Consider the following 55,300-nt stretch of genomic DNA (forward strand, 5'->3'; position numbering starts at 1 on the left):
CGCATTGAGCGTTTGTCTCTACAAGCAAGTATGGACGGAACGGTCAAAGCTTAACCTCTTCCTCCCTGCCCACGATCCGAAACGGAGAGCGGGAATTGGCCCTGCCGATCTTCCGGAGGCCCCAGATCCACAGCACCGCCATGAACGGCACGATGATCCATGCCCATTCCCTCGCTGTCGAGGTCAGGATCCAGTCGTACAAGCCGTGCCACAAGACAGGCAGAATCAAAGACAGCAGCAGGAACCTGCGGATATGGCGCTTGGGAGCGAACTTCGCCTTGCCGAAATAGTAGCCCATCATGATGCCGAACAAGGCATGTCCCGACACGGGCAGCAATGCCCTCAGCATCATCGTTCCGAAAGTGGACGGATAGAATACGGCGTACATGATGTTCTCCAGGGTGGCGAAGCCGAGGGAGACACTGGCCGCATAAACGATGCCGTCATACGGCTCGTCGAATTCCATGTGATTGTAGATGATATGATAAAGGACGAACCATTTGAACAATTCCTCGACGCCTCCGGAGAGGGCGAAGGAGAACAGAAGCGGATGGCTGCCGAGCCAGAGCTCCAGTCCTCTTTGGATGACCATGATCGGCACGACGACCAGCATGCCGGTGACGAACAGCCTGAAGACAAGATGGATGGGCTCGCTGTCGTAACGGTCCTTCAAGTACAAATAGGTGAGCAGCGAGATGCCCGGAGCCACTGCGGCCGTCAAAATTGAGAAAAGCAGCAAGGGATCCCCTGCCTCCTTCTTGTTGATGAAAGTATAGGTTCAGTCCCGTTCAGCACAAAAGAAGAGCATTCCCGATGGATCGCGAATGCTCTTGGCAACTGGGGCTAGGATTTAAAATGATGGCAAAGCCCGCGAACAGCATCGGCCGGCATGACTATCTTGCCGTACTCCTCCAAAACCGCGTAGGTAACCGAGGTCGCGTCTCCAAACTCCGCCAGGATGGCAATCATCGCATTCTGTCCCGCCGGTTCCGCCGAAGCGGTATCGAAAGCGAGAATCCAGCGTCCGTTGTATGCGTACAGTCTTCCTTCTTCCGTCAGTTCCGAGGCCGAAAGCTGCTTGGCTGCGGAGATGACATCCTCGAAATCCTTGAACATGTACATGATCGTGTCGCTGGATTCGAGCGTCACTTCCATCTCGTACATATCCTCGTCCGCATCGTCCTCGTCGGCACGTCCCGCGTCCGAGCTCACATTCATCTTGCCGCGGGTGACGATCACCACCATGCCTTGAGCCGGCATCGCGATGACTTCGACCGCAAGCGGTCCGTTCGCATCGAAGCCGAGTTCCGAATAGGCCTGGTCCATCATTTCGCTGAACAGCTCATGCACTTTCGGTATCTCGCGCCACATGTCGTCCTTCTGGATCCCGCGCTCCAGCAGGTCGTCGAACGTCAGAAAAATGCGAATTTTGTCTTGCCCCAACCGTTCGATCTTCATGACAGGATCCTCCTCTGCAGCATCGGATATAACAGCGTATGAAGCGCAAGCCATAATGTGCGGCATACGTGCCATATAACTATATTACCATCTATGAAGGAGGAATGCACGAGCAGGTCAAAAAAACAGCCGCCTCCCAATATAGGGAAGCGGCCGGGAAGATTCAATGGGCAGCCGGGGACGACGAAGCTTCTGCGATGATCTTTTCCGATTCCTTTTTGACCTCCGGATCGCTGTTCACGAGCGCAGCGATCCGCTCCCAGGAACCGCTGTCCGCGACCCGGCCGGAGCTTTTCGCCGACGAGGATCTTGCGGGGCCGCGGCGCGTCGCCGCGCCGCTTTTGTCTCGGATCATTCCAGACATCGCTCTTCCGGCGGCCTTGGACCACAGCTCTCCGGCAATGCCCGACGCTACCGCTGCCGCCCCCGGCCTTTTGCGGGCAACATACAGGGCTGCCGCCGCTCCAATCAAACTTCCGGCAATAAATCCTCCCAGTTTCATTTCATCTGCCTCCTAAGCGCCGTATCCGGCTGTTCATGATGGGAGTAGTATGCCCGGCCGACTCCTTCTCATCCATTCCGATTGGGTAAGCGAAGCAAGGTTTAATATGATAAAATGGGTGTCTTGGATCCGTTTTCCCGGTGTAGGGAAGGCTGGATCCCCATGAATACAGCTTTGCTTGTGGAGGTTGAAACGCACATGAAATCCTATGCACTCCAGTCCATCGGACTTGCTGCCGCGGCAGCCGTCCTGCTATCCGGCTGCGGAGGGAAGACGGACGGCGCAAGCGCATCCGGAACTCCTGCTCCCTCCTCGCCGCCTGCCGTATCGGCCTCTCCTGCGCCGTCGGCGGCAGCGCCTTCGCCGACCTTGTCGCCGTCACCTTCGCCGCAGCCTTCGGCAACCCCGCAGCAGGCCGAAGCCAGATTCAAAATGAGCTCGAAAACATTCCGCTTCTCCCCCGTCGATCCGGAAACGTCGAACAAGGCCGTCCTGCTCACGTTCGATGACGGGCCGAAGGAAAAGGAAGAGCTTACGTCCATGCTCGACACGCTGGACAAGCACGGCGCCAAGGCGATCTTTTTCGTCAACGGGTACAGGGTGAAGCAAAATCCCGAGCTGCTGAAGCTCATCGACGAACGCGGACAGACAATCGGCAACCATTCCTGGGACCATATCGATCTCCATAAAAAAAGCAAAGCCGAGGTGCAAAAGCAGCTCGGCGATGTATCGGATCTGGTTGAGGAGCTGACGGGCAAACGGCCGCAGTTTTTCCGGCCGCCATTCGGAACCGGCGGAGATGTCGGCAAGGAAGTCGCCAAGGAAGACGGCATGCTGTACATGACCTGGTCGAACGGTTCCCTTGATTGGGATCTCAAGGCGACGAAGAAAGATCCCCAGCTCGTCATCAAAAACGTGCTGGAGCAGCTGCATCCCGGAGCCAACATCCTGATGCACGAGCTTCCGTGGACGAAGGAAGCCCTCGACAGCCTCCTGACGAAGCTCGAGGAAAAAGGCTACGGCTTCATCGACCCTGCCTCGATCGACTTGGAGCAAGGCTGATTGCCGCGGGTCAGCGACAGCAGATGGATGACAGGCGGACAATTCCAGCGGATCGGCGCTTTTGAAGTGCCGTATCCAGGACTCACCAGCATGCGGACCCTTTCGGGTCCGTTTTTGTCTTTTCCGCGCCAGCCCGCAAGATCGAACCATCCGGACGGAAACCTGCGGACGCTGGCCGTTCTCATCGCGGGTCCGATCCACGGCACGATGATCTGCCCGCCGTGCGTATGCCCGGAAAGAACGAGATCGGCTTCGATCGTAGGATTGCGATGCGCGATGATGGGATCATGGGCTAGCATAATCGTAAATGGAGGATCGGACCGATTGTCGCCTTCGGCTCCCGCTGCATCAAGCGGCGTCTCCAAAGCAGCCTGCAGACGGTCCTTGCCCAAGCGCGGATCATCGACTCCGGCCAGCTTGAACGGCATCGCCCCGACTTGAAGCCATACATAACGATTCACAAGCACGGTGACTCCGCACCGTTCCAACAGCTTCGCCAAGGAGCCGATATCCTCGTCGTAATCGTGATTTCCGAACACCGCGTATACGGGAGCTATCCGAGCGAGCAGACGCATATTGTCCTCCACTCTATCGAGCGGAACGCCTTTCTCCCTCATATCTCCGCCGATCAGCACGATGTCGGCTCCTCCCTCGCCGCGTGCCTGAAGGAGGACTTCTTCATTGAGAATACGCCTGTGGATGTCGCTGATATACAGGATGCGATAGCCATCCAGCGCCTCGGGAAGGCGCTCGAGAGCAACCGTCTCGACTTCGATCCGGCTGCTTGCCGCTTCGGCCATCATCCGTCTGATCAACAGGACTGCCAGCCATGCAGCAGCGGCGGCGAGAATGGACAGCATCAGGTAGAAGCGCAAAGGCAAGCTCCTTTCCATGCTTCTGCCGCATCGTGGGTGCCTTCATGCGGGGCGAACAGGCTGCGTCCCCAGAAAAAGAGCGTGCAGGCCAGGACGATGAACAGCAGCATCAAGGTATTGACAAGCCATTTCGTCAGCTTGGGCTGCAAGGACGGATGTTTTTCCCGCCGCGGAGGGTAACCGTCGCCTTCAAGCTCAACCCCGGCTTCAACGGATGCCGTTTTCTGCTCCTGAGGCCTTCGTCTTCCGAATTTCTCGATCCTGCTCATGGCTGTCTCCTGTAGCGGATGATCATGCCCATGATGAAGTCGACGGCGAAATGGGCGGCGATCGGAGCCAGAAGCGTTCCGGTGCGGATATAGATCCAGCCAAGGCCGTAACTGATGCCGAAGACGAGCGCGGTCGGAATCCAATGCTTCAAATACCGGACGTGGATAGCCGCGAACAGGATGCTGGTCCAATAAGCTCCAAGCGAATGCTGGATCGCGCCCCGGAACAGAAGCTCCTCGCATACGGCGACGACCAGGGACAAAAGGGCGATATGCCAGACCGGCCTGTTGCGGAAGATGCGTTCGTTCACGCCGCCGTCATCGGCCGCCTCCTCTGGCACCCAACGGGAAATGAACAGGTCTACCGCAAGAATAAGGAGGGCGAAACCGAAGCCCCAGTATAGAAAGGCGAGGCTGTCGGGCCAGCGGAACAGCGCAATCGAATTGCGGCCCTGAAAAAAACACCAGACCAAGCCGATAATGAGGGTAATAGCCTGCGTCATGTACAAGTTGAGCAGCAGCATCCGGTCGTCGAGCTCGTCTACCGAAACGCTCCGGACGCGAATGTTGCGGATGTCGAATTTTTTCATGTAGTCCCGCCTGTCTTGAAGGAATCGAAATCCGTTAATCTTTATCATCGAGGAGAAAACAATGGACAAACATCTCAGCCGCTATCAAATGCTATTCAGCCTCGGTTTCATCTTCATGCTCGTCGCTGCGGTAGGCGCATTTTTCGCCGGCGTCGAAGTGGGATCAAGCCGCACGGAATCCAGATACGAGGCCAAGAAGCTGATGGCCTCAGCCGCTTCCGCCAAAACCTCGTACTCCCAGCAAGATCTGGTATCGTTCTATCATACCGTATTTTCGCCTTACCGTGAATTTCAGAACGAATGGCTCGCCATGGAGAAGAAAGTGGAAACCCGGAACATACCGGCTTCCTCCTCTCTACTCAAGGACCTCGGAGATCTCGCGGACGAGAAGCGCAAGGAGATCGGATCGGTGCGCTCCGTCCCGGACACAGGCCTTCTGGCCAGCGCAAGAAACGGTTATCTGGCCAGCCTCGACTCCATCTCGCAGGCTTCGGCTGCGGCGGCCAAGGCGGCATCCGGCCAGCCGGCGGACAGCTTCCTCGCCTCCCTCCGCAAGCAGCCGTCCTATAAGGATGCCGCCCGAAAAGGCTTGGCCGCGCAGAAGGATTATTATTCCTCCATGCTGAAGTGGGCAACCGGCGTCGACGGCAGCATTCCGTCCGAAGCCGTCCTGACCGGCACGGTCCAAACGAGCGCATGGAAATCCTACCCGCTCCTCGTCAAGATCAAGCTGATGGCCGACCTGCTCGAGAAGCGCGGGAAGTGGACGGATTATTATCCCCAGGATCTTGCGGGATCCGTCGACGCCCTCCTTCAATCCGGCGAATCGCAGCGCCTGCATGCGTCGTCCATCAATGAGCTCGCCGATGTCGTTACCGGCACGGGAGCAGTCAGAGGCGGCGACTTCTGGACCATGAAGTCCCGTTTGTACGGCAAGGAGACGCTGCCTCAGCTGCCTTTCTTCCTGCCGCCGGACAACTAGGCCTTAATCATAGCTGAAGCCGAGCTCGGACGCGGCGGCGCTGATGCCCCCCGTCACGTTCACCAGATTGGAAAATCCCTGCTTGCGCATGTAATCCAGGACATATAGGCTCCTTACTCCGTGAGCGCACATGAGGTACCATTCCTGTCCGGCGTCGAGCTCCGGCAGATGCTCCGGTATGGAATTCATCGGAATATGGCGGGAGCCTTCCAGACGGTAGTATTCCCACTCGCCCTCTTCTCTCACATCGATGATCTGATCCATCCGGACGGCTCCGGAACGGACCCTTTCCAGCAGGTCCGAGGGTTGGATTTCCCTAATGGAAGGCTGTTGAAATGCTGACATGGGATGTTCTTCCTCCCCCTAGTGTTGGTAGGAAGAATGATAGCGAAAAAAAGCGCCTCCATCAAGTTTTGTCATTGCAATTAGGACTTCACCGCTTTAGAATAGTAGAGGTCAGCCAGCACCAGCATATGGTTACCAATGACAGGACCAAGGCGATTCCATCCCCGGCCCGCTTCGCAAGGCCCGGGCAGTTCTCCAGAAATTCCCGTCCCGGCTGGGCATTCCCATCGTCGGAACGGGCTTTTTTCTATATTGAACCACGATAGTCTGCATGATGTTCCTGCGCATACGGCTGCCGTCTCCTCGAAGGCGGCGCTGCACAGCGCCGTATGCCTACACCCCATTGCTAGGAGGCAATCCCATGTTCAAAGTGTTAGTATCCGATCCTATCAGCGATTTGGGCATCCAGCAGCTGATGGACGCTCCCGACGTATCGGTGGACAAGAAGCCCGGCCTCAGCGAGGACGAGCTTGTAGCCATCATCGGCGAATATGACGCCTTGCTGGTCCGCAGCCAAACGCGCGTGACGGCCAGAGTGCTTGAAGCCGGCACTTCCCTCAAGGTCGTCGGACGGGCGGGAGTCGGCGTGGACAACATCGATCTTCCTGCCGCTACAGGCAAAGGCATCATCGTCATCAACGCGCCGGACGGCAATACGATTACGACCTGCGAGCATACCTTCGCCATGATGATGGCTGTAGCCCGCCACATCCCGCAGGCTTACGCCAAAACCGTCAACGGCGAATGGGACCGCAAATCCTTCCTGGGGGTAGAGCTGCGGGGCAAGAAGCTCGGCGTCGTCGGCATGGGCCGGATCGGCAGCGAGGTGGCCAAGCGCGCCAAGGCGTTCGGCATGGACATTCTCGGCTACGATCCGTTCCTCACCGAAGAGAAAGCCGACAAGCTCGGCGTCACGCTGGCCAGCGTCGACGATATCGTGCGCGGCGCGGATTTCATGACCGTCCACACCCCGCTTACGCCGGAAACCCGCCACATGATCGGAGCGGAGCAGTTCAAGGTCATGAAGCCGGGCATGCGGATCGTCAACTGCGCCCGCGGCGGCATCGTGGACGAATATGCTCTCGTCGATGCCGTGAACGAAGGCATCGTGGCCGGAGCGGCCTTCGACGTCTTTGAATCGGAGCCTCCTGCAGCGGATCATCCTTTCCTGAACAATCCTAAAATCATCGTCACTCCGCATCTTGGCGCTTCGACCGTCGAAGCTCAAGAGAACGTCGCCATCGACGTGTCGGAGCAGGTGCTTCATATTCTTCGCAGCGAGCCTTTCGTGAATGCGGTCAATATGCCTCCGGTCGCCGCAGCGGTCATGACCAAGCTGCAGCCGTATTTCGAGCTCGGAGAAATGCTCGGCTCGCTGGCCGCCCAGATCACCGAAGGACCGGTCGCCGAAATAACGGTGGGCTATTCCGGCGATCTTGCCGAAGTAGACACCCAGCCTCTAACCCGTTATATTATCAAAGGCGTGCTTGGACACCATCTGGGAAGCGACCAGGTCAACATCATCAACTCCCTGCATCTGGCCAAGGAGCGCGGCGTCAACGTCGTCATCAACCAGTCCCATGCCGCCAAGGACTTCACCAATCTGGTCACCGTATCGTTGCGCACCTCCGGCGAAAGCCGCCATGTCGCCGGCACGCTGCTGACCGGATACGGCCCCCGCATCGTGCAGATCGACAACTTCCCGGTTGACGTCGCTCCATCCGGCCATCTCGTCCTGATCTCCCATCATGACCGTCCGGGAATCATCGGCCGCATCGGAACGCTGCTCGGCTCGAACGAAGTCAACATCGCGACCATGCAGGTCGGACGCCAGGCCGAAGGCGGCGCCGCCATCATGGTCCTGACGGTAGACAAAGGCGTTCCGAGGAACGTGCTCGAACAGATGACACAGCTCGACGAGCTCAAATCAGCCAAGGAAATCACGCTGTACTGATCTCTCCAGGTATAACAGCAACCCCCGGGCAGGCTTCCCGGGGGTTTTTCCGCTGCTCAATATTCTCTTCTCCGTCTCACGAGAGAGAAACGTTAGTCCTTCCGCGGCCTATCGGCTCCAGATGCGCTTGGCTCCCTTATATCTTCCTTCCTTTCCGAAGGAAAGCTTATAGATATCCGGCATCTCCAGCCCTCTCCAGAACTCGTAGCCGAAGCTTCCGTCCAGGGCGTTCATCATCATCGCCATGATATTGCCATGCGTTCCGACGGCTATGCGGCTAGAACGGGAGCTTGCCAGCACTCCCTTCAGCGCCTCCATCCCGCGGATCGTCGCCATGCGGTTGGATTCCCCTCCGGGCAAGGCATGCTCGGGCTCATCCCATAACCGCCTCACGGAATCCTCGAAATCGCCGACAGGCCCGTCAGAGAGCAGCCGCTCCCTGAAGCCCTCCTGCAGCCGGATGGGCTGCCCGATCCGCTCTGCCAGCTTTTCCACGGTCTGGACAGACCTCAAATAAGGACTGGACCAGATTTCCCCGATTTCTTCTTGCTCCAAAAGATCCGCCACACGCCAGGCATCCGCCTTCCCCGCATCCGACAAAGGCCGGCTGCGCTCGTCGGGAGTATATACAGAATGGGCATGGCGGATCAAATAAACGGTTTTCATTCCAGCTTCCCTCTCCCTCCGTCTGCCATCGGATCCTATTCCGAACTTTCGGCATTCCGGCAGGCGTCTCCTCCTATTCGCCTTAAATGTTTCACAAGCAACAAGATTAGAGCCCCGAATTCAACAAAAAACACCCTCGTTGGGAGGGTGTTAAGACATAACGCGATGGCCTTCGACAGGCAGCAGCAGCGTAAAGGATGTTCCGACGCCTTCGGTGCTCTCTGCGCGGATCGTGCCGCCATGGGCGTCCACGATGTTGCGCACGATCGCAAGCCCCAGCCCTGTGCCGCCTCCCGCGCCGCGCTTGCGGGCTTTGTCGGCCTTATAAAAGCGCTCGAAAATATATGGGAGGTCATCCGCCGGAATCCCCTGGCCTTCGTCGGCAACCTTGAGCACGGCAGCTGTGCCGCCGGCATCATGACTTCGTCCGAGCGTAAGACGGATGGCGGATCCGTCGGAGCTGTGCCGCACGGCGTTGTCGAGCAGATTGGTAAGCACCTGCTCCAGCCTGTCCTCGTCGGCCTCCGCCAAGATGACAGCCTCTTCCGGAGAACGGTATTCAATCCTGATGTCGCGGTCCATGCTGTATACCTGGAACTTGTGCACGACACGGCTCACCAGCCCGTCCAAATCCACGCGATTGAAGTTGAGCTCCACATGGCCGGCTTCCATTCGCGCCAGATCAAGCAGATCCTTGACGAGCCTGCCCATTCGCAGAGACTCGTCGTGGATGACTTGAACGAGCTCGCGCCGCTCCTCCGGCGAGCCGGCGATATCGTCGAGCAGCGCTTCGCTGTATCCTTGCAGCATCGACAGCGGCGTCCGGATTTCGTGGGACACATTGGCGACGAAATCCCGCCTCAGCTTCTCCAGGCGATGCTCTTCCGTCACATCCCGCATGACGGCGACGACTCCGCGCACGGTGTCCTCCGACTTGAGAGGGGCCATGACGACCGACCAGACCCCGCTCTGGACCTGCAGCTTCTGGCTGAGATCCCTGCCTTCGATCGATACCGTGCGGAACAGGTCCCGCAGCGGACGAGGCGCCGACTCCAGGGGAAGCCCTTCCGGATCCTCGTCCTGGTTCCAGTCCACCCTTCTCCAGCGTTCCAGCAGCAGCTCTCCAGGCGGATTCGCCAGCACGACGTTGCCCCCTGCATCCAGCGTGATGACCGCATCCGCCATGCTGCGCAGCACGCTCGAAAGATGCTCCTTCTCATGGTTGAGATCCGTTATGAGCTCATGCAGCTCGGATGCCATCCGGTTGAAGGTTCCTGCCAGCTCGCCGATTTCATCGGAGGAGCGGATCGGCACTCTTGTCCGATACTCGCCCTGTGAAATCAGGTCAGCCGCATCCTTGAGCTGAAGGAGCGGCTGAGTGATTTTGCTGGATAGGAAGAAAGCGAAAAAAGTAGACAGCAGGAACCCGATGATCCCGATATAAACGAACAGCACCTTGACCCGGAATGAATCCTCGAAGGCGATGTCGATGTATTGGAGCAGGAACATGCCCAGGATGATCAGAACGACCGCTACGAGCAGCATGATCGTAATCCAAAGCTTGCCGACGACGCTTCTCCACAGCCATCTCATCTTTATTTCGGAACCTCGAGCTTGTAGCCGACTCCCCAGACGGTCGTTATCATCGAGGCCGCTTCCGGAGACACCTTGTTGAGCTTCTCCCGGAGACGCTTGACATGGGTGTCGACCGTCCGCAGGTCGCCGAAGAACTCATAGTTCCATACATCCTTCAGCAGCTCTTCCCTGGAAAATACTTTATCCGGGCTGACGGCCAGATAATGGAGCAGCTCGTACTCTTTCGGCGTCAGGCTGATCTCCTGCCCGCCGGCGGTTACCCGGTGAGCGTCATGCTCGATGACGAGATGCGGGAATACGATGTTGCTGCTGGCGGACGTTTCCCGCGACAGGAACGCCGTCGCCGAGGAACGGCGCAGGATCGCCTTGACGCGGTAGATGATTTCGCGCGGGCTGAACGGCTTGACGACATAATCGTCCGCCCCGACCTCGAAGCCTTGTACGCGGTTCATTTCCTCGCCTTTGGCCGTCAGCATGATGACCGGCGTCGCCTTGATCTGGCGCAGCCGGCTGCATACCTCGATGCCGTCGATGCCGGGAAGCATGACATCCAGCAGGATGAGATCGAAATCCTGGCTGGAAGCCATGCGCAGAGCCGTCTCCCCGTCATCGGCCTCCTCGATTTGATACCCTTCCTTCTCAAGGTACATCTTGAGCAGGCGGCGAATCCGTTCCTCGTCGTCGACGACGAGGATGCGATGCAAATATTCGTTCACTCCGTATCAGCTCCTTTTGATCCCATAACGAATTGATTAGGCGCCTGCGTAGGAGTGAAGCCCGGCGATGACCAGGTTGACGCCTACGAGCGTAAACATGATGATGAGAAAGCCGATGACGGTCAGCCACGACGAGCGCTTGCCGTGCCAGCCGCGCGACAGCCGCAGATGGAGGTAGGCGCTGTAGTAGAGCCAGGTGATGAGCGCCCATACTTCCTTCGGATCCCAGCCCCAGAAGCGCGACCAGGCGATGCTCGCCCAGATCATGGCGAAGATAAGCGCTCCGAGCGTGAAGATCGGGAAGCCGATCGCGATCGCCCGGTAGCTGATCTCGTCCAGATCGTCGGGATCGATATCCGTCGTGTACGGATGGATGGCTGCCGACAGCGTCCGTCTCAGAACAAGACGCAGGATGCCGTACAGGATCAAGCCTGAAAGGAAGGACCAGATGACGGTGTTCAGCTTGCGGCCGGCATTGATGCCGTTCATCCAGGATGGAGCTTCCAGCACAGGCTGCTTGATGCCGAGGAAGCTGTCCATATGGACGAGCGTGCTGTTGAACGGCTTGACGATCGGAGGCATGGAGTATTTTACGGTCTCCACTTTGGAGCTCTCCTCGCCAGCCTGGCTGACCTGCACGTTCTCTTGGGTGAACTGGGCTTCATATCCCGCCGCCCGGAAGGCGAATACGGTGACGATGAATCCGACGGCGACGACGATCATGAACATCGTCACTTCGATCCAGAGGCGCTCCTTGCGCGAATCTTCGGATTTGCCGGCAAAGTCGATCGTGCGGAGCAGATGAAGCAGCCCTGCGGCGAAGCCGACGGCCAGGAAGGCCTCGCCGAGCGCCGCCGTCGTCACGTGGATCTTGAGCCAGTAGGAGTTGAGCGCCGGGATCAGCGGCTGCACCTCCTGCGGGAACACGGATGCGTAAGCGACGATGATCACGACAAGCGGCAGGGCGAACATGCCGAGAATCGGCTTGCGGTAGATGAGATAAATAATGGTAAAGGCCACCATGATAGCCATGCCCAGGAAGGTCATGAACTCATACATGTTGCTGATCGGAATATGGCCCCCGCCGACCCAGCGGGTGATGAAGAACAGGAGATGGGCGGCAAGTCCGAGCACGGATACGACAAAAGCGATATTCCCCCATCGCTTTTCATGCCGGTCCGGGTTGCCGTGGCTCCATCTGCGGCCGACGATGGCCGTTACGAAAAATAAAAATCCGAAGCAGTAAAGAAAGAAAGCAGCGACGAAAGCAGAGCTGCTGAAATCAAGCCAATTCACGTCCGGTTCCCTCCGTTGTCGAGGCTCTTGGGATCAACCTGGATTCCTGCTGCTTTGAGCGCAGCGGCCAGGTCGGCCCTCATGCCGTACCAGTTTTTGTTCGTATGCGCGCCGATCGTGACGGCATTGCCGTCCAGACGAAGCCAGATGCGGCGATGCTGCCAGTAGGCGCCCATGATCAAGCCGATCATCGAGATGGCCAGGCCGGTCCAGATGTAAGGCATCGCCTTGTCGACCCTGACGTTGAGGAACGTCGTGAACTCGACGAATTTGACGTCCGTCATGCTGCCGACCTTGATTTCGAACCGGTCGGCGATGCCTTTGTTGAGCTTGTCCTGGCTGAACGCGGCTTTGTCCTTCTGCATCGGGAAGTAGATATAAGGCTCCCCTTCCTCCGACAGCCCGGGTCCTTTGATGAGGAAGATGAACGCCGGCGCCTTCGGATCCCTCGACTTGGTGATCGGCTTGCCGTCCTCGCCGATGGCGAACTCCATGAAGTTCTGCCTCAGCTCCAGCTTGTAGGGCCCGAGCTCGTAGCTGGTCTGCGGATTTTTCATCGCCAGCTTGAACGGACCGTACTGCTTGCCGGTCTGCTTGTCGATCAGCATGGGGCTGACCTCGCGCAGGACAGGAGTGCTGTCATAGTCGAACTGGTACAGCTTGAGCCCCTTGTATTCCAAAGGGCTGTTCACCTCGATGTCATGGGAAGCCACCTGCTCCAGCTTCGGTTCCGGCGACGACGGACCGCAGTCCGCCAGGCAGCGGTAAAGGACCGCATCGGTCCGGTACAGCTTGGCGCGGTTCGTTCCCCGCAGCTCGGCAGGCAGCTCCTCGTCCTTGTAGTACTGGACCGTGAACTTTTCGTTCTTGACGAAAAAGTCCGTATTCTCGATCCTCACCGTATCTCCTTCCGGCACCGTCACATACTCGTCCAGCTGCCAGCTCGGAATCGCTCTTGCAAGCACCGCCAGAAGAAAAACGATGAGGCCGATATGATTGATGTACGGTCCCCAGCGGCTGAAGCGGCTCTTCTCCGCCAGCAGGGCGTCTTCGGTCCTCGTCACCTTGTAGTGACGCTTCTTGGCCTGCTTCGCGAATAAGGCGATGAATTCCTCTCCGTTGTCGGTTGCCCCCGTATAGACGGCCTTCTGCCGCTGCAGGAACGATTCGTGCTTGCGGATCTGCTGCTTGTTGAGCGCCCGGTATAAAGGCAGTACCCGGTCGAGGCTGCAGATGACGAGCGAGGTGCCGATCATGACGAGCAGCAGGATGAACCACCAGGATTCGTATGTATGCGACAGTCCCAGCTTGTAATAGATGCTGCCTAGCGTTCCGTATGTATCCTTGTAATAGGAAGCCATGTCCATGTTCGAGAGGAATATATCCTCCTGCGGATAGATCGTGCCCAGCGATGCCCCGATCAGCGTGATGATGATCAGATAAACGGCGATCTTGACGGAAGAGAAGAAATTCCAGACCTGGTCGATGATCGATGGATCGGCTTTCTGGGAACGGCGTGCCGCTCCGTCGTAGCGCATCTCCAGCAGGTCGGTGCCGCCGGCTTCCTTCTCGTCGAGCGGCTTGCCGCAAGCCTCGCACAACACAGTGCCGGTCGGGTTTTGATGGCCGCATTCGCATTTGGTGTTTTGGAACACCGATGTATCCCCCTGTCATGAAGCTGTGTGCTGCGAAGCTGCGGCGAATGGACCTCAGTCCTTGAGCAGCCGCTGCACGCGCTCGTCGATGTCCGCTTCCTTCATTCCTCCGGCGTACACTTCCCCGATCTTGCCGTCCGGACGGATGAAGAACGTGGTCGGATACTGCCTGAGCTTGTACCGCCGCTCCGTGTCCTTGTCCACATCTCGCAGGATCGGATAGGTTAGCCCCATGCCGGCGACGAAATTCTGCACGGTCAGATTGTCCTCGCTCAGGTTGACGGCCAGAATTTCCAGGCCTTCTCCCTTCCACTTCTCGTACTGACGCTCGAACTCCGGCATTTCCTTGACGCATGGAGGACAGAAGCTCCCCCAGAAATTGAGCACGACGGGCTTGCCCTTGTACTCCTCCAGGGAGACCGTCCTGCCGTCAAGAGTGGACAGCGTGAAGGCCGGCGGCGTGTCGCCAGGCGACGGCAAGCCTTCCTTCGACGCAAACAGCGTCTTGCCGATGGCGTAACCGCCCAGGAGCAAGACGCCGAGAAGGATTATGATTTGAACGGGTCTGCGGGCAGAGCCCCTCATGATGTTCACCATCCTAATGAAAGCGTTTCTTATCATTCATTATAGCGCGGAAAAGTTTCCAGCAGCAGGCTGCCTCTTACTTTTTATGAACTTTATGTGACTTGCTGTTCGCCGCGTCGATAAGCTCCTTGATTTCGGAGACCGTCAGATGACGGAATTTGCCCCTTTGCATGTTCTCCAGCCCAAGATGGCCGAACTTGACCCGCTTCAGGCGCGTTACGGGATGTCCCACCGCCTCGAACATGCGGCGCACCTGCCGGTTGCGTCCCTCGTAGATCGTAATCTGGACGGTGGACTGCCTGCTGTCCATGTCGACGTCATGATACTCGACCTCCGCAGGAGCGGTCATCCCATCCTCCAGCTTGATGCCGTTCTGCAGCTTCTCCAGCGCGGTTCCGTGCGGCACGCCCTTCACGGTCGCCAAATACGTTTTCGGCACGTGGTGGCTCGGATGCGTCAGCAGGTTGGCGAACTCGCCGTCGTTCGTAAGCAGCAGCAGTCCTTCCGTATCATAGTCCAGCCGGCCTACGGGGTATACCCTCTCCTTGATGCCGGGCAGGAAGTCGCTGACGATCTTGCGTCCTTTCGGGTCCGAAGCGCTCGTAATGACGCCTTTCGGTTTGTTGAGCATCAAATAAACTTTTTTTTCGGATGCGATCGGCTTGCCCTTGACGGCAATGATGTCGTTGGCCGGATCGGCTTTCGTGCCGAGCTCCTTGACGACGATCCCGTTGACCTCGACCGCCCCGCTCGTAATGAGCTCCTCGCATTTGCGGCGCGATGCCACGCCGGCAGCGGCCAGGATTTTCTGTAAACGTTCCACTTCCTTCACCTCACCCCTCATCATACCGATTGCAGGACAAAAGCACAAGCCGGGCGGAGCCATGCTGCCCCATGCGCAAAATAGCCTGCCCTCAGGAGGGGCAGGCTTGATCTAGGGTACGCTGGGCAAACGTCGCGGCTCAGTTGAATATGTACAGGCAGATGAACACCGCCGCGAGAAAACCGACCAGATCGGAAACCAAGCCGACTTTCAGGGCATAACGGGTTTTGCGGATTCCGACCGCTCCGAAATAAACCGTCAAGACGTACAGCGTCGTATCCGTGCTTCCTTGAATCGTGGAGGCGATTCTTCCGATCATGCTGTCCGGTCCATAGGTCTGGATCAGGTCGGCCGTGAAGGCGAGCGAGCCGGCGCCGGTAAGCGGACGCAGGAAGGCCAGCGGAAGAACCTCTCCCGGGATGCCGGCCTTTCCGAGCAGAGGCTGGATGAAGCCTACGATGACATCCATCGCTCCCGAAGCACGGAACATGCTGATCGCGACCAGCATGCCGACAAGATGGGGGATGATGCCGATCGCCGTGCCGAAGCCCTCCTTGGCCCCCTCCGTGAACGTCTCGTAGACGGGAACTTTGCGGTAGGCGCCGTAGAGCGGGATGAAGGCGATGATCGCGGGGATCATCCAGGCGGATAGAATATTGATCATCTGCAGCATGGCATGTCTCCCCTTCCCGTTGTTTACGCCGGAGGCCGGGCAGCGCCGGGCGGCGCCGTGCCGGAGGAGCGGCTCCTGCCGCTGGAACGAAGCCCGTTGTCATGCGGATAGGCAGGGGGCATGAGCTCCGCCGGCGGCTGCTTGCGCCTATACCAGCGGTCCAGGGCGATGGCGGCCGCAGTCGCGACAGCGGTAGCGGCCAGCGTCGTCCCGACGATCTCCGCCGGATTCGCCGAGCCGTAGTTCATCCGGATTGCGATCAGAGTCGTAGGCACGAGCGTGATGCTGGATGTATTGAGCGCAAGCAAGGTGCACATCGCCGGGCTGGCCGTGTCCGGCCTCGGATTGAGCTTCTGCAGCTCCTGCATCGCCTTGATTCCCATCGGCGTGGCGGCATTGCCGAGTCCGAGGATGTTGGCGCTCATGTTGCTCATGATATAGCCGAGGGCCGGATGCCCGCTCGGCACATCCGGGAACAGCAGGCGGACGAGAGGGCTGAGCAGCTTGGCCAGCCGTTTCAGCAGCCCAGCGTCCTCGGCAATTCTCATGAGTCCCATCCAGAAGACGAGAATGCTGATCAGCCCGAAACAGATCGTCACTCCGTTTTTGGCTCCGTCGAATGCCGCCTGCGTGACTTGGTCCATCCTGCCTGTGAATGCCGCCGCCGCGATGCTGACCACGATGAAAAACAGCCAGATCCAGTTGACCAACCGGCATCAGCTCCTTCCGCTCTACTTGCCGAACAATACCTCTTCCGTCTTCTTGAGCGCTGCCGCGAATCTCTCGGAGCGGCTCGGGAACATGCCGCCCGGCCGGAACGAACCGGCAGGCCTGTCTGGCATTCCGAGCCTCGGGCTGCCCGCATCATAGACGGGAGACCCGCCGATCGGCTTGCCTTCCAGCGACCATTCCAGCCTGCCTCGTTCTCCGAGAGCATAACGCGTCGGCTGCTTCGCGGAGTCCAGCAGAACAAGCTTCGCGCTCAGTCCGGCTTCCTCGCCCTCGGCAAGCGGGTAGCTGAAGCTTCTCCCGGAAGCCAGGGGATAGCCCTGGACAGCCTCGCCTTTCTTGGCGATCTGGCGCAAAGGGTAATGCTGGAATCCCCAATCGAGCATGTTCTTATGATCCTTCCAATCGTCCCGGTCGTTGAGGGTGACAGCCGCAAGCTGCTGGCCGCCCCGGGTCGCCGAGCTGACCAGGCAGCGCAGAGCTGCTTTCGTATAGCCGGTTTTGACTCCGTCCGCGCCTTCATAGAAGGCCAGCATCTTGTTTTTGTTCGCCCAGCTGTAGTCCCACGGATCGTTGGGGTTCGGAGCTTTGCGGATTCTGGTCTTGACGATGTCCGCGAACACCGGATTGTGCAGGGCATAGGCGGAAAGCTTGGCAAGATCGTTCGCCGTGGAGAGATGGCCCTTCTGGTCCAGTCCATGCGGGTTTTCGAAATTCGAATGCTCCAGCCCGATCCACTCCGCCTTCTCGTTCATCATGCGGACGAAGCCTTCCTCCGAACCACCGACATGCTCCGCAATCGCTGTGGCGGCATCGTTGCCGGAGCGGAGCATCAGGCCGTACAGCATATTGTGCAGGCTCATTTTCTCGCCCAGGCGCAAATAGATCGAAGATCCTTCCTTGCCGACGGCACGCGGACCTACCGTAACCGTATCCTTGATATTGCCTTCTTCGATGGCGGTGATCGCGGTCATGATCTTGGTCAGGCTGGCGATAAGCATCGGATCGTCGCCCGACTCGCTGTACAGAATTCTGCCGGACTGCACGTCGATCAGCGCGCTGGCCTTGGCGCTGGTGGACAATGGAGCGGGCTCGGCCGCTGCCGCTCCCGTCTGGACTGCAAGGACAAGAGCGCAGGACATCAGCACCGCGGCCCACGTTTTGAATGCCGATATTTCCTTCAATTCGTACATCCTCCTTGAAAGGATCAGCCAAGGGCCGACTCCCTGTTGATAGATTATGTGTCTTGTCCCTAAATTATGAACAAGCTCTTTCCAAGAAAAAAAACTGCCCGTCTCGCGGGCAGCGGTAAGGCCTATTGGCCCGGAAATCAAATGAGATGATCGGTGTCGATAAGAGTGCTTTCCACACGCTCTGTCCCGTTGTTGCTGCGGAACATGCCGGTAATCTTCTCGAATGCCTGCGGCACCGAATCGATGACTCTTTCGACCAGATGCGTCTGGTTGTCTAGCGGCACGACGCGGACGCCATGGCTGCCTACGACCAGAAACGCAATCGGCGTGATGGATACCCCGCCGCCGCTGCCGCCGCCGAATGGCAGCGATATGTTCGCCGAGCTTCCCTCCGTGTGGGAATGGGCGCTGTTGTCTGCTCCGTCATAACGGATATCGCTTCCTCCCGCGACAAAACCGAAGCCGACCTTGCTGATCGGCATGATGACGCTGCCGTCCGGCGTCTGCACGGGATCGCCGACGATCGTGTTGACGTCCACCATTTCCTTGATGTTCTCCATGGCGGTTTGCATTAAGCCTTGAATAGGATGTTCTGCCATAGTCTGACGCCTCCTCCCGTTTTCTTCATCCGGACAAGCAGCTGCAGTCCGGCAAGGATAGCATAACCAAAGCGGATTTGGGCTATGCACAAAAAACTCGTTGTGAACCCTGCGCCGCGGTATTCGGGCTGGACCGTGACGGAGGGCTTGGTTTTGAGCCGGGTCAGCTGCGAGAGCGCGCCGAGAAGGGTCGACTTGATGGACCATATCATCCCCGTAGCCATTGCGGTCCATACCGCATCGCCGGTTCCGATGGCGGAATTCCATTCCCATTTCCGCACTTCCACCCTCGAAAGCGTATGGCGGGCAAGTCCGGTCAGATCGTCTGTCTGCCTCAGGATCCGTTTGGCCCGCTCAATCCACTTGTTCACGCTCTCCATCGTAACCTTGCCGTCTCTGCGTGTCTCCGTGTCCAGGACGCCCTCGTCCAGGTTGGTTTGGTTGCGGACATCGACACCGCCGCCGGTCAGGCGGATGAACGGAACGGACCACTTGTAATGGAGAAGCCCGAACAAGGTCCGGAATTCAACGGCGATATTGTCATCCTTGCCTGTTCGTTCGAACTCCGCCCGGATCCGCAGCGGAGCCAGCCAAACAGAGGTGACGGCGATTGCAAGCAGAACGAGCGCCGCAAGCCAGCCATAGGGGTAGCCAAGCATGTTCGCACCACCTTTGAGGGCAGCCTTGGCTGTTCTTCAGCGGCCGCGCCTATGGCTAGCATGCCCAAAAATGACAAAAAAGACCGGCGGATGCCGATCTTTTTTGTCATTTCCGTCATGCAGTGCCTTCGGACTCCGTATCGTCGATCGTCATCTGGCGCTGCTCAAGCCGATCGAACAGAAGCTGGGTCTGCTCGTCCAGATCCGTATCGGGGCTGACGGAGGAAGGCTCGGGCAGAGACTCCAGGGAAGACAGCTCGAAGTGGTCGAGGAAGGAACGGGTCGTCCCGTACAGGATCGGCCTGCCGATCTGCTCGGCTCTGCCCTTCTCTTCGATCAGGTCCTTGGCGGCCAGAGTCTGGATCGCCTTCTCGCTTTTGACCCCTCTGATCTCCTCGATCTCCACCCTCGTAATCGGCTGGCGGTAGGCTACGATTGCCAGCGTTTCAAGCGCCGCCTGGGACAAGCTCGACCGCGTCGGACTGTAAGCCATCCGCTCGAAGTAGGCCGCATGGCCGGGGTGGGTCGTAAACCGGAATGCCCCGGCCACTTCGGCGATGCGGATTCCCCTCCCCTCCTTCTCCATATCCGCCTGGAGAGAGCGGGCGATGTCCGCCGCGGCCTTGGCGTCGATCTCCATGATATCCGCCAGCTGCCGGGCGTTAAGTCCCTCGTCTCCTGCCATGAACAGGAGTCCCTCAATAATCGATTTCAGTTGCTGATACATCACTTTCAGACGTTTCCCCTCTCCAATGGATGACAATATCGTCGAACAGGCTGTTCTGGAACACGCGGACCTGCTTCATCTTCATCAGCTCCAGAATGGCCAGAAACGTCACGACGATCTCATGGCGCTCCAGACCGCCGCCGATCAGCCGGGAGAAGCGGACGGTCTCATGCTCGCGCAGCAGCTCCGAGATGTCCCGGATGCGGTCCTTCACGCTGATCTCGTCCCTGTGCACCGTAGCGACGGCGCTGCGGCGTACGGCCTTGCGCAGAGCTTTGCGGAAGGCGGCCATGAGGTCGGTTAGGTCAAGCCCTTCCAGAGGATGGGTGTCGTCTTCCTTCAAATAAGGAGTCAGGTCCTCCGGCTCCTTGCTGTACACGAGGCTTCTGGCCATCTCGCGGTCGCGAAGCTGCTCGGCAAGCTGCTTGAACCTGCGGTATTCCACCAGCTTGAGCACGAGCTCATCCCGCGGGTCAAGGCCTTCGTCCTCATCCCAGTACTCTTCGTATTCCTCCATGACCGGCGGCCTCGGCAGCAGCTGGCCGCTCTTCATCGCGAGCAGGGTGGCGGCCATGACGAGAAACTCGCTCGTCACATCCAGCTCCATCTCCTGCATCGCATGAAGATAGTCCATATACTGGTCCGTAATTCGGCTTACCGGTATGTCGTAGATTTCGATTTCTTCCTTGTCGAGCAAGTGAAGCAGCAGATCCAGCGGCCCTTCAAATGACTCCAGTTTGTAGTGCACGGACATGCCGCTTCACCCTCCGTCTAGTCGTCCCGCTCGTCAGCATGTGTACCGGACGGCGGAACGTTGCGCCGGCAAGGTCGGTTCCTTGCTCAGCCCTGGATGGATCGGGTCAGATTCGCCATCTCGATGGCTGCTGTCGCCGCTTCCCATCCTTTATTGCCCGCCTTTGTTCCGGCCCGTTCCACGGCCTGTTCGATGGAATCCGTGGTCAGGACGCCGAATATGGTCGGAATCCCGGTCTTGAGATTGATGGCCGCCACCCCTTTGGCAACCTCGCTGCAGACGTAGTCGAAGTGGGGCGTTGAACCCCGAATGACAGCCCCTAGCGTAATGACCGCATCGTACTTGCCGCTTTCCGCCATTTTCTGCGCGATCAAGGGAATCTCGAACGCCCCCGGAACCCAGGCCACTTCCACTTCGTCTTCTCCGGCGCCATGGCGCTTGAACGCATCCAGCGCCCCGCTCAGGAGCTTGCCTGTGATGAATTCATTGAACCTGCCGACGACAACCCCGTATTTAAGACCTTGCGAGACCAGATGTCCTTCATAATATTTCGTCATGGAACCGAACACACCTTTCTATTCTATGATAATCGGCTTAAATTTCAAACTCCAACAGATGGCCGAGCTTCGATTTTTTTGTATTCAGATAGTTCGTATTGCTTTCGTTGCGCTCCATCTGGATCGGCACCCGCTCCACAACGCTCAGTCCGTACCCTTCCAGGCCGCGGATTTTGCGGGGATTGTTCGTCATCAGGCGCATCTCGGCGATGCCGAGATCGCGCAGGATCTGGGCCCCGATGCCGTAGTCCCGCAGATCCGCCCCGAAGCCGAGCTTCAGGTTCGCCTCTACCGTATCCAATCCTTGCTCTTGCAGCTTGTAGGCTTTGAGCTTGTTGATGAGCCCGATCCCTCTGCCTTCCTGCCTCATGTAGAGAAGGACGCCGCTGCCGGCTTCCTCGATCTGACGGAGAGCCGCCGCCAGCTGCGGACCGCAATCGCAGCGGCGCGAATGGAAGACGTCGCCCGTCAAGCATTCCGAGTGGACGCGGACAAGCGTCGGCTTGGACGGATCGATTTCTCCCTTCACGAAGGCTACATGCTCCTTCCCGTCGGTCTCATTGGTATAGGCGACGGCCCGGAAAACGCCGAAGTCGGTCGGCATGTTCACCTCCACTACCCGTTCGACGAGCTTGTCGCGGCGATGGCGGTACTGGATCAGGGCTTGAATCGTAATGAGCTTCAAGCCGTGCTTTTCCTTGAATGCGGTCAGATCGGACAGCCGGGCCATCGTTCCGTCTTCCTTGATGATTTCGCAGATCGCCGCTCCGGGCTTGGAGCCGCAAAGACGGGCCAGATCGATCGCAGCCTCCGTATGTCCAGCCCGGCGCAGCACTCCGCCGTTCTTGGCGATCAGCGGGAAGATATGGCCCGGACGGCGGAAGTCGCCCGCCTTGGCCTTGCCGTCGACGAGCGCCTTGATCGTCTCCGCGCGTTCATGGGCGGAGATGCCGGTCGTCGTGGAGATATGGTCGACGGATACCGTGAACGCCGTTCCGTGATAGTCCGTATTTTGCGACACCATCGGAGGCAGCTCCAGCTCCTCGGCTCTCTCCGCCGTAATCGGTACGCAGACGAGTCCGCGGGCCTCCGTAATCATGAAATTGACGACGGCCGGAGACAGCTTGTCGGCAAGCGCGATCAGATCCCCTTCGTTTTCGCGGTCCTCGTCGTCGACGACGATGATCGGCTTGCCTGCAAGCAGCTCCTGGATCGCTTCCTCGACGGTATCGAACGGTGTCGGTCCTTCTTGATGGTCAAAGTGTTCCACTACTGTCCTCTCCCTTCAGGCGTCTCAAATAAATCCATTATCGGCAAGGAAGGCGGCGCTTAGACCGCCAGCTGGTCGCGGCGCGGAAGGTCCGGAAACGGAACGGCTGCCGTAATGAAGCAGGTGGTCCACGTATTTTCCGAGAATGTCCCCTTCCAGATTGACGGTGTCTCCGGCTTTCTTATGCTGAAGAACCGTCTGGCCCAATGTGTGGGGGATGATCGATACGTCGAGCCCTCCGCCGTCCGTACCGGTTACCGTGAGGCTGATCCCGTCGACCGTAATGGATCCCTGGGGAATGACATACCGCATAAGCGCGTCGTCATGAGGCTTGATCCGGAACACGACCGCGTTGGCGTCGACCCTGCGCTGCGTGATCAAGCCGGTGCCGTCCACATGCCCTTGAACGATATGTCCTCCGAACCTCCCTCCTGCCGCCATCGCCCGCTCCAGATTGACGGGGCTGCCGGCCGGTAGGTCCTTCAGATTCGTATGGCGGTACGTTTCCGGCATGACGTCGACGCTGAAGCTTCGACTGTCCCAGGAAGTAACCGTCAGGCACACTCCATTGACGGAAATGCTGTCCCCGAGGCCGACGCCTTCCAGAACTTTGGAGGCTCCAATAGTGAGCAAGAGCGCCTCGCCTCTCTGGGACACCCGATGCAGAGTGCCTATTTCTTCGATCAAGCCGGTGAACATGGCTCAGCCTCCTCCTCTTTCGTACAGCGGCACTCCGGACAAGCACCAGTCGTCTCCGAACCGCTCCAGCTCCGTATCCGCGAGAGTTATCGCCTCTTCCATCCGCAGGAACCCGCCGAAATCAAAGCTTCCCGGCGAAGCGGCTCCCCCGCCGATGATTTTCGGAGCGAAAAACAGCCGGATCCGGTCGACGAGCCGCCTCTCCAGCATGGCGCCGTTCAGCCTGCCCCCGCCTTCGAGAAGGATGGAGCCAATCTCTCTTTTGCCGAGCAGCTTCATCCCCTGCTTCAAGTCGACCGTACCGCCATTGCCGCAAAGGATCACCTCGGCGCCGGCAGCTTCCAGAGCCGCCCGCTTTGCCGGGTCGGCAGCGCCGGACGCCAGCACGATGACCGGGGCGGATCCATCCATCAGCTTCGCATTCGGCGGAAGTCTCAGCGTCGAATCGACGACGATTCGGACCGGCTGGATCGCCGGCACGGGCAGTCTTGCGCTGAGCGACGGGTCGTCGGCCAGCACGGTACCGATCCCGACCATGATGCCTTGATGGCGATGCCTAAGCGCATGGACCGCCTCGCGTGATTCCGGTCCGGTAATCCACCGGCTGTCTCCGCTTTTCGCTGCGATTTTGCCGTCCAGCGTCGAGGCCGTCTTGAGCGTGACGAACGGAAGCCCGGTCGTAATGAACTTGTTGAACGCTTCATTCAGACGTCTGGATTCCGCTTCGCGGACTCCGGCGACGACCTCGATGCCGGCCTCGCGAAGCTTGCGGGCTCCGCTTCCCGCGACGGCGGGATTCGGGTCGATCGCCGCAATTACGACCTTGGCCGCGCGGGCGGCAATGATCCGGTCGCAGCACGGCGGCGTCCGGCCGAAGTGGCTGCATGGCTCAAGCGTCACATAGACGGTCGAGCCTTCCGCTTCTTCGCCGGCCATATTCAGCGCATGAACCTCGGCATGGCCTTCTCCCCGTTTCAAGTGCGCTCCGATGCCGACGATGCGGCCGTTGTTGACGACGACGCAGCCGACGACCGGATTGACCGAGGTCTGTCCCGTCGTCCTTGCGGCCATCTCCAAGGCCAGATCCATATAAAATCCGTCGTCCATCACTTCCATAACGCAAAAACACCCCCGACGCTAAACCTTCGGGGGTGAGGATGGCAAACCGAGTCCGCTTAGGATGATCACGCCGGCAAGAAACGATGAGGTTTCTTGCCAGAGTAGGGGAAAGCAGACGGGCACCCGTCGCTGTTCCTACATGCAAGCCTTCGTACAAGCGGGAATCTTTGGCCAACCGTTCGCGAATAAGCCGGTCATCCTCCATAACGGGGGATGGCCTTCGCAGACGGATGCCAAATAGACGCCTTTGAACAAGGCATGGCGAGCATCAAAAGCGGCTCCTTCTCCCATCCAGACTGTACTGTCGGTCCTGGAATCTCACCAGGTCCACCGCTTGCCTTGCGCCGCAGGCTCTCGAGAGCTTGGGGGAAATGGCAATCGGGTCACGGACTTGCCGCGCTGCGGAGGCGGAGCATGTGCTCTGGCGCTCGCAGGCGGATCACCGCCGGTTGGGACTTTCACCCGACCCCGAAGGAAACCGCTGTATTTGGTTCAAACCTGTCGAACGGTCATGCCGGCAGTAAACTGTATCCGGAATGATAACTGTTCTTTCTGCATCTTACCTTGCCTCCATCCAAATTGCAAGTCGGCGGCTTGGAATTGAAGCCGTACCGCCCTCGCGGCATCGGACAAGAGGAAAAGAAAAAAGCCGGCAGAGGGTTCTCCCTCCGCCGGTCTATTCGGGCAAAGCCTTCCTTAAGCCTCGGAAACTTCGACTTTGGCCATTTTCGTGCCGTTGTTGAACGCATCGACATACTCCATGCCTTTGGCAACTTTGCCGAAGACCGTATGCTGTCCGTCCAGATGCGGCTGCGGCTGGTAGCAGATGTAGAACTGGCTGCCGCCCGTATTGCGTCCCGCATGCGCCATCGCGAGGGAACCGCGCTCATGCTTGTTCGGGTTGATCTCGCAGTTGATCGTATAGCCAGGGCCGCCGGTGCCGGTGCCGTTCGGGCAGCCGCCTTGAGCGACGAATCCCGGAATGACGCGGTGGAAGCTCAGGCCGTTGTAAAAGCCCTCGTTCGCGAGCTTTTCAAAGTTGGCAACCGTGTTCGGAGCGTCCTTTTCGAACAGGTCCAGAACCACTTCTCCGCCGTTTTCCAGCGTAATTTTTGCTTGTTTTGCCATGATAGTCACTCCTTGTCCTCTAACGGTATGTACGGATTCTATCATACACTACGGCAGCATTCCAAGCAAAACGGCCGCTGGCCCGTATTATGGACAGCTCCGTTTGCGCAGGAGAAGAGAGAAGCCGCGGGTTTGGCGCGGATTTTATTCTCGAAAAGCAAAACGGCCGCTGGCCTGTATTATGGACAGCTCCGTTTGCACACGAGAAGAGAGAAGCCGCGGGTTTGGCACGGATTTTATTCTCGAAAAGCAAAACGGCCGCTGGCCCTTACTCCGGACAGCTCCGTTTGCGCAGGAGAAGAGAGAAACCTTTGTATCCGTCCTTCAATTCGTTGGATAAGTTCGTCAATCACTGTGTTCATCCAACTTTTTAAAATTAGACGCCCATCTCAATCCTGTTCATTTGAGTTAGACGAAAAATTCGTCTTATTCACTCCTGTTCACCCTAAATCCATTGAATAAGACGAAAAATTCGTCTTATTCGCTCCTGTTCACCCAAAATCCATTGAATAAGACGAAAAATTCGTCTTATTCGCTCCTGTTCACCCTATTTCCATTGAATAAGACGAAAAATTCGTCTTATTCTCTCAATGCCGAAGAGCCTCGGAGAACTAGAGGCGAACGGAAACAAAAAAAGAGAAGCCCGACGTTAAACGCGGGTTTCTCCGAAGGGCTTTGCTTTCTTTTACGAACTAGGATTGGACGCCAGCCTTGCGCAGACGCTCCGGCAGAAGGTCGTTTCTGGAGATGTCTTCCAGCGATTCGCGCTGTACGGCGAGGTCGGACTGGCCGTCCTTGACAAGGACGACGGCCGGACGGCGGATGCGGTTGTAGTTGCTCGCCATCGCGTAGTTGTAGGCGCCTGTGCAGAATACAGCCAGCAGATCGCCGCTTTCCGCCTTCGGCAGCTCGAGGTCCCAGATGAGCATGTCGCCGCTCTCGCAGCATTTGCCCGCTACGGAAACCGTCTCGCTCGCAGGCTCGGAAGCGCGGTTCGCAAGCACGGCGTCGTACTTGGATTCATACAGCGCAGGGCGCGGATTGTCGGTCATGCCGCCATCGACGGCAACATACTTGCGCACGCCGGGAATTTCCTTGAACGTGCCGACGGTATACAGCGTCGTGCCGGCATCGCCGACGATGCTGCGGCCCGGCTCGATCCAGATCTCGGGCAGCGGATAGTCGGCTGCGGAGAAGTTGGAGCGGATCGCATCGGTGATCGCGGCGATATAAGTTCCGGCCGGAAGCGGGGCATCCCCTTCCGTGTAACGGATGCCGAAGCCGCCGCCGAGGTTGATGACGCGGAAAATATGGCCCAGCTTGTCTCGGACTTCGACAGAGAATTCAGCCGCTTTGGCAGCTGCCATGCGGAATCCTTCCACTTCGAAGATTTGGGAGCCGATATGGGAGTGAATGCCCAGGAGCACGAGATTTTTGAGCTTGGACGCTTCCTCTACGGCACGATAAGCGGCACCGGCCGCAAGATCGAAGCCGAACTTCGAATCCTGCTGTCCCGTGGAGATATAGTCATGGGTATGCGCTTCTACACCCGGGGTGATTCGCAGCAGAATGTTGACTTTGCGGTTTTTGGAGCCGGCGATCGCATTCAGCAGCTCAAGCTCGGTGAAGTTGTCCACAACGAAGCAGCCGATGCCGGCGTCGATGGCCATCTCGATCTCGAAAGGCGTCTTGTTGTTGCCGTGGAAGTGGATGCGCTCAGCCGGGAAACCGGCTTGCAGCGCCGTGTGCAGCTCGCCGTCCGATACGACGTCGAGCGACATTCCTTCCTGCTCGGCAATCGCGCACATCGCGACGGTGCTGAACGCCTTGCTTGCGTAGGCGACCTGGAATTTGAATCCGGAAGCCTTGAACGCGTCGACATATTCCCTTGCACGCTGACGCACAAGAGCCTCATCCACAATATAGAGCGGAGTGCCGTACTGTTCCGCCAGATCCTTCGTATCGCAGCCGCCGATTTCCAGGCGGCCCTGTTCATTTACTTGGGCTGTTCCGTGCAAATACATGAAAAGAGCACCTTCTTTCCGCCCTCCGCCGGAGGGAATCGTTTATCATTGTGATCCAAGTATAAACGACCCCTGTTTGGAGGAGAAATGGATTTTGTGTCCTTTCATTTGCATTTGTTGCATTCCTGGCCGGCTCCGTGAAGCGGCAGCTCTTCAGCCGCCCTCCGCATCGGGCATTTTGTCCCGCTGCTGCGGACGAAGCAGGTTGGGACGCTTTTTGTTTTTCATGACCGGCATCCTCAACATAATATTGACCATCCCTTTGGGATCGAACGGGATGAACGGCCACATGTAGGGCCGGTTGAACGAACGCTGCATGACGAGCAGAACGAACACCGCCGTCCATCCCAGCACAAGCCCGGGAATATGGAAGGCCGCCACCAGACAGATCAGCAGCAGCCGCACGATCCGGTTGGCAAGGCTGAGCTCGTAGCTCGGTGTGGCGAACATGCCGATGGCGGCGATGGCCATGTACAGAATGACCTCGTTGATGAAAAGGCCGGTCTGGACGGCGATATCCCCGACCAGTATCGCGGATACGAGCGAGATCGCCATCGCCAGCGGCGTAGGCGTATGGATCGCGGCCATCCGCATGAGGTCGATGCCCGCTTCCGCCAGCAGGAACTGGACGAACAGCGGCAGCTTGCCGAGCTTGGCCGGTCCGATGAACGCTAGGGACGGCGGGAGAAGATGCGGATTCATGGCGAACAGCAGCCAGATCGGGACGAGAAACAGGGAAGCCATGATGCCGAAAAACCGGAGCCATCTCAAATACGTTCCGATGAACGGCGTCTGCCTGTTCTCTTCCGCATGCTGGACCAGATCGAAAAACGTCGTCGGCAGGATCATGACGCTCGGAGAGGTGTCGACGAATACGGCCACATTGCCTTCCAGCAGATGCGCGGCGACCACATCCGGGCGCTCCGAATACCGGACAAGCGGATACGGGTTCCATCCGCGCTTGACCGTCGCTTCTTCCAGCTGCTTGTCCGCGAGCGGAATGCCGTCGAGCTTGACGGCCGTGATTTTATCGCGGATCGACTCAACGAGCTCCTTGTCCGCGATGTCTTCAATATAAGCGACGCAGACGTCGCTCCTCGTCCGCTCTCCGACCCGGATGTTTTCCAGGCGGAGCATCGGATCCCGCAGCCTGCGGCGCACTAGAGACACGTTCATCAGCATCGTCTCGACGAATCCGTCGCGAGAGCCGCGGACGACGCGCTCCAGCGAAGGCTCCTCCGGGCCGCGCATCGGGAACATCTTCGTGTCGATGATGAGCATCGTCGATTCCCCGTCGATATACATGCCTGTCGAGCCGCTCAGCACCCCCGTCATCATCATGTTCCAGTCCTTCTCCTGCTCCACCTGCACAGCCGGAACGAAGAGGTTCATGAACGATTCCAGCGCATGCGACGTCACCGCGTCCGCCTGCAGGAAGGTGAGACGTTCGAGGATCTCGGTCATGAGCTGGCCGCTTGAAAGTCCGTTGAGCATGAAAAAAGCCGTTTTTTTGCCTCCTAAAGTCATCTGCCGGACAATGACGTCGAAGCTCGTTTTGTAGCCGGCCTCCTCCTTTAGGCGCTCGACGAATTCCTCGATATCGTCCGGAATCGGCTCCAGCGCATCTCCGTTCGTTCCGGGGGCGGAGTTGTTTCCGGCTTGCCTGCCCTTGCCGGATTTGCCCTTTCCGGACTTGCCCTTCTCCGGATTCCCTTTGCCGGAACCCGCTTCTTCAGAATCCCCTTTGCCGGGCCCGCCCTGGCCCGACCTGTTTTTCCAGGACCTGTCTTCGCTTGGCCTGTCTCCGTCGGACTTGTCTTCCCTCGACCTGTCTCCGTCGGTCCTGCCTTCAATGAACCTGTCTTCACCGGAACTATCTTCTTCGGATCTGCCTGCGCCGGACCTGTCCTCGGATGAATCGGCGGCATCCGGCCTGCCGCGATCCGTCCTGCCCTTGGAAACGGGCACGATTCCGGCATCCGGGCCGGCAAAAGGAGCCTCCGTTTCCTCATGCTTCTCTAATGCTGCCAGCTCTTTCCGTTCATGGCCGCCGAAATAATCAGCCGACTCTCCATGATGAAGCGGCTTGCCGCTGTTTCCTTCAAAAGGATTGGACGGATCCGCCGGCACGGATTTATCCTCCTCGGCCAGCAGGCTGGCCCAATCCTCGTCTGCGGAATCGGCAACGCCCCTGCTTGCCGGACGATCCGCCGAAATCCTGAACGATTCGGCCCGATTCGGCGCTTCAGTGACGAGCGCTGCGGCCAGATCCTCCTCCCCAGCCCCGTTCCGCTCTCCGAGATCTCCCGAGCCCTCCAGCAGGAAAGCTTCCATCCAGTCCTCGTCGATGGAAAAATCCCTTTTCTCCCCGCGGCTCTCCGCCGGCTTTTCCTTCTCTCCGCCGATCCGCTTCACTCGCTGCCATTTCGTCATAATGCAATCACCGCCGTGTCATGATGTTGATCGTTCACAATGAAGGAAATGCACGCCTTGCACGGGCAAGCTACCACTGATAAACGAGCCAGTCGAACAACGAACCCGCCGTCTTGCCGATCACCATCGCCATGACCAGCGCGCCCATGAATGCGGTCAGCCGCAGCCGCTTGGCCAGAATCGGGAGCACATTCATCACTTCCGTCAAGGCGGCGGCCAGCATCCCGATGAAGATGCCGCATAACAGTCCCGGCAATGGAAGGGCCAGAATAACCGGCAGGCGCATCCGCCACTCGAAGAAATCCGCCCAGGTCCAGAACACCGAGCCGCCGACGACAGCCGATTCGAATACGGCGGCTTTGCTGAACGCGCGGGCAAGCTGAGCCAGCCTCGGAATCAGATCGAAGACAATCAGCAGCGCCACCATGCCGCTCCCGACCGCGATGCCGCCGGCCAAGCCGAGCACGCCCATGAATATTCCCGCGAACAGGTCAGCCATCGCTTTTCTCCTCCACTCTCCCCGCTTTCTTCCGCATTTCATCGGCAATAACGTAGGCGTTTATATTTTCCTGATAGGTGTACATTTCAAGCTCCAGCGGATTGGGCTCCTCGTTGAACCGCCGGCGGAAAATACGGTTGAAGAAGATGATCATCCCCAGTCCGACGCCGAACGAATACGGAATCTGGAACCAGAGCGGATGGATCGTCTCCTTGCCGGTAAGCAGGAAGGCTAGCCGCTGATGGACTTCTTTCATGCTGACATCCGTATGGAAGTTCATGATGGCCAGACCCGCTCCGAAAAAAAGCAGCAGCCAGGCGGCGACCAGAACGGCGGCGCGCGGCGATGCCGATGCCCCGTTCTCCTCGACCATGATCAGCACCTGGGGATCGCCGTATGTCTCCACCATCGTGGCCGGGGCTTTCTCCCGCAGCGTCTTGATGATCTGCAGCACGTCGATGACGACCCGGTTGCCGTCTTCCTTGCGGTGGGTGTAGAGCGGCAGCTGCTGCAGCCGCTCCAGCAGCGGCGGCTCGGCGAGCAGCCGTGCGACCGCTCCGAGGCGGACCGTGCTTCCGGGCGGAACCGTTATTCTTTTCTTCATCCGGAGGTAGACCTTCGTCTCCGTCGGATCATCCGGCTTGCCCTTCATTCTCCCGCCTCCTTCCGCCTTTGCCTGTGCATGGATAGTATGGGACAGGATGATTGAGGTTACTCGTCCCGGGACAAATCGACTCCGCATTCCTCCGGCAGGTCCGCCCGGCAAAAAAAAGGCCAGGCCGCCCTATTGGGCGATCTGGTCCTTGATCGATTGCAATATTTTCTTCTCGAGCCTCGATACCTGCACCTGGGAAATGCCGAGCCTGCCGGCCACCTCGGACTGGGTCTGATCCCGGTAATAACGCAGGTACACGATCAGGCGCTCCCTCTCGGTCAGCCCGCCGATCGCTTCGTTGAGCGCCAGCCGGTCGAACCATCGCTCGCCGGACTCGTCGGCGATCTGATCCATGAGCGTGATGGGATCCCCGTCATTTTCGAATACCGTCTCGTGGATCGACGTCGGAGGCTTGTTGGCCTCCTGGGCGAAAACGACGTCCTCCGGCGTAATGCCGAGAAATTCGGCCACCTCGGAGATGGTCGGCAGCCTGCCGAGCGTCTTGGACAGCTCGTCCTTCGCCTTGCGCACTTTGTTGGCCGTTTCCTTGAGGGAGCGGCTTACTTTGAGCGTGCCGTCATCCCGCAGGAAGCGCTGGATTTCGCCGATGATCATCGGAACGGCATAAGTGGAAAATTTGACGTCATAGCTGAGATCGAACTTGTCGACGGATTTGAGCAATCCGATGCAGCCGATCTGGAACAGGTCCTCCGGCTCGTAGCCGCGGTTGATGAAGCGCTGAACGACCGACCAGACCAGACGGATATTGCAGCGGGCCAGCGTATCCCTGGCAAGGGAATCTCCGGATTGGCTCAGAGCGATGAGCCGCTTGACTTCCGAATCGTCCAGGTAAGGACCCGCGTTTTTCTTCAACTCGGCATCCATGATTCAGCCCCTATGCGCTCTAATTGTAGAGCGCCTTTTTGGATTCGATTCGCTTGGTCATGGCGATCTGGGTACCGCGACCGGGCTCGCTGGTAACCTCAAAGCTGTCCATGAAATTTTCCATGATCGTGAAGCCCATGCCTGAACGCTCCAATTCAGGCTTGGATGTATACAGCGGCTGCCGCGCCAGCTCCAGATCCTCGATCCCGCTTCCTTCATCGGAAATGATGATGGTCACGGAATCGCCTTCAATGGAGGCCTCGATTCGAACCATCTTGGATTCGTCGCAGTCATAGGCATGGATGATGGAGTTGGTAACCGCCTCGGAAATGACCGTCTTGAGGTCGTTGAGCTCCTCCATCGTCGGATCGAGCTGGGAGACGAACGCCGCCACGCTGACCCGCGCGAAGGCTTCGTTCTCGGAACGGGCGCTGAAGCTGAGCTGCATGGCATTGGACCGGGACGCATTCATAGGGCAACCTCCAGGCTTGAGAGCGCGTCGCGCTCATTGTCGTGAATCGGCATGATCTTGAACAGGCCTGAGAGCTCGAACAGCCTGTACACTCCAGGACTGACGTCGCAGATGACCATTTTGCCTCCCCGGCTCTTCAGCAGCTTGTAACGTCCGAGGATGACTCCGAGCCCGGAGCTGTCCATGAAGGCCAGCTCCTTGAGGCTGAGGATGACATGGGTGCTGTTTCCCCTAAGGATCGCATCCTCCATCCTCGCCCTGACCTCATCCGCCGTATGGTGATCCAGCTCTCCCTGCAGGCGGACGATCAGGATATGGCGCTGATGTTCCAGATCGACATGAAGACTCATTGCTCTGCACACTCCTCCCGTTGAATGACAGAGGGATTCTCCATGGCGGAGCGCCTTTCCTGCCTGACGACAAAACTAGAAGCAGGGCGCTAGGTTATGACATTTCTCGCTCAGGAGAACAGGCTTCCGGTCGAGCGCTTGAACAGCTTCCACCATCCGGCGCGTTCAACGGATACCGGCATGTCGACCGGGAATTCCTTGATCACCTTGTCTCCCTGATAGACGATCAGCTTGCCGACGGGATCGCCGATTTTGACCGGAGCTTTGACAGGGCCGTCGATTTTGAGCTCGAAGCGGATATCCTTGGCCGCGGCGCCCTTCTTCATCAGGATGCTGTAATTGTTTTGCGCGGTCAGCGGAAGCTTGCTCTTCACGCCTTTTTCGATCGTCAGCATCCCCATGCTTTCGCCTTTTTTCAGAATCGGGTAGTTGGCGTACTGCGCAAAGGAATAATCCAGCAGTCCCGACACTTCGGCATTGCGCGTCTTCGTGTTCGGCTCTCCCATGACGACCGCGACGACCCTCATGCCGTCGCGGACGGCCGTCGCCGACAGGCAGTACTTCGCTTCCGTCGTGTAGCCGGTCTTGAGGCCGTCGGCGCCGTCATAGAACCGCACCAGCTTGTTCGTGTTGACGAGCCAGAACGGCTTGGCCGAATCCTTCCGGAGATAGTCCTGGTATTGGCCGGTATATTTGGTGATGTCGCCGTACTTGAGCAGTTCCCTGGACATGACGGCGATGTCGTGGGCGGATGAGTAATGATCCGCGGCCGGCAATCCGTTGCAGTTGGCGAAATGCGTATCCTTGAGGCCGAGCTGGGCAGCCTTGGCGTTCATCATCGCGACGAACTCCGCCTCTGTTCCTCCCAGCTTCTCGGCCATCGCGACTGAAGCGTCGTTGCCTGACGCCATCGCGATGCCCTTGAGCATATCGTTCACCGTCATTTCTTCCCCAGGCTCCAGGAAGATCTGGGAACCGCCCATGGAAGCCGCATAATCGCTCGTCCGCACCTTGTCGGTCAGCTTGATCTTGCCGTCCTTCAAAGCCTCCATCGTCAGCAGCATCGTCATGATTTTGGTGATGCTTGCCGGAGGAAGCTTGTCGTGGCTGTTCTTTTCATAGATGACGGTTCCGCTGTCCGCATCCATGACGATGGCCGAACGGGCGGAAGGAGCCAGGTCGGAGCCTGTCGATGACGCAGGGTTGGCCGCAGAATCGGCTTCAAGCGCCTCTGCCGTCCCCGGCGTCAGCGGCTGAAGCGCAGGCACGGCGGCTGCCGCGGCCGGCAAGGCCAGAATCAGCTGCAAGCCTAATATGATCGCTACCCATTTCTTACCGGTTCGTTTCAATTCGTTTCCCTCCTAATAGGTCTGGCGGCCTGTCCTGGCATGCAGGCAGGATGGCGCACAACATTCTTCCAGTATCACCCATTTAAGAGAAAGATATTCTATCGCTCAACACAAATAGCGGGTCATGCGGCGATCTCCGAAGACATTTCTCCGGTGAATGGCCCGCATGGCCCGCTTGCGATTGGCAGCCCGGCCTCGTTCGACAGGTCCGAAAACTGCTAGTATTTGCGACTCTTGGTCATCCGCTCTTCCTGTACCTGCACGATGAGCCGGTCCAGAGACTGGCTGATCCGCAGCACTTCGCGGTGCAGAAGCGTATTCCGGGCTGCAGCCGACTGCACCATTTGACCGCGCAGCCGTTCGATCTGTTGATTCAGGGGAACCCTCTCGTTCATACATTCCTCTCCAAATTTCATGATTTATCACGGTCATCATACGCCACGCAAACTAAAAATGCTGTCGTGCCGCGTCGAGCCGAAAGAATCATTTTTGGAAGCGGGAAGGGACTAAAGGCGCGGAATGAGAGCCTGCACAAGTCCAAGGAAACGAGATTTGACGCGTTCTGTCGTTTCAATGACCTCTTCATGCGACAAAGGCTGGTCCAAAATGCCTGAAGCCATGTTCGTGATGCAGGAAATCCCGACCGTCTCCATGCCGCAATGCCGCGCCGCGATGACCTCGGTGACGGTCGACATTCCGACGGCGTCCGCTCCAAGCGTACGCATCATGCGGATCTCGGCGGGCGTCTCGTAGGATGGGCCGAGAACGGCCAGGTAGACGCCCTCGCGCAGGGCGAAGCCTTGCTGGGAAGCGATCTCCTTCGCGACGGCGCGCATTCTGCGGCTGTAGCCTTCGGACATGTCGGGGAAGCGGACGCCGATCGAGCTGTCGTTCGGTCCGATGAGCGGGTTGCGTCCGGTAAAGTTGATCTGATCGGAAATCAGCATCAGATCGCCCGCTTCATAATTCGTGTTGATTCCGCCTGCCGCATTCGTGACAAGCAGCTTGTCCGCTCCAAGCGCTTTCATGACGCGGACCGGGAAAGCCGTCAGCTCGGCTCCATAGCCTTCATACATATGGAAGCGCCCTCTCATGAGAATGACGCTCACGCCTGACAGCTTGCCGACGAGCAGCTCTCCGGCATGGCCTTCTACGGTCGAGATCGGGAAATGGGGAATGTCGCTGTAATGGATCGTGACCGCTTCTTCGATATAATCCCCGAGAATGCCGAGGCCGGATCCCATGATGAGGCCGACCTGCGGTTTGATCGAAGTTTTGGAGGCGATATAATCCGCCGCCTCCCGGATATGTACGGCTGTCGGTGCTGCTGTCGTCATTGTTCATCTTCCTTTCTTGTCTCAAAAACCGTCTGTGGGATTGCCTGCGCGCGGATGCGCTCTTTCGTATACGTCCTTCACCCGAGGCCTTTCCGTGCCGGCATAACGCTCCGTGGACACGATTCCGGCATGTCCCATCATCTCCTGCACGGCGCGCATGTCGGCGCCCCGCTCCAGCAGATGGGCGGCAAACGAGGTCCGCAGCGAATGCGGCGTTATTTTCTCGGGATCGTCGATTCCGGAATGGCGCGCATGCTTCTTGATCAGCTTCCAGAAACCCTGTCGGGACATTCTTTCCCCGGCCGGATTGAGAAACAACGGCGCTTCCTCCTCCCGGTCGCGAACGTCGGGCTTCCGCCTTGAACGTCCGTCTCCGGCTTCCGCCTGCTCCGCCAGCCTCGGCCTGCCTTCCCGCAAATAAAGCCCCATCCAGCCGGAGGCGATATGGCCGAGCGGAACGATCCGCTCCCTGGACCGGGGAGATACGACTCGTACGTAGCCCATGCCGGTATTCGCATCGGACACGCTCATGGCGAGCAGCTCCGACACCCGGATGCCGGAGCCGTAGAGCAGCTCCAGCATCGCCTTGTCCCGGAGACCTGACGGAGAATCGGTCTCCGGAGCGTTCATCAGCAGCTCGACCTCGTCGAGCGTCAGGGGCACGGGTCTCGGCAGCTCGCTGCGGGACAGCTCCACATGCATGGAGGGATCGCGGTCGGTATAGCCTACCCGCGTCAGGAAGCGGTAGAAGGAACGAATCGAAGCGAGCCGTCGCAAAACGGTGGACTGGCGGCAGCCCTCCTCCTTGATGCGCTGCAAATAACGCACGAGATGATGCTTCTGGACGCTCCCGATGGACGAGAGGCCCTGCCCCTCCAGATACGCCAGCGCATGCTCCAGGTCGCGTCGGTAGGCATCATAGGTGGATGCCGATACTCTTCGGCCGTTTTGCAGCTCTTCCAGATAGGCGAACAGGCATTGATTCAGCTCCATTCCAACCTCCCCCTCGCTTGTCAGTATAGACGGTCAACCCCCTTTACGGCAAACGGCGGAGGAGCCGGCATCCTGCCGGCTCCTCCGCCGTTCCCCAGTCATTCCCCGTTATAGTAGAACCAGCGCAGCCTGTCGGCGATCGTGCCGCCCTCCGGCGGCGCCCCGTGATGCTCGAATACTTTGAGGGCAGGCCCTCGGGGCAGCGCATAAGGATCGACCGGAGCGACCCAGCTTTCCGCCAGTCGGCAGCCTTCGTAGAACACGACGGTAAGGGCGGCGAACAGCGCGATGAAAGCCAGCCGCGCCACCCAGCTTCGGATGGAGAGAATCATGGACAGGCGCCTCCTTTACAGTGACAACCTATGCTCGCCAATCGCGCTTTATGCCCATTGTCTGCTGTCGCAAGGCAGGCGCCGCCCCGGCTGCTCCGCCGCCTTCATACAATGGCAGGCACAAGGACAGCCGCAGGAGGAATGAAACGATGATGTCGGCAGGATCTTGCTTGTATTCATGCGCAGCACGCGGACCCGGGCCGGGAACGGCCAAGAGTATCATCGTCTTGACCGGCAGCAGGCAGTATGACCGGGCGCTGGACCATCTGAGGCGGAAAGGAATAACTCCGGTCAAGGCCGTGCGGGGAAGCCGGATGCTCTGCCTCCATCTCCATGCCTCGTCCGACTGGAGCCGCATCAAGCGCCATCCCCATATAGCTTCATTCGAAAAGGATGTCACCATCCGGGCTCTCGGCACAAGCCGCAGGCGCGCGGGCGGCGCTGGGCCAGGCATCCGGCTGCCCGGCGCTTCCGGAAGCCGAAAGGGCTCCCTTTCCCTGCTTCCCTGGAACATCAGACAGGCCGGCGCCCCGGCAGCTTGGCTCCGCACGCTCGGAGGCGGGGTGCGGCTCGCCGTCATCGACACCGGGTCCGGTCCCCATCCGGATCTGTCCATCCGGGGAGGCGTGAACGTCATTGGCGGCGCATCGTACCGGGACGACAACGGACATGGCACGCATGTGGCCGGAATCGCCGCCGGCAAAGGACGCTCCGGAGGTCCGCCAGGCGTCGCCCCGGCCGTGTCCCTCTACGCCGTCAAAGCGCTGGATGGCGAGGGCTACGGCCATCTGTCGGATATCATCGAGGCGATCGACTGGTGCATCGCCAAACGGATGCATGTCGTCAACATGAGTTTTGGACTATCTCCGGGATCTCGCAGCAAGGCGCTGCACGGAGTCATCCGGCGAGCCAGCCGCTCCGGAATCGTGCTGGTCGCCGCAGCCGGCAACATGGGCCGGGACAGCGGCGGACTCGATCTTCCAGCCGCGTATCCGCAAACGATCGCCGTCGCTGCCTCGACGAGAAAAGGACGGATCGCTCCCTTCAGCTCGCGCGGAAAAGGACTCGGCCTGACCGCTCCCGGCGACAGAATCCGCTCCGCCTGGCTGAACGGCAAGTATGCGGTCGAATCCGGCACGAGCATGAGCTCCCCTCATGTCGCCGGCGGCGCAGCCCTGCTGCTCGCAACCTATCCCGGCCTCCCGCCCTCAGGAGCCGCATCGGTGCTCAAGCGCTGGGCGCGCAGGCTGCCGGGCTACGGAAGCCGCTCCCAAGGAGCCGGCCTGCTCCGGCTCGGCAAAATCGGCTCCTTCTGTCTGCCGGCGGCATAGTCCCGCCCCGCCGCTGTCGGCTGAAAAGCAGAAACAGCTCTGCCATTCCATTCCCCTCCCCCGTCGGGGGCCGGAAACGAATGCAGAGCTGTCATGGCTTTTTTGCGTCGCTCAGGTCTCGGCAGCGCCTGCAGATCCCTTGAAAATCAAGCCGGTGGTCCAGAACGGAAAAACCGTACTCGGCTTCGAGGCGCTCTTCCAGAGGTCCGAGCCAGTCGTCCTTGATCTCCTCCATGGAGCCGCATTGCACGCAAATCAGATGATGATGGTGATGCTTGCTGTTGTCCGTTCTGAGATCGTAACGGGCTACGCCGTCTCCGAAGTTCATCTTCTCCACGACGTGAAGCTCGCTGAGAAGCTCAAGCGTGCGATAGACGGTGGCAAGGCCGATCTCGGGAGCCTTATCCTTGACGAGCATGAACACATCCTCGGCGCTGAGATGATCCTCTTCATTCTCAAGCAGGACGCGAACGGTCGCTTCGCGCTGCGGGGTCAACTTGTAGCCCTGCGACTGGAGCTGCTGCTTAATGGCATCAATGCGGGATTCCATAATTCCCCCCTACTACAAGAAAGCCGGCTTGCCGCCGGCGCTTATGAATCTATTATAGTTGGAAAACTTCTAGGAAGTCAATGATTCAGGCTTGCCGCCGCCCAGTCCGCTGCCCATCTCATCAAGGACGGAGACAGCCAGGCGTCGACCGCCGAAGCGGCCGCCAGCACCAGGAACATCGCGGCAGCCGTGCCGGCAAGCGCCGCCGCGGGAGGCAGCAGGGAGCCCTTCCTGCGGATGAACCGGTTGCGGATGACATAGAGGGAGAACGCCAACGATGCGCTGCTGACGGCCAGGTAGGCCGGGACGCCGATCAGATTCGGAGGAACGACGGACAGCAGGGAGAAGGCGAAGCCTCTCCACGACAGCTGGCTGACAAGCGTTCCGATCGCGAATCCGACCAGAACGCCCTTGAAGAAATCGAGCGCCAGGATGAACGGCATCCCGACTACGGTCAAGCCGAGCAGCCAGATCGCGAGCAGCCAGCGGCCATGCAGCCACAGCGCGCTCCAGAAGGCAGCCGCGGGCTCCGGGCCCGAGCCGGAGGAGAGCGAGCCCATGAAGGCGCTCAGCTCTTCGCCGAGGCTCTCCTGCTGCCCGGCGGGAAGCGAGCTTGCCAGTACGGTGCCGAATAAGACTCCTACAGCAAAAAGCACCGCGACGAACAAGAGCAGCATCCTGCTCTCCCTGTCCGGTGCCTTGAAGATGCCAAGCATTCGCCTACCTCCTTCCAGGCTTGTCCGCGTATGGACAATCTATGCCCGGTGAAGCCGGTTCATGCCAATGACGCTACTCCCCGCTCCGAAGCCCCATCACTCCGGTATGCAGATAGAGCTTCCACAAATACACGGCCATAAGGGTCTTCGCATCTCCGATGACGCCCTCCCGGATGTAAGCCTCGGCCTGTTCCATCGTCAGCGCTTCGACATGCAGCTCTTCATCGTCGTCAGGCTGGCTCTCGCCTTGGCTGAGTCCTTCGGCGGCGTAGAGATACACCTTCTCGTCGGCGAACCCCGGCGAAGTGTAGAACGCATCCACCAGCTTCATCTCCGAGGCGGTTACCCCCGTCTCCTCGCGCAGCTCGCGCGCGGCGCATGCCGCAGGGTCCTCGCCGGGATCCAGCTTGCCTGCGGGAATCTCGACCTGGTATTTGTCCATCGGCTTGCGGTATTGGCCGACCGTCAGCAGCTTGCCGTCCAGCAGGGCGATCACGGCCGCGGCGCCGGGATGGCGCACGATTTCCCTGGATGCCATCTTGCCGCCGGGAAGCTTGACCTGATCGACCTGCAGCGTGATGATGCGGCCTTCGAAGATCGTTTCGGATGAAACGGTCGTCTCCGCGCCGGGAAGCTTTTTAGGTCCGTCCGATTGGTTCATTTCCATCAGCCTCCTGTTCGTTTGGAGCCGGCCTGCAGACGCTCCGGAATAACTTGTCCCATCTCTTCATATGCTCAGGCATAACCTTTGCGATAAGGATGTGTGTATCCATGAAAATGTACGTTGGAGCCAAGGAGCTCAGGCTGGTCGGAAAAGCATGGGAGATCCGCCATACCCTCCGCAAGCTGAGCCGCGGCGCCGGCCGGCCGGATGATAAGAGCCTGGAAAAGTTCCTCGCCAGGCGTTCCTGACGGCAAGCCGCTTGTGATTCGCACTTGATGGAGAGCGGCTTAAACGCATGCGTTCCCGACAGCAAGCCGCATGGAAGGTTATCCTCTCCCCTTGCCCATCTCCATCCCGCTTCCTGGGAAAGCGAAGCGGAGGCACTCCCTGCTACGCTTGGGCGCTCAAGCGGATGATGGCCGTCACGAGCTCCGCCAGCTTCGCGATGTCGTCGGCTTTGATCTGCTCCTTGGTCGTATGGATATGCTCGTAGCCGACCGCGAGATTGGCCGTCGGCACGCCCAGTCCGTTGAAGATGTTGGCGTCGCTGCCTCCGCCGGAGCGGAAGGTCGACGGGGACAGGCCGATCGAACGGATCGCCGCTGCGGCAGCCTGCACGACGGCGGAATCATCGGCATGGAGATAGGACGGGTAGATCAAGCTGTCCTCGAGCGACGCTGTCGTCCCGTAATCGGCAGCCGTCGCTTCGACCGCTTGCCTCATGGCGGCGATCTGCGCCTGCAGCTTGGCGCCGTCGATGCTGCGGGCTTCGGCCTCCAGGCGAACGTAGTCGCAGACGACATTCGTGGCGCTGCCGCCCTCGAACCGGCCGATATTGGCCGTCGTCTCATGGTCGATTCGTCCCAAAGGCATGCGCGAAATCGCCTTGGAGGCGACTTGGATGGCACTGATGCCGTCTTCCGGATTGACGCCTGCATGCGCCGAGCGGCCGTTGACATGGATGAAGATTTTTGTCTGGGCCGGAGCCGCTACCGCGATGCCCCCGACCGGTCCGTTGGAATCGAGCGCATAGCCGTATTCGGCGCGCAGCTTGCTGCGGTCCAGCGCCCTGGCTCCGGCGAGGCCCGTTTCCTCTCCGATCGTAATGACGAACTGGACTTCTCCATGCGGAATTCCGTTCTCCTGCAGCAGCCGGATCGCCTCCAGCATCGCGGCCAGGCCCGCCTTGTCGTCGCTTCCGAGAATCGTCGTGCCGTCGCTGCGCAGATAGCCGTCGTCGTCCAGACGGGGCTTGATGCCGATGCCCGGCTTCACCGTATCCATATGGGAGGTGAAGAAGATGACAGGCGCCTCGACGCCTGGCGAAGCCTTCAGCGTAGCGAACAGATTGTTCGCGCCATAACCGGTGGCGGCGGCCGCATCGTCCTCCTCGATTTCAAGTCCAAGCGCGGAAAATCGGTTTTTCAGCTCCTGGCTGATCGCGCCTTCATTGCGGGATTCGCTGTCGATTTGGACAAGCTCCATGAATTCTTGTACAACCCTGTCTTTATGGACCATTTTCCGAACGCTTCCTTTCGATCTGCTTCCGAATCCGTTACAATAGCGGTATGGGTTGTCCCCCTCATGCGGAGGGCAGCCGCCCCGGAAGGAGAAGAGCTGATGAACAATCCCAACCGCATCATGAAGGTCATCGTCTACGTCGTGTTGATTACTCTGCTCGTCACGACCGTCCTGTCCAGCATCGGCTGGCTGCTTTGACGAAGCGGCCGGCCTGGCCGGCCGGCTCCCTTCATCCCCTCATTCCCCGGCTGCTGACGCCGGATCGAAGCCGAACCTGCCCATGAAGTGGGGCAGGATTTCCCTGGCCGCCCTCTCGAGACTCATCTCGATGCCGGTCAGATCCTCGAACGAGGTTACCCCGTACTCCTGAATGCCGCACGGAATGATTCCGCTGAACCCCTGCTCCGCAATGCCCGCCTTGATGTTCAGGGCGAATCCGTGACTGGTCACGAACCCTCTGCGTTTCCTTGCTTTGTTGAATTTAATGCCGATGGCGGCGATCTTCTCATCGCCGACCCATACTCCCGTATACTCGGGCTTGCGTCCGCCTTCGATTCCGTAATCGGCAAGCCAGTCGATGATGACCTGCTCCAATTCCCTTAGAAAGCCGTGCAGATCAAGTCCTCTTGCATCGAGATACATAAGCGGATAGCCGACAAGCTGACCCGGACCATGGTACGTAATATCGCCGCCGCGATCGATTTCGAACACGCCGATGCCTTGCTTGCGGAGCTCTTCCGGGCTCAGCAGCAGATGCTCCGGATGGCGGTCCGTACCAAGCGTATAGGTGGGCGGATGCTGAAGAAGGAGGAGCGTCTCCGCTCTCTCCCCCCGGTCGATTTCCGCTACGTATTCCTTTTGCAGCTCCCATGCTTCTCCATATTCTATGAAGTCGATATACCGAGCCAGGAGCGGCCTGCCGGATGGCTGCCTGTTGTCCATGGGATCCTCCCCGTCGTGGAATTCGTTCGTTCTAGTACAAATGCGTCTCGGAGCTGAAGCTTTCCAGGTTCTCCTTGACCCGCTGCAGGAAGCGTCCGCAGATGACGCCGTCCAGAATCCGGTGGTCGAGCGACAAGCAGATGTTCGCCATGGAACGGACGGCGAGCATGTCGTTGATGACGACGGGCCGCTTGACGATGGATTCGAACGTGATGATGGCGGCTTGCGGATAGTTGATGATCGGCTGGGTCAGGATCGCCCCGAACGAGCCGGTGTTGTTGATCGTGAAGGTGCCTCCCTGGACGTCGTCGACACGCAGCTTTCCTTCGCGGGTTTTGCGCGCGAGGGTGTCGATCTCGTGGGCGAGGCCGGCGATGTTTTTCTGGTCGGCGTTCTTGATGACCGGCGTGATGACGGAATCCTCCGTGCCGACCGACATCGAGATGTTGATGTCGCGCTTGACGATGATCTTATCGACGGCCCATACCGAGTTGATGATCGGGAAATCCTTGATCGCATTGACGACCGCCTTGATGAAGAACGCCAGATAGGTCAGATTCGTCCCTTCGCGCTTGCGGAAGTCGTCCTTGATCTTGCTCCGCAGCACGACCAGATTCGTCACATCCACCTCGATCATCATCCAGCCATGCGGAATCTCCGTGACGCTTTGGCGCATCCGGGTCGCGATCGTATTGCGGATGGGAGTTACGTCGATGAAATATTCGCCGCGGCCCGGAATCGCATGGCCTTCGATTTCCACCGAAGGAATGCGGGGCGTCTCGCCGAGATGAAGACCGGAGGAACGCACGGGACCGCGCGATTCAACGATCCGGTCGCCAGGCTCAAGTGCAGGCGCGGAGGCGGATGTCGGCGCGGAGGCCGACGCCTGCCCCTTGGAGGATGCTTCGGCATGGGCCAGAATGTCCTTGCGGGTAACCCGTCCGCCCGTCCCCGTGCCTTGAACGTCGGCCGGGTCGATTCCATGCTCGGCGGACAGCTGGAGGACAGCCGGCGAATACCGGCCGCGCATCGCTCCGGCAGGGCGAGCCTGCTGCTGCCCAGGGGATGCCGCCGCGGCGGATCTCGCCTCTTCCGCTGGAGCAGCTGCGGCGGCAGTCGATTCTGCTTCGGCCTCGGTCTCGATCAGGCAGATCGGAGTTCCGACCTCGACGGTCTCTCCCGTTCCGACCAGAATCTTGACCAGCCTGCCTGCGATCGTGGACGGAATCTCCGCCCCGACTTTGTCCGTAATGATTTCGCATACCGGCTCGTACATGCCGATCTGCTCGCCCGGCTGCTTCAGCCAGCGCTCGATCGTGGCGCTTACGACCGATTCGGCCAGCTTGGGCATCACGATTTCTTGTACGGTCACTTTCATCATATCGCTCCTTGCCGGGCCCCTGCTTGGAACAGGGACCTCATGGCTCGTAATCGCAAAGCATCGGGATCAGTAAAGAGCAAGCTCTCTCATGGCCTCGAGCACTTTGTCCTTGTTCAGCATGAAGAACTTCTCTCCGGGAGGATTGATCGGCATCGCCGGCACGTCCGGACCGCACAGTCTGCGGATCGGGGCGTCGAGCTCGTAGAGCATCTCTTCGGCGATGATTGCGGACACCTCCGCGCCGATGCCGCCGGTTTTGTTGTCCTCGTGAATGATCAGCACTTTTCCCGTGCGGCGGGCCGCTTCGAGAATGCCTTCCTTGTCAAGCGGCTGAAGGCTGCGCAGATCCAGAATATGGGCGCTGATCCCTTCCGCGGCGAGCTCCTCGGCTGCCTGCAGGGCGAAATGAAGAGGCAGGCTGTAGCTGATGACCGTAATGTCGTCGCCTTCCCGCAGCACGTTGGACTTGCCGATCGGCACCGTATAGTCGCCTTCCGGCACGGAGCCGTTCACGAGCGTATAACATTTTTTGTTCTCGAAGAATAAGACCGGATCAGGGTCGCGGATAGCGGCCGTCAGCAGGCCCTTGGCGTCCGCAGGCGTATAAGGGGCGACGATCTTGAGCCCCGGCGTTCCGAAGAAGACCGATTCCGGGCATTGCGAATGATAGAGGCCACCGAAGATGCCGCCGCCGATCGGCGCGCGGATGACGAGCGGGCAGGACCAGTCGTTGTTCGAGCGGTAACGGATTTTGGCCGCCTCGCTGATGATCTGGTTCGTCGCCGGGAACATGAAGTCCGAATACTGCATTTCCGCGATCGGCTTCATGCCGTACATGGCCGCTCCGATCGCGACTCCGGCGATCGCCGATTCCGACAGCGGAGTGTCCATGACGCGGGTCTCGCCGAACTGCTGCTGAAGGCCTTTGGTCGTCGTGAATACGCCGCCCTTGACGCCTACATCCTCACCGAGCACGAATACATCCGGATCGCGCTCCATTTCTTCTTTCATGGCAAGCCGGATCGCCTCTATATAGTCGAGTACTGGCATCGGTTACTTTCCTCCTTCGCTTCCGTCCGCGTACACATGGAGCAGCGTGCTCTCCGCTTCCGGGAAAGGCGCTTCATCGGCATATTTCGTCGCCTCGTCGAGCTCCCGGCGGATCGCTGCCGTCAGCTCCTCGTCCTTTTCCACGCTCCAGGCGCCGGCATCGATCAGATACTGGCGGAAGCTGAGCACGCCGTCTTTGGCGCGGTTCTCATCCACTTCCTCCTTGGTCCGGTAAGCAAGATCGTTGTCCGAAGTGGAGTGGGGCGACAGCCGGTACATCATCGCCTCGACGAGGGTCGGCCCTTCGCCGGCAAGCGCGCGGCGATGCGCTTCCTTGACGACGCCGTAGACTGCAAGCGGATCGTTGCCGTCTACACGCAGGCCGGTGAAGCCGTAGCCGATGGCGCGGTCCGCCACCTTGCCGCCCAGCTGCTTATGGACCGGCACCGAGATGGCATACTGGTTGTTCTCGCACATGAGAATGACGGGCAGCTTGTGGACGCCCGCAAAGTTGCAGCCTTCATGGAAATCGCCCTGGTTGCTCGAGCCTTCCCCGAACGTCACAAAGCTGACTCTCTGCTCGCCTTTCATCTTGGCGGCCAGAGCGATGCCGACCGCATGGGGAACCTGGGTCGTCACGGGTGAAGAACCGGTGACGATCCGCAGCCGCTTGTGCCCGAAGTGGCCCGGCATCTGCCGGCCGCCGCTCGTCGGATCCTCGGCTTTGGCGAAAACGGACAGCATCAGCTCGCGCAGCGTCATGCCGACCGAGAGGACGAAGCCGTAATCGCGATAATAAGGAAGGAAATAATCCCGGTCCCGGTCAAGAGCCCAGGCTGCGGCTACTTGAGCGGCTTCCTGGCCGATTCCGGATACGTGGAAATTGATTTTGCCGGCACGCTGCAGCAAGAGGACTCTCTCGTCGAACATTCGGGCCGTGCGCATTTTCGCATACATTTGAACAGCATCTTCATCCGACAATCCGAGCTCGCGGTGACGGGACAAGCTGCCTACAGGTGGTTGGTTCATGGGATGAACCTCCTTCTGCTCCTAGTTTTAATACCAGGTACTAATACTTGATCATACTCATTATAACTCGGTCTCGGGCAAAAGAAAACTCCAGCCGCTCAAAAGCGGCTGGAAGCTCAGAAGGCGAACGATTTGCCGTCCACGGCCAGCATGGCTTCCCCTAACGCTTCCGATAGGGAAGGATGAGGATGGATGCTCGCTCCGACTTCCCACGGCACGGCGTCAACGAGCTGCGCGAGCGCCGCTTCGGCAATGAGCTCCGTCGCATGAGCGCCGATGATATGAACCCCTAGCAAGTCTCCTGTCGTCGAATCCGCGACGACCTTGACAAAGCCCTGCGTATCTCCCTGCACGATCGCTTTGGCGACCGCTGCGAATGGAAGGCGGGCGGTCTTGGGCTCATGCCCCAATGCTCGAGCCTGCTCCTCCGTATATCCGATCGAGGCTGTTTCCGGATGGCTGTATACGCAGCGAGGAATCCGATGCGCAGCCGGCGGAGCCGTCTTTTCGCCGAGAATATGCTCCACGGCAGCGATTCCTTCGTGAGCGGCGGCATGAGCCAGCTGCACCCCTCCGGTTACGTCTCCTATGGCGTAAATATGAGGCTCCGATGTTTGCAGGCTGCCGTTCACTTTGACCCAGCCGCCGCTGACCTGGATATCGGTATTCTCAAGGCCGATGCCCTCGACGTTGGCTACTCGGCCGACCGACACCAGAAGCTTCTCGGCTTCGAGCTTGACGGTCGCGGAGCCGATCCGCGCATCGACGGCAATTCCCGCCGAATGCCGATCCAGCGTCTCAGGCATGACGACGGCGTCGGTATGGATGACGGCGCCTCTAGACTTTAACGCTTTGGCTAAAGCTCCCGAGACGTCGGCATCTTCTCCGGGCAAAATGCGGGAGGCTGTCTCGACTAGCGTCACCTTGACGCCGAAATCAGTCAGCATCGAAGCCCATTCCACCCCGATCACGCCTCCTCCGACAATAATCATCGAGGCTGGCAGCGACTCCAGACGAAGCGCATCGTCGCTGTTCAAGACATTCCCGCCGTCCGGCTCCAGACCCGGCAATACCCGCGGACGCGAGCCCGTCGCGATGATCAGCTGTTTGGACACGACGGATTCCGTCTCCCCGTCCGCCAATTCGACGGCCAACGTGCCGCTCTTGGGCGAGAAGATGGACGGGCCGACAATACGCCCGCTGCCATGTACGATCTGGATGCCGTGTTTCTTCATCAGCTGCTGGAGTCCGCGGTACAACTGGTCCACGGCGGCTTCCTTGCGGCTCTGAACGGCTCCGAAATCTAAGCTTATGCCGCTCTTGTCCACCTTGACTCCATATGTATCCGCATGCAGGAGCGACTGGTACACCTCCGCGCTTCGAAGCAGGGCTTTGCTTGGAATGCAGCCTCGATGCAAGCATGTGCCGCCGACTCGGTCCCTCTCCACGATCGCTACGGATTTCCCTTCCTGCGCCGCTCGAATTGCAGCCGTGTATCCGCCTGGTCCCCCGCCAAGCACGGCAATATCTACTTGAATCGTCATCGTATCGTTCCCCTTCAATCAAAGTGCAATGACTCCATTGTACCTTTTTTAAAACGCGAATAACACTGCATGGACAAGCATGCGGTTTAACGGTATCATTAAAAAAGGCTTATTTTAGGCAACTTTGTCAGGAATATAGCCGAGTTTGGGCCTGATTAAGGAGAGAACACCATGAGAATGGTCATATCCAGGTTTATTGCTATTCTTATTCTTGTCATTCCCGGAATCATAGCCTGTTACGGTTTTCTGAAGATGAAAAGCTCCACGTTCGAATATTTTGCCGATCTCGGCAATGATTCCATCATTCCGCATTTCAAATGGCTGCCCTTCATCGGCGGGTTCATCATGTTTGCTCTCGGAATCGGTTTCATCGGGGGCTGGATCTTCTTCCGCGACCGCAAGCATAATTATGTCGCTCCGAGATTCAAGAAGAAGCGGCCAAGACCCAACGTTTGACCCGCAAGGCGATGGCACAAGCAATTCCTTTTCCTGACTCGTACTATACAAGTATCCAGCCAGGAAAGGAGTTGCAAGCATGTCCTGTCATCCGAATCGTCCATATTGCCCTGAAGAGACCGTTGTCGATCCTACTCAAACGGTATACCGCGATGTCTATCATCCGCAGCTCGTCAGAGTCGTCCACAACATCGATATCGTTACTCGTCATCACTGCGTGCCCGTCCGTTGCGACGTCTACCGCTACAATTGCCGCGATGAACATGTAGGCTCTGCCAACAACGAGAATCATGAACATCACGAGAATTGCGGCTGCAATCGATCCAGCATCTCCCGGGCCAAAGTCAAGAAATCCTCCAAGCCCCGTTCCAAAAAGAAATAGTTCCCACCGAAAATGACTGCACGCGGAACCGCGTCTTCATTCGTGCCGGTAAAAGAAGACCGTTGCGGCTTAATGCCCAACGGCCTTCTTTGTTTTATCAAGGTTTGATGAGCTCTGGTGCTGCTTGATGAGCTTTGAGCTTTAATCTTACCAATAAATGATGAGCTTTGGTTTTTTTAAGGGATGAAGAGCTTTGGGTTTTCAAGAGATGAAGAGCTTTTAGGTGTTGCCAAGAGTATGATGAACTTTGATTTCAAGAAAATTACGGAAACCTTTGATGCACGAGCCAAAAGATTTCATGAAAAGCCATTCCATTCTTCCCTGCGCTCGCTTGCTGAACAACTTCTTTTAAAGCTCAGCTGTCCATGCACAAGCTGCCTAGCAGCAAGGAGCGTTTATGCCATCCGGTCTCATCCTGCAGCGGATGGCTTAGCTGACCTTATGCTCGATCCGCAGCTTGTCCGCCACCATCGCGATGAACTCGGAGTTCGATTCGCGCTAATGGTCCGTAACTCAGCGTTCAATGGTCGAAAATGTCCCGCAAACACACGGTTTTAACGGCGCTTTATCGGAATCTCTGCGCGAAATTTATCGCTATGGAGGCGTCCGAAGAATATGTCGCAACAACAACGCGGAGGAGTTCCGCAATTACAGTTCAAGTCTAAACGCGATAAACCGTTGGTATTCGATTTTCAAAGAGCGGTAACAGAGTTCCTGTACGCAAAGAGAATCGAAAAACGGTCGCCTAGAACGCTTCTTACGTATGAGCAGACGCTTTCTCAGTTGGGGCGCTGGCTTGCGGATAAAGGGCATAGGAACGTTGATTCCGAAGTCATTCGTGATTACGTCCATTACCTCTCGTTCGAAAAGACACGCTGGGACGATCATCCTACGAGTCCAAACGGAGTTGTCGGGCTGTCTCCGCGTTCCGTGAACAATATTATCCGCAATCTCCGGTCGTTTTTCAATCACCACGTTAAAGAACGTACGATCGCGTACTCCCCAATGGACGCCATACGGTATCAAACGGAGGATAAGGATACCTTCGAGGTATTTACGGATGACGAAGTTAAGCGACTTTTGGACGCGCCTAACCGACGGGTATTTACGGGACTCCGGGATTATTGCATGATGCTCGTTTTAATTGATACCGCTTGCCGCGTCGGTGAACTAACGCAGCTTAGAATCTCCGATGTTGACTTAAAAACTCGGACAATTACCTTCCGCGCCGAAATAACGAAAACGAAGACCACTCGCGTAATTCCCATATCTAAGCGGACGGCGAAAGAGGTTGAAGTGCTGATTTCGTTCATGAACGTCGAGAGCTCAGACTTCCTATGGCTCTCTCAGTTTGGCGAACGCTATTTCGCGGACTCTTTCAGCAAGATGTTGAAGAAATATGGCAAGAAAGCCGGCGTAACTAATGCGCGCGTCAGCCCGCATACCTTCCGTCATTACGCCGCTGTCTCGCTGTTAAAGGGCGGCATGGATGCGTTTCAAGTTTCGCGGTTACTCGGACACAGCAGCGTAAGGGTGACGGAGATTTACGTCAAGTACACGGAATCCGACATAATTAACGCGCACGAGACGGCGAGCCCCGTTACTAGGCTCGTTGATAGCGGCAATTTCCGAAAGAGTGGTAAAACTCGGTTTCAATAGCGCATTATAATGAAAGAAGACACTCGCCATTTTCGCGGCTGGGTGTCTTTTTTCACCGCCGCCTAATCTCCGTCAACACATCGGCTATCGGCCGCCCGTATCGCGTCAACGGAGCGCCAACCTTCCGCGCCTCGTAACGGTCGCCGACCATCGGCAGCGCGTCTGCAACGAATGGCGCTTCGTATTCTCCGCTTGGCGAAAGCCATACGCCTATATATTGGAAGCGTTTGGTCGCCTCGAAAGCGTGCTGTGCGTCAGCAAACGTACGCGATAGGTACGGCATCAAGCGCGAGTAGACGCCCTCGTTCGTATTTTTGAAGATGTGCCAGTTTGCGGACGCCGCCATCATCATATCGACAAAGCCCGGATACTTACGGAATTGCGCAAAGTGGTGGAAGATGATAATCGGAGCCAGCCGGTATTTCGGTCCCTCCGATAACATGCGCTCCATAAAATGCACGAGGCCGGCGCTAAGAAACTGATGCGGCTCGTTCAATACGAGATACGTTCCGGCACCGCGGCCGCCCAGCGCCACCTTCGCGAGAAACACGTTAAGAGTCAGCCAATACGCGATTATCTCGACGGCTCGCTCCGATATCTGGCGGGCCGGCACGCGGAACAGGACGACTTTGCCTTCGCTGATCCACCGGAATAAATCAATGCGCGGGTCCGGCGCCTGACAGAAAAGCGGCCGCAGGAACTCGCTCCCCATAATCTGACCGATACGCCGCGCAACGGGAGCGTATTTTTGAGCGCGCATGTTCTCGGACATCTTCGTATAGTCGCGCCAGATGTCGACGTCAAACAACGCTTCATTCTGCGTGATCATGCGGCCCCGATACGCATCATCCGTAAACATGCGTTTGATGCCGCCAATATCGCCGCGGGTTATCTTTGCGGCCTCGCGCAAGTAGTCCGCCGTCTGCAGGTGCTCCGCGTCACCATCCGATAACAAGAACGACGTGATTTCCTCCGCGATCCTGTCGGCGGCGATCCGCTTATCCGTGAGATTTCGCATGATTGAATCCAATCCGAGATAGACCGGATGTTCCGTATCGCCGAGATCGATATCGATAACGTCGGCCGGCGCCAGGTGATCGCGCACAGCGTCGCTCATGCCACGGTGACCATTGCGCTCGTCGATGACATCGATAATGACCGCGCCTATTCCGTGCTTGCGCTTCGCCTCGACTATAAGGTTGATCGCGTGCTGATCCTTGCCCATGCGCGGCGAACCGTTGATGATGCGCGGCGTGAACAGGAAATCGGCGTCCTTGGTCGGTATGTGTACGTTATGAGTAGCGCCGCGGTCCGTCGTCGTGCCGGCGAGAATCCCGCTATCATCGAGAAAGACGCGCGGCAGTTCCGTCTCAACGCGCCTGTTCGAACGCATGAGATCCGCAAACTCCGCCTGTATATCGGCCGTTGGTAACTGCGTTAATTTGCCGAGCTCATCTACGCTCATCATCTGCGCGGCAAGTTCCGATATGCGCCAACTCCGCAGCTCGTTCAGCGCCTGTTTGCCGCGGATATTAACGCGCACCGATTCCAGCCGATTATCGCCCGCCAACTCACCGTATGCGTTCGCGACTGACCGCGCCAGCATTCCGCGTCTTACATCGTCCGCAGACGTTACCGCGTATCGTATTGACGTTTTAAATACCGGCAGATTGCGCTTGTTCTTCGTCAAGGCGCTCAGGTCGCCGTTAACGAGCAGCTCCGCGCGATCGGCGTTAGGAAGCGTTGGTCGGGCGGGCTTCGTCTTAACCGCGCTACTTCCGGCGTAGAACGTCCGCTCAATCCCTGCGAGTAGATCGTCGGCCAGCGTCTTCACCTCGAACGCGACGTGTACGGCAGCCGACGCGACTGTACGTAACATGCGCAGAGGATCGAAGCCAGCGCGATAGGGGACGCCGCCTTTATCCCACGTTTGCCATGCGTAGTCTGCGAGTTTCTTCCATTTACCGCGGCCGACCGTCTCTTGGCGGATAAATAGCGCTACAGACTCGCCCGGCGCCAACTCCCGCGTTACCCCGACTAGATCGCGGACCGGCGTCGCCTGTTCGTTATAACGAAAGTCGAGCGAGAACATATCGTGGCGCCGATACTTGAGCGCGTAGAGTTCCGTATCATCATCCGGAGGCATCTCGAAGTCCGGCGCCAGTTCCAGCGTCGACTTGCGCCACTGTTCGTGGTTGCGAAATTTCGTCCGGAACGCGTCGGCAAACTCGGCGGGCATCGCGACATAATATTCGATCGAGTCCGCGGCAAGTTTCGTTATCCACCAAAAGTCCGGAGCCGGTCGCAGTACAACGTGGAGGCCGCGTCGTTCTGGCGCGTGTCGTACGGAAAAGAGTTCGTATAGGCTGCGCTGAAAATTACGCGATGCCGAGTTGAGGACGGTATGATGCGGAATGATTCGGAAGATGATGCGCTGCGGTTGGACGCGTTCGACAAGCGGCATGACTACGACCTCCTTACGTTGTGACTCGCCATATAATACCGCCCCAAAACGCGATAAAGAGGCGCCCCATCCATTTGCCGCGATCCCCGATAATAGGCGATATCATCATGCCGCCAGCGCAGAATACGATTGCCAGCGTAATGATTTCGGCCGAGTTAATGTTGAGCACCGCGATTAAGTCGTGCAGGAACGCGCTTAACGTTGACCGGACCGGTCCTGCGATAATGTCGCGCTCCTTGCCTACGAACCAATCCGCGAATCCGCGCACGTGGTCCATAATTCCGGATGGTTCCGCGGCGAGCTGCGCGACTGGCGTCGGATCGATAAGCGCGCCAGAGTCCGAGACGATTTGAACGTGAACATGCGGACCGGTCGAGTGGCCGGTATTTCCGCTAAGCGCTACGATGTCGCCGGCCGAAACGTGGTCGCCAGGCTGCGCCGTTACACGCGATAGATGACCGTATATGATTTCCGTGCCGTCTTCCGTTTCCATGCGGACACTCTTGCCGAATCCGAGCGTGTCAGAATCGTTTACTCTCGTTACTGTTGCGTCAGAAATGGCGTGCAGAGGCGTGCCGATCGGAACAGCGATATCTACGCCTTTATGCGGAATCTTATGGACCGAGTCAATGTCGCCGAAGCCCGCCGAGATCGGGTATCCGTTTATTCGCGTAATCATAGCGTCTTCAGCCAGTTACGGATATCGACCGCATGGCGGATGATAAGGTAGCCGGCGCCTCCTCCCATTATCAGCTCCATCGCCTTCGTCCGATTACCGAACATCCACGTTACGCCGCTAAATACGATGATGCCGACGCAGAGCCAATCCGCGATATTGAGAACGGTCGAAAATATCTCCAGCCACGTATCCCCACCGTCAGCCCCCGCCGCAAATACAGCTTTCGGAATCAGAAACATGTGAACGCCGGCCGCCGTCTTAGCAACGATTCCTAACGAACTTGGCGCGCATGATTTCGCCTTGATTTCGCCATGCATAAACGCGTTCCAATCGAGTGCTTCGCTACCCATTACCTCCACGCTCCCTCACGAATATTAACGCAGTCAGACGGCAATAATACAGCTATAAACCGGTGAAGGAGAGTGGCGGCGGATGCATTTCGTAATTGGCGTGATTGTTGGCGCGGTTATTGGATTTATCGTTAACTGTTCGCTGTAGAAGCGCGCTGCCACTCTCATACGATATCGGGCCGGATTACTTCCGGTCCTTTTTCGCGTTATCGGCGGACATTGCCGCGAACAGGAGCGCCTTAACGTAGCCGCTGAAATTGCCTGCGCTTTTGGCCGCCACCCATTCGTATAGTTCGCGTTGGTGTGCGTTAGCGAGATTAAACGAAACCGGCTTATTGACGAAGCTCATCGGCTACCGCCGCCGTTACCGATGAATGACGTCGGCCGCGATGGTGTATCGTCGTCATCCGTTTCGTCTGCGTTAGAGTTCGTTATTATTGGCGTAGGAGTTTCGGTCCTCGGCTTGCGGGGCTTGCGCGCTACTTTCGTTTCTCCTCCGCCTACACGCCGCCTCATTTCCGCGATTAAATCCTCCAGCGTTGCCAGCGTCTCCTCCATTTCCGCGTTGACATCCGTTTTACCGGCGAACTCTTTCGCGTAACTAACGATAAAGCCGCCCAGCGTTTCGACCGATACTTCGCGCGCCATCTTCTTAACAAGCGTCCTATCCATGCACTCATCTCCTCTGCGTGTCGTGTTGCGTATGTTACATGTTATGCGGGGCGCTTGCCCATGTTGACGACAAATTAACGCAGAGTTTGCGAAGATCTAGCGTATGTCCAATTCAGCACTAAACGCAAAAAAGGAGCGACCCAGGCGGCGTTAACCGTCCAGATCGCTCCAAGCGCTACGCCCGTAGGGGCTACGCTACCCCCAGCGTATGCCGGCGGGCTTGTATATGATGCGTGTCCTATCCGAATAATCTCAGCGTATATAGTAGCGCTGTTAGGACGGGTATGGCCGCAATGTTTCCGACCATGATCGCGACCCCCATCGTATCGCGTCCGTACTTCTTTTTAACGTGATATCCGACAATGACGCCAGCCGCCGCGAAAAGTATGCCGATAACCAGCGGAGTTAAAAAGACGCCGACCACCGTAGCCCACCCGTATATAACGAAGTCCTTTTCGCGACGCTGGCGTTTCCTAATCTCCGCGTTATCGATCATCTCGCACGCTCCTCGACGTAATTACCGTAATCTTACCAGTTTTGGGCGGAAACGAAAATAGCGCCCACCGTCGTACCTCAACGTATTTATATCGTTAAGATACGCAGATGGGCGCGTTATGATTCGTTATTTATTCTGCGGCTGCTGTCCGGATGCCACTCGTAGTACATCCGCAAGCCTGCCGACTTCTTTACGCTCGGCTGGCGTCTTGGCGGCGCCGTACGCCGTTTTAAGATACGCAATTACCGCGTCTGCATCTTCACGTTTCATTTCCACAACTCCTTCGTTAATTTTCGCGTAGGCTACCGCAATCTGTGCCGCCGTCGGCCGTTGACCACCGCGATAGGCAGCCGTAGAAATTCCGAATGTCATTTCGAAATGCGGCAGATCCGTAAACGTCCGCCAGTCTCCGCCCCACGTAAAGCCGAGTCGCTTAGCTTCCGTCACAACTTCGTTCCAGTCCGCCACGCCATCGCGGTCATCGTCGCGCTTCGTGTCCCAAGAACACTTATTACCATCCGGAAGTAGCAGCGCGAAATCTATCGCGACACCGAAGTTATGGTTCGAGTAGCCTCCGCGAGCATTCGTTACGATTGCGCCGGGC

65 protein-coding genes and 1 riboswitch (1 of these 66 running past the window's edge) are annotated in these 55,300 nt (G+C 58.3%); of the genes, 10 read left to right on the forward strand and 55 right to left on the reverse strand.

Going from position 1 to position 55,300, the window contains the following annotated elements:
* Positions 1–43 precede the first annotated feature (43 nt).
* The 4 genes from prsW to PHU01S_RS26965 form a co-directional block, all read right to left on the reverse strand.
* Complete coding sequence (gene prsW / locus PHU01S_RS05485; RefSeq protein ID WP_048745508.1) at positions 44–739, reverse strand: glutamic-type intramembrane protease PrsW; 696 nt, start codon at positions 737–739, stop codon at positions 44–46.
* Positions 740–843: 104 nt separating this feature from the next.
* Positions 844–1,458, reverse strand: a complete 615-nt coding sequence (locus PHU01S_RS05490; protein ID WP_021878398.1) for a genetic competence negative regulator — start codon at positions 1,456–1,458, stop codon at positions 844–846.
* Between the two features lie 163 nt (positions 1,459–1,621).
* Positions 1,622–1,960 carry a hypothetical protein gene (locus PHU01S_RS05495; RefSeq protein WP_049867220.1) on the reverse strand — a complete coding sequence of 113 codons (339 nt, stop codon included), beginning with the start codon at positions 1,958–1,960 and terminating at the stop codon, positions 1,622–1,624.
* A gap of 206 nt (positions 1,961–2,166) precedes the next feature.
* Positions 2,167–2,391: a hypothetical protein gene (locus tag PHU01S_RS26965; protein WP_307721778.1), complete on the reverse strand. Its 225-nt coding sequence runs from the start codon at positions 2,389–2,391 to the stop codon at positions 2,167–2,169.
* Between the two features lies 1 nt (position 2,392).
* Here PHU01S_RS26965 and PHU01S_RS05500 point away from each other — a divergent pair, with 1 nt between their 5' ends.
* Positions 2,393–3,022, forward strand: a complete 630-nt coding sequence (locus PHU01S_RS05500; protein WP_307721779.1) for a polysaccharide deacetylase family protein — start codon at positions 2,393–2,395, stop codon at positions 3,020–3,022.
* On the opposite strand, the gene PHU01S_RS05505 is transcribed toward PHU01S_RS05500, so the two are convergent.
* From PHU01S_RS05505 to PHU01S_RS05515, 3 genes are read right to left on the reverse strand one after another with little or no spacing between them, the layout of a single operon-like run.
* The gene (locus PHU01S_RS05505) at positions 2,977–3,897 is read right to left on the reverse strand and encodes a metallophosphoesterase (protein ID WP_164762989.1); all 921 of its coding nucleotides are present in this window, start codon (positions 3,895–3,897) and stop codon (positions 2,977–2,979) included. The two genes, PHU01S_RS05500 and PHU01S_RS05505, sit on opposite strands and share 46 nt — an antisense overlap.
* Positions 3,882–4,166, reverse strand: coding sequence for a hypothetical protein (locus PHU01S_RS05510; RefSeq protein WP_021878395.1), 285 nt, complete (start codon positions 4,164–4,166; stop codon positions 3,882–3,884). Before PHU01S_RS05510 ends, PHU01S_RS05505 begins: the two co-directional genes overlap by 16 nt.
* Positions 4,163–4,756 carry a CPBP family intramembrane glutamic endopeptidase gene (locus PHU01S_RS05515; protein WP_048745504.1) on the reverse strand — a complete coding sequence of 198 codons (594 nt, stop codon included), beginning with the start codon at positions 4,754–4,756 and terminating at the stop codon, positions 4,163–4,165. Before PHU01S_RS05515 ends, PHU01S_RS05510 begins: the two co-directional genes overlap by 4 nt.
* Before the next feature lie 61 nt (positions 4,757–4,817).
* Here PHU01S_RS05515 and PHU01S_RS05520 point away from each other — a divergent pair, with 61 nt between their 5' ends.
* Positions 4,818–5,738: a hypothetical protein gene (locus PHU01S_RS05520; protein ID WP_127506576.1), complete on the forward strand. Its 921-nt coding sequence runs from the start codon at positions 4,818–4,820 to the stop codon at positions 5,736–5,738.
* 3 nt (positions 5,739–5,741) lie between these two features.
* Here the strand turns inward: PHU01S_RS05520 and PHU01S_RS05525 are convergent, their stop codons facing one another.
* On the reverse strand, positions 5,742–6,083 hold the full coding sequence (locus PHU01S_RS05525; protein ID WP_048745503.1) for a rhodanese-like domain-containing protein: 342 nt from the start codon (positions 6,081–6,083) through the stop codon (positions 5,742–5,744).
* Positions 6,084–6,444: 361 nt separating this feature from the next.
* On the opposite strand from PHU01S_RS05525, the gene serA reads away from it, so the two are divergent.
* Complete coding sequence (gene serA, locus PHU01S_RS05535; RefSeq protein ID WP_048745502.1) at positions 6,445–8,037, forward strand: phosphoglycerate dehydrogenase; 1,593 nt, start codon at positions 6,445–6,447, stop codon at positions 8,035–8,037.
* Positions 8,038–8,145: 108 nt separating this feature from the next.
* On the opposite strand, the gene PHU01S_RS05540 is transcribed toward serA, so the two are convergent.
* The 31 genes from PHU01S_RS05540 to PHU01S_RS05690 form a co-directional block, all read right to left on the reverse strand.
* A complete protein-coding gene (locus tag PHU01S_RS05540; RefSeq protein ID WP_127506580.1) occupies positions 8,146–8,703 on the reverse strand; it encodes a histidine phosphatase family protein in 558 nt (185 codons plus the stop codon).
* Positions 8,704–8,853: 150 nt separating this feature from the next.
* Entirely contained in the window at positions 8,854–10,296 is a 1,443-nt protein-coding gene (locus tag PHU01S_RS05545) for a sensor histidine kinase (RefSeq protein WP_048745499.1), read from the reverse strand.
* A gap of 2 nt (positions 10,297–10,298) precedes the next feature.
* Entirely contained in the window at positions 10,299–11,015 is a 717-nt protein-coding gene (locus PHU01S_RS05550) for a response regulator transcription factor (RefSeq protein WP_021878388.1), read from the reverse strand.
* Between the two features lie 36 nt (positions 11,016–11,051).
* A complete protein-coding gene (ccsB, locus tag PHU01S_RS05555; protein ID WP_048745498.1) occupies positions 11,052–12,311 on the reverse strand; it encodes a c-type cytochrome biogenesis protein CcsB in 1,260 nt (419 codons plus the stop codon).
* Positions 12,308–13,966 carry a cytochrome c biogenesis protein ResB gene (resB, locus tag PHU01S_RS05560; RefSeq protein ID WP_021878385.1) on the reverse strand — a complete coding sequence of 553 codons (1,659 nt, stop codon included), beginning with the start codon at positions 13,964–13,966 and terminating at the stop codon, positions 12,308–12,310. Before resB ends, ccsB begins: the two co-directional genes overlap by 4 nt.
* Before the next feature lie 54 nt (positions 13,967–14,020).
* Positions 14,021–14,551: a redoxin domain-containing protein gene (locus tag PHU01S_RS05565; protein WP_048745497.1), complete on the reverse strand. Its 531-nt coding sequence runs from the start codon at positions 14,549–14,551 to the stop codon at positions 14,021–14,023.
* A 76-nt stretch (positions 14,552–14,627) separates the two neighbouring features.
* The gene (locus PHU01S_RS05570) at positions 14,628–15,374 is read right to left on the reverse strand and encodes a pseudouridine synthase (RefSeq protein WP_127506582.1); all 747 of its coding nucleotides are present in this window, start codon (positions 15,372–15,374) and stop codon (positions 14,628–14,630) included.
* A 139-nt stretch (positions 15,375–15,513) separates the two neighbouring features.
* Complete coding sequence (locus PHU01S_RS05575) at positions 15,514–16,047, reverse strand: spore maturation protein (protein ID WP_021878382.1); 534 nt, start codon at positions 16,045–16,047, stop codon at positions 15,514–15,516.
* Positions 16,048–16,070: 23 nt separating this feature from the next.
* Positions 16,071–16,757, reverse strand: a complete 687-nt coding sequence (locus PHU01S_RS05580; protein WP_049867214.1) for a nucleoside recognition domain-containing protein — start codon at positions 16,755–16,757, stop codon at positions 16,071–16,073.
* 21 nt (positions 16,758–16,778) lie between these two features.
* Complete coding sequence (locus tag PHU01S_RS05585) at positions 16,779–17,918, reverse strand: D-alanyl-D-alanine carboxypeptidase family protein (RefSeq protein ID WP_246029154.1); 1,140 nt, start codon at positions 17,916–17,918, stop codon at positions 16,779–16,781.
* Between the two features lie 188 nt (positions 17,919–18,106).
* Positions 18,107–18,568, reverse strand: a complete 462-nt coding sequence (ytfJ, locus tag PHU01S_RS05590; RefSeq protein ID WP_048745494.1) for a GerW family sporulation protein — start codon at positions 18,566–18,568, stop codon at positions 18,107–18,109.
* Entirely contained in the window at positions 18,541–19,227 is a 687-nt protein-coding gene (locus PHU01S_RS05595) for a DUF2953 domain-containing protein (protein WP_049867211.1), read from the reverse strand. The genes ytfJ and PHU01S_RS05595 overlap by 28 nt, the downstream gene beginning before the upstream one ends.
* Before the next feature lie 115 nt (positions 19,228–19,342).
* Positions 19,343–19,957 (reverse strand): SMC-Scp complex subunit ScpB, encoded by a 615-nt coding sequence (gene scpB, locus PHU01S_RS05600; RefSeq protein WP_127506586.1) that lies wholly within the window; start codon positions 19,955–19,957, stop codon positions 19,343–19,345.
* Positions 19,926–20,708, reverse strand: a complete 783-nt coding sequence (locus tag PHU01S_RS05605) for a segregation and condensation protein A (protein WP_048745488.1) — start codon at positions 20,706–20,708, stop codon at positions 19,926–19,928. The genes scpB and PHU01S_RS05605 overlap by 32 nt, the downstream gene beginning before the upstream one ends.
* A gap of 86 nt (positions 20,709–20,794) precedes the next feature.
* Entirely contained in the window at positions 20,795–21,265 is a 471-nt protein-coding gene (gene ribH / locus PHU01S_RS05610) for a 6,7-dimethyl-8-ribityllumazine synthase (protein ID WP_048745486.1), read from the reverse strand.
* Between the two features lie 37 nt (positions 21,266–21,302).
* Positions 21,303–22,535, reverse strand: coding sequence for a bifunctional 3,4-dihydroxy-2-butanone-4-phosphate synthase/GTP cyclohydrolase II (locus tag PHU01S_RS05615; protein WP_048745484.1), 1,233 nt, complete (start codon positions 22,533–22,535; stop codon positions 21,303–21,305).
* Between the two features lie 24 nt (positions 22,536–22,559).
* Positions 22,560–23,234, reverse strand: a complete 675-nt coding sequence (ribE, locus tag PHU01S_RS05620; protein ID WP_021878375.1) for a riboflavin synthase — start codon at positions 23,232–23,234, stop codon at positions 22,560–22,562.
* A gap of 3 nt (positions 23,235–23,237) precedes the next feature.
* The gene (ribD, locus tag PHU01S_RS05625; RefSeq protein WP_127506588.1) at positions 23,238–24,350 is read right to left on the reverse strand and encodes a bifunctional diaminohydroxyphosphoribosylaminopyrimidine deaminase/5-amino-6-(5-phosphoribosylamino)uracil reductase RibD; all 1,113 of its coding nucleotides are present in this window, start codon (positions 24,348–24,350) and stop codon (positions 23,238–23,240) included.
* Positions 24,351–24,628: 278 nt separating this feature from the next.
* A riboswitch (FMN riboswitch) is annotated at positions 24,629–24,833 on the reverse strand.
* Positions 24,834–25,049: 216 nt separating this feature from the next.
* The gene (locus tag PHU01S_RS05630; protein WP_048745482.1) at positions 25,050–25,481 is read right to left on the reverse strand and encodes a peptidylprolyl isomerase; all 432 of its coding nucleotides are present in this window, start codon (positions 25,479–25,481) and stop codon (positions 25,050–25,052) included.
* Positions 25,482–26,173: 692 nt separating this feature from the next.
* On the reverse strand, positions 26,174–27,505 hold the full coding sequence (gene lysA, locus PHU01S_RS05635; RefSeq protein ID WP_127506590.1) for a diaminopimelate decarboxylase: 1,332 nt from the start codon (positions 27,503–27,505) through the stop codon (positions 26,174–26,176).
* A 153-nt stretch (positions 27,506–27,658) separates the two neighbouring features.
* Entirely contained in the window at positions 27,659–29,359 is a 1,701-nt protein-coding gene (locus tag PHU01S_RS26970) for a spore germination protein (protein ID WP_084781679.1), read from the reverse strand.
* A 649-nt stretch (positions 29,360–30,008) separates the two neighbouring features.
* On the reverse strand, positions 30,009–30,437 hold the full coding sequence (locus PHU01S_RS05645; protein ID WP_049867206.1) for a stage V sporulation protein AB: 429 nt from the start codon (positions 30,435–30,437) through the stop codon (positions 30,009–30,011).
* Positions 30,430–31,089 carry a stage V sporulation protein AA gene (locus PHU01S_RS05650; protein ID WP_127506592.1) on the reverse strand — a complete coding sequence of 220 codons (660 nt, stop codon included), beginning with the start codon at positions 31,087–31,089 and terminating at the stop codon, positions 30,430–30,432. The genes PHU01S_RS05645 and PHU01S_RS05650 overlap by 8 nt, the downstream gene beginning before the upstream one ends.
* Positions 31,090–31,221: 132 nt before the next feature.
* Positions 31,222–31,977 (reverse strand): RNA polymerase sporulation sigma factor SigF, encoded by a 756-nt coding sequence (gene sigF, locus PHU01S_RS05655; protein WP_048748178.1) that lies wholly within the window; start codon positions 31,975–31,977, stop codon positions 31,222–31,224.
* A gap of 19 nt (positions 31,978–31,996) precedes the next feature.
* Positions 31,997–32,449, reverse strand: a complete 453-nt coding sequence (gene spoIIAB, locus PHU01S_RS05660) for an anti-sigma F factor (protein WP_021881421.1) — start codon at positions 32,447–32,449, stop codon at positions 31,997–31,999.
* Positions 32,446–32,799, reverse strand: a complete 354-nt coding sequence (spoIIAA, locus tag PHU01S_RS05665) for an anti-sigma F factor antagonist (protein WP_048748177.1) — start codon at positions 32,797–32,799, stop codon at positions 32,446–32,448. The genes spoIIAB and spoIIAA overlap by 4 nt, the downstream gene beginning before the upstream one ends.
* Before the next feature lie 110 nt (positions 32,800–32,909).
* Complete coding sequence (locus PHU01S_RS05670; RefSeq protein WP_021881419.1) at positions 32,910–34,148, reverse strand: D-alanyl-D-alanine carboxypeptidase family protein; 1,239 nt, start codon at positions 34,146–34,148, stop codon at positions 32,910–32,912.
* A gap of 218 nt (positions 34,149–34,366) precedes the next feature.
* Positions 34,367–34,543, reverse strand: a complete 177-nt coding sequence (locus PHU01S_RS05675; RefSeq protein ID WP_021881418.1) for an aspartyl-phosphate phosphatase Spo0E family protein — start codon at positions 34,541–34,543, stop codon at positions 34,367–34,369.
* Positions 34,544–34,654: 111 nt separating this feature from the next.
* Positions 34,655–35,485, reverse strand: coding sequence for a purine-nucleoside phosphorylase (locus tag PHU01S_RS05680; protein ID WP_021881417.1), 831 nt, complete (start codon positions 35,483–35,485; stop codon positions 34,655–34,657).
* A gap of 21 nt (positions 35,486–35,506) precedes the next feature.
* Positions 35,507–36,478, reverse strand: a complete 972-nt coding sequence (locus PHU01S_RS05685) for a tyrosine recombinase (RefSeq protein WP_049867203.1) — start codon at positions 36,476–36,478, stop codon at positions 35,507–35,509.
* 98 nt (positions 36,479–36,576) lie between these two features.
* A complete protein-coding gene (locus tag PHU01S_RS05690) occupies positions 36,577–36,810 on the reverse strand; it encodes a DUF4227 family protein (protein WP_021881415.1) in 234 nt (77 codons plus the stop codon).
* Between the two features lie 149 nt (positions 36,811–36,959).
* Between PHU01S_RS05690 and PHU01S_RS05695 the strand changes: the two genes are divergently transcribed.
* Entirely contained in the window at positions 36,960–38,141 is a 1,182-nt protein-coding gene (locus PHU01S_RS05695; RefSeq protein ID WP_164762990.1) for a S8 family peptidase, read from the forward strand.
* A gap of 91 nt (positions 38,142–38,232) precedes the next feature.
* On the opposite strand, the gene fur is transcribed toward PHU01S_RS05695, so the two are convergent.
* The 3 genes from fur to PHU01S_RS05710 form a co-directional block, all read right to left on the reverse strand.
* Positions 38,233–38,691, reverse strand: a complete 459-nt coding sequence (fur, locus tag PHU01S_RS05700; RefSeq protein WP_048746300.1) for a ferric iron uptake transcriptional regulator — start codon at positions 38,689–38,691, stop codon at positions 38,233–38,235.
* 77 nt (positions 38,692–38,768) lie between these two features.
* Complete coding sequence (gene spoIIM / locus PHU01S_RS05705; protein ID WP_049867201.1) at positions 38,769–39,407, reverse strand: stage II sporulation protein M; 639 nt, start codon at positions 39,405–39,407, stop codon at positions 38,769–38,771.
* Between the two features lie 73 nt (positions 39,408–39,480).
* Positions 39,481–40,068, reverse strand: a complete 588-nt coding sequence (locus PHU01S_RS05710) for an NUDIX domain-containing protein (RefSeq protein ID WP_049867200.1) — start codon at positions 40,066–40,068, stop codon at positions 39,481–39,483.
* Positions 40,069–40,178: 110 nt separating this feature from the next.
* On the opposite strand from PHU01S_RS05710, the gene mciZ reads away from it, so the two are divergent.
* The gene (gene mciZ / locus PHU01S_RS05715; protein WP_021880391.1) at positions 40,179–40,319 is read left to right on the forward strand and encodes a Z-ring formation inhibitor MciZ; all 141 of its coding nucleotides are present in this window, start codon (positions 40,179–40,181) and stop codon (positions 40,317–40,319) included.
* Positions 40,320–40,461: 142 nt separating this feature from the next.
* On the opposite strand, the gene PHU01S_RS05720 is transcribed toward mciZ, so the two are convergent.
* The gene (locus PHU01S_RS05720) at positions 40,462–41,589 is read right to left on the reverse strand and encodes a M20/M25/M40 family metallo-hydrolase (protein ID WP_049867199.1); all 1,128 of its coding nucleotides are present in this window, start codon (positions 41,587–41,589) and stop codon (positions 40,462–40,464) included.
* A gap of 102 nt (positions 41,590–41,691) precedes the next feature.
* On the opposite strand from PHU01S_RS05720, the gene prli42 reads away from it, so the two are divergent.
* Positions 41,692–41,790, forward strand: coding sequence for a stressosome-associated protein Prli42 (prli42, locus tag PHU01S_RS25630; protein ID WP_157053892.1), 99 nt, complete (start codon positions 41,692–41,694; stop codon positions 41,788–41,790).
* Positions 41,791–41,829: 39 nt separating this feature from the next.
* On the opposite strand, the gene lipB is transcribed toward prli42, so the two are convergent.
* The 5 genes from lipB to lpdA form a co-directional block, all read right to left on the reverse strand.
* Positions 41,830–42,534 (reverse strand): lipoyl(octanoyl) transferase LipB, encoded by a 705-nt coding sequence (lipB, locus tag PHU01S_RS05725; protein WP_049867198.1) that lies wholly within the window; start codon positions 42,532–42,534, stop codon positions 41,830–41,832.
* 31 nt (positions 42,535–42,565) lie between these two features.
* Positions 42,566–43,912, reverse strand: coding sequence for a dihydrolipoamide acetyltransferase family protein (locus tag PHU01S_RS05730; protein WP_281279731.1), 1,347 nt, complete (start codon positions 43,910–43,912; stop codon positions 42,566–42,568).
* A 69-nt stretch (positions 43,913–43,981) separates the two neighbouring features.
* Positions 43,982–44,965 (reverse strand): alpha-ketoacid dehydrogenase subunit beta, encoded by a 984-nt coding sequence (locus tag PHU01S_RS05735; protein ID WP_021880394.1) that lies wholly within the window; start codon positions 44,963–44,965, stop codon positions 43,982–43,984.
* A 3-nt stretch (positions 44,966–44,968) separates the two neighbouring features.
* Positions 44,969–45,994 carry a thiamine pyrophosphate-dependent dehydrogenase E1 component subunit alpha gene (locus tag PHU01S_RS05740; protein WP_049867196.1) on the reverse strand — a complete coding sequence of 342 codons (1,026 nt, stop codon included), beginning with the start codon at positions 45,992–45,994 and terminating at the stop codon, positions 44,969–44,971.
* 116 nt (positions 45,995–46,110) lie between these two features.
* Positions 46,111–47,538: a dihydrolipoyl dehydrogenase gene (gene lpdA, locus PHU01S_RS05745; protein ID WP_127506598.1), complete on the reverse strand. Its 1,428-nt coding sequence runs from the start codon at positions 47,536–47,538 to the stop codon at positions 46,111–46,113.
* Between the two features lie 177 nt (positions 47,539–47,715).
* On the opposite strand from lpdA, the gene PHU01S_RS05750 reads away from it, so the two are divergent.
* The 4 genes from PHU01S_RS05750 to PHU01S_RS05765 all read left to right on the forward strand — a co-directional run bounded on the left by PHU01S_RS05750 (position 47,716) and on the right by PHU01S_RS05765 (position 50,035).
* Positions 47,716–47,994 (forward strand): DUF2627 domain-containing protein, encoded by a 279-nt coding sequence (locus PHU01S_RS05750; RefSeq protein ID WP_307721781.1) that lies wholly within the window; start codon positions 47,716–47,718, stop codon positions 47,992–47,994.
* A gap of 79 nt (positions 47,995–48,073) precedes the next feature.
* Entirely contained in the window at positions 48,074–48,376 is a 303-nt protein-coding gene (locus PHU01S_RS26110) for a hypothetical protein (protein WP_021880399.1), read from the forward strand.
* Positions 48,377–48,559: 183 nt separating this feature from the next.
* On the forward strand, positions 48,560–48,934 hold the full coding sequence (locus PHU01S_RS26220; RefSeq protein WP_127506600.1) for a hypothetical protein: 375 nt from the start codon (positions 48,560–48,562) through the stop codon (positions 48,932–48,934).
* A gap of 57 nt (positions 48,935–48,991) precedes the next feature.
* On the forward strand, positions 48,992–50,035 hold the full coding sequence (locus PHU01S_RS05765) for a tyrosine-type recombinase/integrase (RefSeq protein ID WP_127506602.1): 1,044 nt from the start codon (positions 48,992–48,994) through the stop codon (positions 50,033–50,035).
* Positions 50,036–50,087: 52 nt separating this feature from the next.
* On the opposite strand, the gene PHU01S_RS05770 is transcribed toward PHU01S_RS05765, so the two are convergent.
* The 7 genes from PHU01S_RS05770 to PHU01S_RS05795 form a co-directional block, all read right to left on the reverse strand.
* Positions 50,088–52,499, reverse strand: coding sequence for a hypothetical protein (locus PHU01S_RS05770; RefSeq protein ID WP_127506604.1), 2,412 nt, complete (start codon positions 52,497–52,499; stop codon positions 50,088–50,090).
* A 13-nt stretch (positions 52,500–52,512) separates the two neighbouring features.
* A complete protein-coding gene (locus PHU01S_RS05775) occupies positions 52,513–53,178 on the reverse strand; it encodes a M23 family metallopeptidase (RefSeq protein WP_127506606.1) in 666 nt (221 codons plus the stop codon).
* A complete protein-coding gene (locus tag PHU01S_RS05780) occupies positions 53,175–53,528 on the reverse strand; it encodes a glycosyltransferase (protein ID WP_127506608.1) in 354 nt (117 codons plus the stop codon). Before PHU01S_RS05780 ends, PHU01S_RS05775 begins: the two co-directional genes overlap by 4 nt.
* 184 nt (positions 53,529–53,712) lie before the next feature.
* A complete protein-coding gene (locus PHU01S_RS25635; protein ID WP_164762991.1) occupies positions 53,713–53,877 on the reverse strand; it encodes a hypothetical protein in 165 nt (54 codons plus the stop codon).
* Entirely contained in the window at positions 53,874–54,200 is a 327-nt protein-coding gene (locus tag PHU01S_RS05785; RefSeq protein WP_127506610.1) for a hypothetical protein, read from the reverse strand. Before PHU01S_RS05785 ends, PHU01S_RS25635 begins: the two co-directional genes overlap by 4 nt.
* A 238-nt stretch (positions 54,201–54,438) precedes the next feature.
* Positions 54,439–54,696, reverse strand: coding sequence for a hypothetical protein (locus tag PHU01S_RS05790; RefSeq protein ID WP_021877149.1), 258 nt, complete (start codon positions 54,694–54,696; stop codon positions 54,439–54,441).
* 126 nt (positions 54,697–54,822) lie between these two features.
* On the reverse strand, positions 54,823–55,300 hold the 3' portion of the coding sequence (locus PHU01S_RS05795) for a M15 family metallopeptidase (RefSeq protein ID WP_127506612.1). Its footprint extends 188 nt past the window's final position; only the last 478 of its 666 coding nucleotides appear in the window; its start codon lies off the right edge, out of view — the gene reads right to left on this strand; the stop codon is at positions 54,823–54,825.

Origin of the sequence: Paenibacillus humicus NBRC 102415 (assembly GCF_004000905.1) — a bacterium.
In the GTDB taxonomy this organism is placed as follows: domain Bacteria; phylum Bacillota; class Bacilli; order Paenibacillales; family Paenibacillaceae; genus Paenibacillus_O; species Paenibacillus_O humicus.

Coding starts and splice junctions, on each gene's coding strand:
- PHU01S_RS05490 (WP_021878398.1), bottom strand. CDS start 1,458: ATGAAGATCGAACGGTTGGGGCAAGACAAAATTCGCATTTTTCTGACG.
- PHU01S_RS05495 (WP_049867220.1), bottom strand. CDS start 1,960: ATGAAACTGGGAGGATTTATTGCCGGAAGTTTGATTGGAGCGGCGGCA.
- PHU01S_RS05500 (WP_307721779.1), top strand. CDS start 2,393: ATGAGCTCGAAAACATTCCGCTTCTCCCCCGTCGATCCGGAAACGTCG.
- PHU01S_RS05510 (WP_021878395.1), bottom strand. CDS start 4,166: ATGAGCAGGATCGAGAAATTCGGAAGACGAAGGCCTCAGGAGCAGAAA.
- PHU01S_RS05515 (WP_048745504.1), bottom strand. CDS start 4,756: ATGAAAAAATTCGACATCCGCAACATTCGCGTCCGGAGCGTTTCGGTA.
- PHU01S_RS05520 (WP_127506576.1), top strand. CDS start 4,818: ATGGACAAACATCTCAGCCGCTATCAAATGCTATTCAGCCTCGGTTTC.
- PHU01S_RS05525 (WP_048745503.1), bottom strand. CDS start 6,083: ATGTCAGCATTTCAACAGCCTTCCATTAGGGAAATCCAACCCTCGGAC.
- serA (WP_048745502.1), top strand. CDS start 6,445: ATGTTCAAAGTGTTAGTATCCGATCCTATCAGCGATTTGGGCATCCAG.
- PHU01S_RS05540 (WP_127506580.1), bottom strand. CDS start 8,703: ATGAAAACCGTTTATTTGATCCGCCATGCCCATTCTGTATATACTCCC.
- PHU01S_RS05545 (WP_048745499.1), bottom strand. CDS start 10,296: ATGAGATGGCTGTGGAGAAGCGTCGTCGGCAAGCTTTGGATTACGATC.
- PHU01S_RS05565 (WP_048745497.1), bottom strand. CDS start 14,551: ATGAGGGGCTCTGCCCGCAGACCCGTTCAAATCATAATCCTTCTCGGC.
- PHU01S_RS05575 (WP_021878382.1), bottom strand. CDS start 16,047: ATGCTGCAGATGATCAATATTCTATCCGCCTGGATGATCCCCGCGATC.
- PHU01S_RS05585 (WP_246029154.1), bottom strand. CDS start 17,918: ATGTCCTGCGCTCTTGTCCTTGCAGTCCAGACGGGAGCGGCAGCGGCC.
- ytfJ (WP_048745494.1), bottom strand. CDS start 18,568: ATGGCAGAACATCCTATTCAAGGCTTAATGCAAACCGCCATGGAGAAC.
- PHU01S_RS05595 (WP_049867211.1), bottom strand. CDS start 19,227: ATGCTTGGCTACCCCTATGGCTGGCTTGCGGCGCTCGTTCTGCTTGCA.
- PHU01S_RS05605 (WP_048745488.1), bottom strand. CDS start 20,708: ATGTCCGTGCACTACAAACTGGAGTCATTTGAAGGGCCGCTGGATCTG.
- ribH (WP_048745486.1), bottom strand. CDS start 21,265: ATGACGAAATATTATGAAGGACATCTGGTCTCGCAAGGTCTTAAATAC.
- ribE (WP_021878375.1), bottom strand. CDS start 23,234: ATGTTCACCGGCTTGATCGAAGAAATAGGCACTCTGCATCGGGTGTCC.
- ribD (WP_127506588.1), bottom strand. CDS start 24,350: ATGGAAGTGATGGACGACGGATTTTATATGGATCTGGCCTTGGAGATG.
- PHU01S_RS05630 (WP_048745482.1), bottom strand. CDS start 25,481: ATGGCAAAACAAGCAAAAATTACGCTGGAAAACGGCGGAGAAGTGGTT.
- lysA (WP_127506590.1), bottom strand. CDS start 27,505: ATGTATTTGCACGGAACAGCCCAAGTAAATGAACAGGGCCGCCTGGAA.
- PHU01S_RS05645 (WP_049867206.1), bottom strand. CDS start 30,437: ATGGCTGACCTGTTCGCGGGAATATTCATGGGCGTGCTCGGCTTGGCC.
- PHU01S_RS05650 (WP_127506592.1), bottom strand. CDS start 31,089: ATGAAGGGCAAGCCGGATGATCCGACGGAGACGAAGGTCTACCTCCGG.
- sigF (WP_048748178.1), bottom strand. CDS start 31,977: ATGGATGCCGAGTTGAAGAAAAACGCGGGTCCTTACCTGGACGATTCG.
- spoIIAB (WP_021881421.1), bottom strand. CDS start 32,449: ATGAATGCGTCCCGGTCCAATGCCATGCAGCTCAGCTTCAGCGCCCGT.
- spoIIAA (WP_048748177.1), bottom strand. CDS start 32,799: ATGAGTCTTCATGTCGATCTGGAACATCAGCGCCATATCCTGATCGTC.
- PHU01S_RS05675 (WP_021881418.1), bottom strand. CDS start 34,543: ATGAACGAGAGGGTTCCCCTGAATCAACAGATCGAACGGCTGCGCGGT.
- PHU01S_RS05680 (WP_021881417.1), bottom strand. CDS start 35,485: ATGACGACAGCAGCACCGACAGCCGTACATATCCGGGAGGCGGCGGAT.
- PHU01S_RS05685 (WP_049867203.1), bottom strand. CDS start 36,478: ATGGAGCTGAATCAATGCCTGTTCGCCTATCTGGAAGAGCTGCAAAAC.
- PHU01S_RS05690 (WP_021881415.1), bottom strand. CDS start 36,810: ATGATTCTCTCCATCCGAAGCTGGGTGGCGCGGCTGGCTTTCATCGCG.
- PHU01S_RS05695 (WP_164762990.1), top strand. CDS start 36,960: ATGATGTCGGCAGGATCTTGCTTGTATTCATGCGCAGCACGCGGACCC.
- fur (WP_048746300.1), bottom strand. CDS start 38,691: ATGGAATCCCGCATTGATGCCATTAAGCAGCAGCTCCAGTCGCAGGGC.
- spoIIM (WP_049867201.1), bottom strand. CDS start 39,407: ATGCTTGGCATCTTCAAGGCACCGGACAGGGAGAGCAGGATGCTGCTC.
- PHU01S_RS05710 (WP_049867200.1), bottom strand. CDS start 40,068: ATGAACCAATCGGACGGACCTAAAAAGCTTCCCGGCGCGGAGACGACC.
- mciZ (WP_021880391.1), top strand. CDS start 40,179: ATGAAAATGTACGTTGGAGCCAAGGAGCTCAGGCTGGTCGGAAAAGCA.
- PHU01S_RS05720 (WP_049867199.1), bottom strand. CDS start 41,589: ATGGTCCATAAAGACAGGGTTGTACAAGAATTCATGGAGCTTGTCCAA.
- prli42 (WP_157053892.1), top strand. CDS start 41,692: ATGAACAATCCCAACCGCATCATGAAGGTCATCGTCTACGTCGTGTTG.
- lipB (WP_049867198.1), bottom strand. CDS start 42,534: ATGGACAACAGGCAGCCATCCGGCAGGCCGCTCCTGGCTCGGTATATC.
- PHU01S_RS05730 (WP_281279731.1), bottom strand. CDS start 43,912: ATGAAAGTGACCGTACAAGAAATCGTGATGCCCAAGCTGGCCGAATCG.
- PHU01S_RS05735 (WP_021880394.1), bottom strand. CDS start 44,965: ATGCCAGTACTCGACTATATAGAGGCGATCCGGCTTGCCATGAAAGAA.
- PHU01S_RS05740 (WP_049867196.1), bottom strand. CDS start 45,994: ATGAACCAACCACCTGTAGGCAGCTTGTCCCGTCACCGCGAGCTCGGA.
- lpdA (WP_127506598.1), bottom strand. CDS start 47,538: ATGACGATTCAAGTAGATATTGCCGTGCTTGGCGGGGGACCAGGCGGA.
- PHU01S_RS05750 (WP_307721781.1), top strand. CDS start 47,716: ATGGTCATATCCAGGTTTATTGCTATTCTTATTCTTGTCATTCCCGGA.
- PHU01S_RS26110 (WP_021880399.1), top strand. CDS start 48,074: ATGTCCTGTCATCCGAATCGTCCATATTGCCCTGAAGAGACCGTTGTC.
- PHU01S_RS26220 (WP_127506600.1), top strand. CDS start 48,560: ATGAAGAGCTTTGGGTTTTCAAGAGATGAAGAGCTTTTAGGTGTTGCC.
- PHU01S_RS05765 (WP_127506602.1), top strand. CDS start 48,992: ATGTCGCAACAACAACGCGGAGGAGTTCCGCAATTACAGTTCAAGTCT.
- PHU01S_RS05770 (WP_127506604.1), bottom strand. CDS start 52,499: ATGCCGCTTGTCGAACGCGTCCAACCGCAGCGCATCATCTTCCGAATC.
- PHU01S_RS05775 (WP_127506606.1), bottom strand. CDS start 53,178: ATGATTACGCGAATAAACGGATACCCGATCTCGGCGGGCTTCGGCGAC.
- PHU01S_RS05780 (WP_127506608.1), bottom strand. CDS start 53,528: ATGGGTAGCGAAGCACTCGATTGGAACGCGTTTATGCATGGCGAAATC.
- PHU01S_RS25635 (WP_164762991.1), bottom strand. CDS start 53,877: ATGAGCTTCGTCAATAAGCCGGTTTCGTTTAATCTCGCTAACGCACAC.
- PHU01S_RS05785 (WP_127506610.1), bottom strand. CDS start 54,200: ATGGATAGGACGCTTGTTAAGAAGATGGCGCGCGAAGTATCGGTCGAA.
- PHU01S_RS05790 (WP_021877149.1), bottom strand. CDS start 54,696: ATGATCGATAACGCGGAGATTAGGAAACGCCAGCGTCGCGAAAAGGAC.